The sequence below is a fragment of the Gordonibacter sp. RACS_AR68 genome (assembly GCF_030418485.1).
Lineage (GTDB): Bacteria > Actinomycetota > Coriobacteriia > Coriobacteriales > Eggerthellaceae > Gordonibacter > Gordonibacter urolithinfaciens.
Genome location: NZ_JAIPUP010000003.1, coordinates 170,435 through 228,105 on the forward strand (window position 1 = coordinate 170,435; position 57,671 = coordinate 228,105).

A 57,671-nucleotide genomic window follows, 5' to 3' on the forward strand; every position below is an offset into this window, starting at 1 on the left:
GAGGTGGCGCCAGGCGGAATGAAGAGAGCGCGAGCGGGCGAACCTCGCATCAGCCGGCCTTGGGCGTGCCCCTCCTCGTGCTACACGGCCTTGTGCGCGAGGCGGCGGCGGGTGAGGTCCTTCTGCATGGCGGTCACGGTCTGGAACAGCATCTCGTACTCGTCGGCGGGCAGGGCGGACGGGTCGGACAGCTGGGCGCGCAGGGCGGCCACGGCGTCCTCGGCGTCGCCGATGGCCAGCTCCTCCGCCAGGAAGCGCGCGAGCGGCTCCGGCTCGGTCGCGCCGGCCATGGAGCCGGACGTGAGGATGCCCGACGCCTGCGGCAGCACGCGGGCGGCGTCGCCGATGACGCGCGCCGCGGGCGCGGCGGGGTCCTCGGCCAGCGTGGCCAGCATGCTCTGCGCGAGCGTGGCGTGCACCGGCTCGTGCCACTGCGTGCTGGCGAGCGCGTCAGCGTGTGCCAGGGCGAGCTCGGGGTGCTGGGCCGCAAGGCTTAGGAACTCGCGCTCGAAGCGGCGCCGGTTCGCCTCGGGCTGGGACAGCCCCGCGCGGCGCGGCGCGCCCCCGCCCGGGGCCGCGGCTCCCGGGTCCGCCGCGGGAAGGCGCCCGTCGCCTGCGGGTGCGCCCGCACGGCCCGGCCCGCCGTCATCCGCCTCGGCGGCGCGGCGCGGCGGCTCCAGGCGCGCCAGCTGCTCGAGCACGTCCTCCTCGCGGGCCCGGCAGCGGCTCGCTATCTGCACGGCGTAGTCCTTCGCCAGAAGCGAGTCCTTGATGGGCGCGAGCACCGCGAGCGCGTCGACGAGCGCGCGCGAGCGACCCTCGGCGCTGCCCAGGTCGTGCGCGGCCAGGCGGCGCTCGATGCCGTACTTCAGCAGGGGCTGGGCGCGCGCGATGAGCTCGCGCAGCGCGTCGGCGCCGCGCGCGCCCACGAACTCCGCAGGGTCCAGGTTGTCCGGCAGCGTGACGGCGGCCAGCTCCACCTTCGCCCGCCCCGCCTCCGGCGTCATGGAGTCGTCGATGAAGCCGAGCGCGCGGTCGGCGGCGCGCTGCCCCGCCTCGTCGCCGTCGAACAGGTACACGATCTTGTGCTGCGCGTGGCGCGCGAGCAGGCGTATGTGGCGCATGGTGAGCGCGGTGCCGAGCGTGGCCACCGCGTTGCCTATGCCGGCCTCGTGCAGCGCGATGACGTCGGTGTACCCCTCCACCACCACGGCCACGCCCGTGGCGGCCATAGCCGCCTTCGCGTGGTCCAGCCCGTAGAGCACCTGCGACTTGTGGAACACCGACGTCTCCTGCGAGTTCAGGTACTTCGGCTCGCCCTTGCCGATGACGCGCCCGCCGAACGCGATGCACTCGCCCTGCGCGTCGCCGATGGGGAACATCACGCGGTTGAAGAAGCGGTCGCGCAGCTTGCCGCCGCGGTCCTTCATGGCCACGTTCGCCTCCACCATCTCCTCGGCCGAGAAGCCCTGCGCGGACAGGTGCCGCACGAGCTGCCCGCGCCCCGGCGCGAAGCCCAGCCGCCAGCGGCGCGGAACGTCGCCGCCCAGGCCGCGGCCCGCCAGGTAGCTGCGGGCGGCGGCCGCGTCGGCGTCCGGGTTGCGCATGAGCTGGGTGTGGTAGAACGCGGCCGTCGCCTCGCATACCGCCTTCAGGCGCGCCTTCTTGGAGCTCGGCACGCCGCCGCGGCCGCCCGTGTCGGCGATGTCGATGTGCGCCCGCTCGGCCAGCTTCCGCACCGCCTCGGGAAACGACAGATCCTCGGTCTTCATGAGGAAGCCGAACACGTCGCCCCCCTCGTTGCAGCCGAAGCAATGCCACAGCTGCAGCACGGGGTCGATCTTGAACGAGGGCGTCTTCTCGTTGTGCAGCGGGCAGCAGCACCAGAAGTCGCGGCCGCGCTGCTTCACGGGCGTGCGCTCGCCGATAATGGCCACGAGGTCGGACGCCTCGCGCACCTTCTGGATGTCCTCTTCGCTGATGGTGCCCGCCATGCGCCCCCGCTACCTCCGCCTGTTCTGCTTGGCCAGCACGAGGTTCACCAGGAACAGGGCGCCGAACCCGATGGCCGGGATGAAGTCGCGCGCGCCCGACAGGCCCTCGCCCCCCTTGCCGAAGGCGAGCACCAGGCTGCCCGTCATCAGGACGAAGCTCAGCACCGCGATCGCCGCGTACACCCATTCCCGATTCCTCATGCACGGCCCTTCCGTCTCGTCGTCCCGCCCTTCCGCACAGTATAGCGCAAGCGCGTCCGCGCCGAGTTGTCAGCAGCTTGCCAACCGGATGCTTACAGAGCGTCGCGGGGTCGGGCGGGCCTACGGGCGCGTTGCTATGCTGGGCCGATGCGTCGCGCCCCGGCGTCCGGGCCGGGAGCGCCGACGCACGCCCACGGACAAGCAAACGGACACGGGAGGTTACCCATGGAAGACGGCATCTCGGTACTCGCGGACTTCGACTCGGCCCTTTTCGAGCACGAGGAGCCTCCCCTGGTATCGCTCTACCTGCCCACGCACGGCCGCGCCGGCGCCGAGGAGGACCGCATCCGGTTCAAGGGCCTCGTGGAGGAGGCGCGCGGCAAGCTCGCCCAGGAGTTCGCGCACCGCGAGCATACGGGCGTCGACGCGCGGCTGGACGAGGTGGCCGCACGGCTGGAGGAGCTGGCGAGCCCCGTGCCCGGCGGCAGCCTGGCCGTGCTCGTGGGAAACGACCGCGCCTATCTCTACCAGCTGGGCTACGTGGCGGGTCCGCTCGCGTTCGCAGGCGAGCGGTTCTACGTGCGCCCGCTGCTCAAGAACTTCTCGTTCGGCTCGCGCTACTTCCTGCTGGGGCTGTCGGCCGACCGCTTCGCGTTCGTGCACGGCGACTTCGGCTCGCTCGACCGCGTGGAGCTGCCTGCCGACGTGCTGGACGAGTTCAGCGAGGAATTCCCCCTCGTGTACGACGGCCACGAGGGCGCGCTCGACTACTCGTCGCTCGAGAACCATATGCCGCCCTACCACGGTTACAAGTCGCGCAACGACGTGCGGAAGGAGGAGGCCGGGAAGTTCTTCCAGCACGTGAACAAGGTGGTGACGGAGTACCTGGCGCAGGGAACGGAGCTGCCGGTCATCCTGGTGAGCCTGCCCGAGCACCAGGCCGCCTTCCGCCGCATCTCCACCGTGCCGCGCCTTTTGCACGAGGGCATAGAGAAGGATATCGGCGGCATGGAGGCGCCCGAGCTGCTGGCCGACGCCAAGGCCGTCATCGAGCACGTGCGCGAGGCGCGCGCGGACGAGCTGCTGGAGAAGCTGGGCGACGCCGCGCCGCACGGCGGCGGCTCCACCGACCTCTCGGCCATCGGGCTGGCGCTCGTCGAGCGCAAGGTGCGCGCGCTGTTCGTGGCCGAAGGCGCCTACATCCCCGGCGGTTTCGACGACGAGACCGGCGAGGTGTTCCTGTTCGAGCGCGAGCCGCACGGCCGCTTCCAGGGCCCCGAGCTGGCCGACGCGTTCGCCCGCGCGGCGCTCGCCCAGGACGCCGAGGTGTTCGAGCTCGCCCCCGAGAAGATCCCCGGCGACTCCGGCATGGCGGCGCTGTACCGGTACTGATCGAGGCGGGCCCCTTGGCGCCGAGCCAAGGGGCCCGGGTTCGGCCGCATCGGGTTCCGCGAAGCCCGCCGCGCAGGGTCGGTCGCACGTTCGGCGGCATCACCACGACGCGCCGCACCTCTCATAGGCATCCCCTCGACGCACGGGGCATGCGGTGCTGTGGACGAAAAGGGGCAGTTTTCTTTATTCTGGATAAAAGATAGTCAAAACACCAGGGGTGCTACCAGGTGTTTCGCGAACACTGCATTCGCCATCCCTTGGTTTCCGTCCGAAATCTATAGATTACCGGGCCTTTTTGTCCCTTATGCATTCAGTCATATATCGAAGCGCTGTAGGCATGCGCAAGGCGTTTTTCGCATACGGCACGATCCGCTTCACCGTCCATGCGTCAAAGGGGACGTCAGGGCACCCGTATCGTGGATCGGCGCCCTCCCGCCACCCACCCGCTTCGCGTGAAACATTCGTTCGCTGCGCGGTTCAGGCGGCGGGACGCGCCTCCGTGCGCTACAATGTCCCCGACGAACACGACGCGCGCCGCCGCGGCGGCGCTTCTTCGCAGAGGACGCCTATGGAACGCACGAGCATCCCCTACCGCACGCTCGACCCCGAGGTCGAGGCCGCCATCCGCGCCGACCGGAAGGCGGGGCGCCGGCACCCGCGCGCCTTCGACGATGCCGACGTCGTGCGGCGCGAGCCGAAGCCCCACGACGAGGCCACGCTCGCCCGCCCCGCGTTCGCGCGCGACATCGAGAAGATCCTGAACGTGCCCGCGTACAACCGCTACGCCGACAAGACGCAGGTGTTCTCGTTCGTGGAGAACGACGACATCTGCCGGCGCGGCCTGCACGTGCAGCTGGTGAGCCGCATCGCGCGGGGCATCGGCTCGCTCCTGGGGCTCAACTGCGAGCTCATCGAGGCCATCGCGCTCGGACACGACGTGGGCCACACGCCGTTCGGGCACGCCGGCGAGCGCTACCTTTCGCAGTGCTACCACGAGCGCACGGGGCGCTTCTTCAACCACAACGTGCACTCCGTGCGCGTGCTCGACCGGCTGTACCGCCGCAACGTGAGCCTGCAGACGCTCGACGGCGTGCTCTGTCACAACGGCGAGTTCGCCCAGCAGGTGCTGCGCACGGGCAGCACCGCCTCCTTCGACGAGCTCGACCGCCTGGTGGAGGCCTGCACGGCAGACGAGGGCGCCATCGGCCGGCTGCGCCCCTCCACGCTCGAGGGCTGCGTCGTGCGCGTGGCCGACATGATCGCCTACGTGGGCAAGGACCGCTACGACGCCATCGAGCTGGGCGTGGTTGACTCGCTCGACGCGTTCGAGTCGGATTACCTGGGGCGCGACAACGCGCGCATCATCAACAACCTCACGGTGGACATCGTGAACGAGAGCTACGGGACCGACCGCATCGCGCTCTCCGAGGCCGCCTTCGACGACCTCAAGCGGGCGAAGCGGCAGAACTACGAGCTCATCTACGCGCGCGAGGGCATGGCGGGCAACGACGGCAACGTGGTGGGCGCCATGTTCGAGGAGCTCTACGCGCGCCTGCTCGACGACCTCGTGCGCGGCGACGAGGGCTCGCCGGTGTTCCGCCACCACGTGCGCAGCCTGGCCGCCCGCTCCGCCACCATAACGCCCGAGGAGTACCTGGCCGGCGAGCCGAACCAGATCGTGGTGGACTACCTGGCGTCCATGACCGACCGGTACTTCACGTCGCTGTTCGCCCACCTGTTCCCCGAGAGCCCCCTGCGCACCGTCACCCGCGGCTACTGCGCCGACCTCGGATGAGCCGGAAGAGGCAGATGGGGGCTTGGGCGCCGGGCGGTCTCGGTGCAGCGGGGTCGCGTGTCGGGAGGCGGTGCGCTACACTGGGAACTCCCCACTGATCGGAGGTCCCATGAAGCTCGTCATCGCATCCGACCTGCACGGCGCGGCGCCGGCCGTGCGCGCGCTTGCCGCGCGCATCGAGGCCGAGGCGCCCGACCGCGTGCTCCTGCTGGGCGACCTGCTGTACCACGGGCCGCGCAACGACCTGCCGGAGGGCTACGCGCCCCGGGAGGTCGCGGCCGTGCTGAACGGCATGGCCGCGCGCATCACGGCCGTGCGCGGCAACTGCGACGCCGAGGTCGACCAGATGGTGCTCGATTTCCCCTGCCTGGCCGACTACGCCCTGGTGGAGGCCGACGGGCACCTGCTGTACCTCACGCACGGCCACGTGCCGCGCATGACGCCCGACGACCCGCCCGCGCTCGCGCCCGGCAGCGCGCTCCTCACCGGCCACACCCACGTGAAGGAGCTCGGCGACCGCGGCGGCGTGCTGTTCGCGAACCCCGGCAGCACGTCCCTCCCGAAAGACGGCGCGGCGGGCTACGCCGTGTACGAGCGCGGGGCGTTCGCGCTCAAGTCGCTCGCCGGCGAGACGCTCGCGGAAGGCGGCTGGTAGGCCGGCCGTGCGGCGCCGTTCTGCGGTGCGCGGCGCCACGGTCGTCGGGGCATGCGGATCGCAGCTTTTCCGGAATTTTCCGTTTCCCTGTCACACGCGGGGTCGCAGGAGCGTCCAATGCACCAGAGGGCGCGGGCGCGCCCGCCTCGGCCGCAAAGGCCCCGCGCAACGGCCCGTGTCCCGACCTGACGGCGAGAACGAGAGAGGAACCGCATGACCGACGAGAACGCATTGATCGACGCCGCGCTCGCAGGGGACGAGAAAGCCCTGGGCAAGCTGTTGGCGGGCGTGCAGGACCGGGTGTTCAACCTGGCGCTGCGCATGCTGGGCACCGTGCCCGACGCCGAGGACGCCACGCAGGAGGTGCTGGTGAAGGCGTGTACGCGCCTGTCCGGGTTCCGCCGCGAGAGCGCGTTTTCCACCTGGGTGTTCCGCATCGCGCTCAACCATCTGGCCACCTACCGCAAGGGCCTGTTCGCCCAGCGGCCCGTGAGCTTCGACGTATATGGAGAGGACATCGCCTCGGGTCGCGAGCGCGACGTGCCCGACCTGGCCGGCGGCGCGGACAGGAGCCTGCTGGAACGCGAGCTGAAGGTGTCGTGCATGCACGGCATGCTGCAGTGCCTGGATGTGGAGGGGCGCAGCGCGTTCGTGCTGGGCACCATGTTCAAGATGGACAGCCGCGCCGCAGCCGACGCGCTCGGCATCACGCCCGAGGCGTACCGCCAACGGCTTTCTCGCGCGCGGGCGCGCATGGCCGAGTTCCTCACAACCTACTGCGGCGTGGCCGGCGGGCCCTGCCGCTGCGCGCGGCGCGTGGACTACGCCATCGCCACGCACCGCATCGACCCCGCCCGGCCCGGCTTCCAGGCGCTCGAGGAGCTGGCCGAGGATGCCGTCGAGGGCCGCGCGGCAGGTGCGCAGCCCGCCGCGGGCGCAGGCGCCAGGGTACCGTCGGCCGAGGCGCGCACCGACGCCATGGAGCTCCTCGACGACGCATCGGGCGCGTTCGCGTCGCTGCCGCGCTACCGCTGTCCCTCCGACGCGGCCGCATTCGCCCGCAGCCTCGTGGCCTCGGACGTGTTCGCGCAGGCGGTGTCCGAATGACGGCCGAGAGGGGCGCCGGGGTCGATGCCGGGATGGGCGCGGCGCTCTCCTACCTGGCCGAGCTGGAGGCCCACAACGACCGCGCCTGGTTCGCCGAGACGAAGGCCGAGCGGGCCCGTGCCCTTGCCGCCTTCGACGGCCTGGTGGCCGACGTGCAGCAGCGCGTGGGCGCGTTCGACCCCGCCGTGCTGGGCCACGACCCGAAGAAGCTCACGTTCAAGCTCACGCGCGACACGCGCTTCTCCAACGACAAGTCGCCCTATAACCCGTCGCTGCGCGCCCATGTGGGGCCGGCGGGCAAGCTGCCCGTGCCCGTGGGCTACTACCTCATGGTCAGGCCGGGCGGCCGCTCGTTTCTGGGAGGCGGGCTGTTCGCGGCCATGTTCAGGGACGCCACCGACCGCGTTCGGCGCGCCATCGCAGCGGACGGCGACGCCTGGGAGCGCGTCGTGGAGGGCCTCGCGCCCCTACAGGTGGAGGGCGAGGCGCTCAAGCGCGTGCCGCAGGGCTTCGACGCGGCGCACCCGCAGGCCGGCTGGCTCAAGTTCAAGAGCTGGTACCTGGAGCTGCCCGTGCCCGACGAGGACGTGGCCGCGCCCGGCTTCGCCGAGGCGGCCGCGCGCGAGTTCGAGCGGATGAAGCCGCTGAACGACTTCCTCAACCGCGCGCTCGAGGGCTTCGAGATGCCCGCGCGCTAGGGGCCGACCCCCGTCTCGGCGCGGCTTCGGCCGGACTGGGACGGGGATCGGCCGCGCCGGGGCGCATCAGGCGCCTCGGCCTCCGGGCGGCGGAGGCTCCGGCGATCCCGCCGCCTCGCCGAACCCGGAGCCCCCGGCATGCTCCCCCGGCCTGCGGCCGCGGTGGGCACGCGCCTTGTCCTCGTACATGCGCTCGTCGGCGCGGCGGTGGGCCTGCATGATATCCTCGCCCGCCTCCCGCACCGCCCACCCCACGGACAGCGACAGGGATCGGCCGGCCACGCCCACGGCGGCGCAGGCGGCGCGCAGGTCGTCGGCGATGCGGCGTCCGGCGCGCTCGTCCAGCTCGAAGCAGCAGACGGCGAACTCGTCGCCGCCCACGCGGTACACCGGCCCCAAGCCCCCGCAGCACGAGGACACGACCCCGGCCGCCGCGCGGATGAGCTCGTCGCCCTCCGCATGCCCCAGCTCGTCGTTCACCGCCTTCAGCCCGTCGACGTCGACGGCCACGACCCCGGCCACCCGGACACCCGTGCGGTTCCAGTTCGCCACGTCCACCTCGAACGCGTTGCGGCTCTTGAGCCCCGTCAGGTAGTCCGTGTTCGCCAGGTCGCGGTAGGCGGGGTTCGAGATGCGCCTGAACAGCACCACCGACACGGCCACGGCCACGAGGCAGAACGCGACCCCTATGAGCGGCGTGCCGATGCGCACCGTGCGGAACGTCTCGAACTGGCGCTCGGCATCGAACTCGATGCCCACGACGCCCACGACGCTCCCCTCGTCGTGGATGGGATAGTACGACACGAAGATGTGTCCCCAGTCGGTCGACTTGATGTCGGTCGGGTAGACCACCTCGTCGGCCAGGGCGCGTTCCATATCGCCGACGATCTCCTGCTCGATGGGGTCGCCCGGGTTGCGGAAATCGTCGCTTTCCGAGGGGAGCCCGTCCACGAGGTAGACGAGCGTGCCGTCGGCCGCGCGCTTCGCCGTGTAGAGATAGCGCACGCCGGTGGCGGCCTTGACCTCCTTGAACGACTCCTTCATCTCCCGGTAGGCGGGACGGGCCGGATCGTCGTCGCCATCGACGTCGTCAGCACCCTCGATAACGAGGAACGTGGACTTGTCCAGCGCGTCCTCGACGTACCCGTAGATGCTGTCGGAGCGCTCCTTGAGCGTGGATATCATGTCCCGGTAGGTTATCTGGTAGTTGAACACGTACACGCACAGAAACGACAGCGCGACGACGACGGCCGCGACCATCGACACCTGGACGTCGACCCGGCTCCAACGGCCGGGGCCCCGCGTTCTCTCCTGTCCCATGCGCCGCTCCCGCCTTTGCCTCGCCAGGGCGCCCGCCGTGCCAGCCCCCACCCTTCGATGATCGCGATTGTACCCCATCCGGGCCCCGCGAGGCATGCAGGAGCGGCCAGGAGGCGGAGAAGGCCCGTGCTCCGCGCAAGGGCGGCGCAGGATGAGGCGGGCGAGGGCCCGGAGGCCGCAGGGCGGGGACCTGGGCAGGGGCGCTAGCGGCCCGACAGGCGGCGCTCGGTGCGCTCGCCCAGGTCGATGAGCTCCTGGCGGCCGTGGACGCCGCACTTCGCGTAGATGCGGCGCAGGTGAGTGTCCACCGTGCTCTTCGAGATGTAGAACTCGGCGGCGATGCGCTCGCCCGTGCGGCCCTTGAGCGCGAAGGGCAGGATCTCGGCCTCGCGCTTGGACAGGCCGTGCTCGGCGGCAATGAGCGAGCACGCGTCGTCGAAGCGGTCGGCGTCGCGCGCGATGACGGACAGCGCCCGGAAGTCGCGCTCGGTGAACAGGAACAGGAAGGCGTAGAGCGCCGCGAGGCCGGCGCAGGCCACCACGACGGAGGGCGTCTGCTCGGTGCCGGCCACCACGTCGATGACGTTGCCCAGCGCCACGCCGGCCATCTCCCCGGCGAACAGGGCCGTGAAGCCGCGGGCGAACGACTGCGCCGCATCCTGCCCCGTGATGCGCGCCATGACCAGGAACAGCGACACGAGCACGGCCGACAGCCCCAGGTAGCCCGCCAGCACGATGGCCTCGCCCGGCACGCCGAAGTCGCCGAGCACGGGCACGAACAGAAACCCCGCCATCATCACGAGCGCGGCCAGCCGGTACACGTCGTCGAGCGGGCCCTCGGGCTCTGCGGGCGCGCCGTCGTCGGCGGATGCGGCGTCCGGGCCCGATGCCGCACCCGGGCCCGCCTCGAGGTCGAGGCCCCCCGTGGCCAGAAGCTGCAGCGCCGCAATGCAGAACAGCACGAACAGCAGCAGCGTCGCAGGGAAGGCGGGCGTGGAAGCCATGCCGGGATCGGAGCCGTACGTCTCCATGAAGCCCGCCGCCAAGCCGAACAGCACAGTGCCGGCCGCCATCTTGAACGAAAGGCGCGCCGTCTGCGCCCGCTCGGCAGGCGTGGCCAGCAGCGCCCGCAGCGACAGCGGGGACTTCGGGCCTTCGGCGCCCCGCACGGCGCGGGGCGTGGACGCAGCGCCGGCGGCAAAGGCGGCCGAGGCAACCTGCACGGTCTCGGCTGCTGCAGCCCTGCCGGCCGCAGGGGCCTCGTCATCGCGGGCGCCGGCGCCGGCCTCCGCAACGCCGCCTCCCGCATCGCGACCGCCCCTGTCGGGCTGGGAGCCCGCGCAGACGAGCGCCTGGAGCGCCCAGGCGCTGCCCAGCGGCAGCAGCTTCAGCAAGAAGGCGGCTCCCTCCACCGGCACCGTTGCCATGGCGAAGCAGGCCGTGGCGCCCACGGCCGAACCCACGAACACCGCCGGCAGCGCACGGGCCAGCGGCTGCCCGCCCAGCGCGCGGCCCCAAGCAGCCAGCATGAGCCCGGCGGGCAGGCCCACGAGCGCGCTCTCCAGCGCAAGGCTCGCGGGAGCCGGATTCCCGGCGAGCGCCGGCACGATCGAGCCCACCACGAGCAGCACGGCGTAGCACCACAGAAGAGGCCGCGCGAGCAGCGCCCCGCGCGCCTTGGAGGAGGCCACGCGCAGGAGGCCGAACGACGCTATCATGAACAGCAGCGTGCCGAACAGGTCCGCTCGCTCGAACGACAGGATTCCCTCGCCGAACGCCCGGTTCGCGCCCATGTAGAACAGCGAGAAGACGAAGCCCTGGTTGCAGGCGAACCCTGCGACGGCGCGCAGGGAGGCCCTGCCGCCACGGCGATGCGCGCCCATGCCCGGGCCTCCTTTCCCCTGCGGATACCGAAAGCCCCATGATAGCGCATGCCGGCGCGCGGCCGGCCCCGCAGCGGGCGCACCCGCAAAACGAGCACGGACGAACGTGCTCGTCCGGTAAACTCCCCCGAAACGGCCACGCGCCCGTGCGGTTGCACGGGCGCGTGGCCGAGCGCGAGGAGGGAGTTCGCGCTCGAGGGAAGGAACAGCGCATGCGCTTGCGCGCAGCGCGCGGGATAGCGGGTTAGGCGGCCTTGCGGGCGCGCACCTTCTTCGCGGCCTTAGGCTCGTCGCCCTCGGCGTCGTCGCCGGAGGCGTCCTCGTCCTCGGACTCCACGATCTCGGCCTCGTCGTCAGCACTCTCGACCTTCTTGTCGCCGCCCAGGCCCTCGCGCAGGTTCTTCACCGTCGAGCCCAGCGCGGCGCCGAGCTTCGGCAGGTTCTTCGGGCCGAAGATGAGCAGGATAACGCCGAGGATGATAAGCAGTTCGGGCATGCCCATACCGAGGATCTTCATAGTACGCCTCCAATGCGCGGGGGATTCGCCCCCATCGGTTTCAACAGCTCCGCAGTATGGACCGGCGCGCACCGCCCGGCTATCGTGCAGACGGCTGATTTTCGTCATGCAGCCTGCGCGCAGCGTGTCACGCAGATGGAGTACGCACGCGTTTCCCCTGTTCTAGGCGTCGGCGAGCAAGCCTCCCGCCAAGTAGCCCATGACAGAGGCCATCATGAGCCCGCGCGTCCAGCCGCTCGAGTCCCCCAGGCAGCGCAGGCCCCGGACGCTCGTGCGGAAGCCCTCGTCCATCTTCACGCGGTTGCTGTAGAACTTCAGCTCGGGCGAGTACAGCAGGGTCTCGGGGGCGGCGAAGCCGGGCACCACCTTGTCCACGGCCAGCATGAAGGCCAGGATGTTCGTCATGGCGCGGTAGGGCATGGCGGCCGTTATGTCGCCGGCCACCGCGTCTCCCAGCGTGGGCGCCACGTTGCTGCGCAGCAGCTCCTTGTCCCAGGTGCGCTTGCCGTCCAGGATGTCGCCCAGGCGCTGCACGAGGATACGCCCGTCGCCCAGCATGTTCGTGAGCTCGCCCACCTTCTGCGCGTAGGCGATGGGCTGGTCGAACGGCTCGGAGAAGTTGTGCGAGCACAGGATGGCCAAGTTGGTGTTCGCGGACTTCCGCTCCTTGTACGAGTGGCCGTTCACCACGGCCAGGCCCCCGTCGTAGTTCTCCTGGCTCACGAACCCGCCGGGATTCTGGCAGAACGTGCGCACCTTGTTCTTGAAGGGCTTGGGATAGCCGATGAGCTTGCTCTCGTACAGCACGTCGTTCACCGTGCGCATGACCTCGTTGCGCACCTCCACGCGCACGCCGATGTCCACGGGCCCCGGGCCGTGGGCTATCCGGTGCTCGCGGCACATGCGCTCCAGCCAGTCGGCCCCGCGCCGGCCGGTGGCCACCACCGTATGGCGGGCGCGCAGCTCGTAGGCGCCCTCGGGGCCCTCGGCCACCACGCCCGTGCAGGCATCGCCCTCCACGAGCACCTGCGTGCACGTGGTGCGGAAGCGCAGGTCAACGCCCGCGTCAGCCAGGTGGCGCTCGAGGCGCGCGTACAGCTCGCGCGCCCGCTCCGTGCCCAGGTGGCGCAGCGGGCAGTCCACGAGCTTGAGACCCGCCTCGATGGCGCGCAGGCGTATGCCGTCCACCTCCGGGCGCGGGCCGGCGCACTCCACGCGGCCGTCGGCGCCGAACGCCAGGTACACGCCGTCCACCTCTCCGATGGCCGCCTGCACGGCCTCGTGGCCGATGAGGTCGGGCAGGTCGCCGCCCACCTCGCTCGAAAGCGACAGCTTGCCGTCCGAGAACGCTCCCGCACCCGAGAACCCCGTGGTGATGCGGCACGGATCGCAGCCGGCGCACGGCCCGCCCGCCTGCTTGGGGCACGCACGGTCCTCCACGGCCAGCCCCTTGTCCAGCATGACGATGCGCCCCGCGAACCCGCGCTCGACGAGCGCGAGCGCGCAGAAGATGCCGGCAGGACCGGCTCCTACGATGACGACGTCGATATCCTGTGCGCCCATGGCGCGCCTCCTTCGCTTCCCTGCACAGCACCGCGACCGCGCGGCCGCGCCCTTCCCGCATTGTAGCGCACGCCCCGCTCCTGCCGGCGCGCGAGCCGCACGCCGCATCCTTGACGTTAAGCCTCCGCATCGAAAGACCGGCCCGCCGCCCCGAGCCGGTCCGCCCGATCCGTGGTCGAGGGCTCGCGGCCCCTGCGCATCCGGGGCCGCCCGGCGCACCGTGGAGAATCGTTGCAGGAGCTGTGGGGAAGGCGTGTGCGCGATGTGATGCTTCGACAGGTTTCAACCAGGCCCGCTGCCTCGAACGTTGCCGTTTCGTTACCATCGGATGCCGACGGCTGCAAACACCCTCGAAACGAACCCGACACAGCCGTGGAAAGGATGCTGCACCATGGCATCGCGCACCCTTTCGGCAGCGCCCGCATACCTAGCGGCGCTCGCCTTGCTGCTCTTGCTCTCCCTGCCTGCCGGCCGGGCAGAAGCGGCCCCGGCGACGACGGTCGCCCCGTCGGCGGCAGCCCTCGATCGCGCAGGGGCAGGCGACGAGAGCCTGCCGTTGGCTCGCGCAGCCTCTTCCTCTCCCCTTCCCTCCCCCTCGTCGTTCCTCGCCGCATCGCTCTCGGCAGACGAGCCCGCCCCACCCGCGGCCGACACGGCGGCATCCCCGACAGCTGACCTGCAGGTACTCGTCACAGCGCAGGCCGTCTACGAGCGGCAGCAGGCCGAGCGGGCGGCGGCCGCGGCCGCGCAGCGCACCGACAAGGTGCTCGCGTACGACCCGGCCCTCATAGCCGCCATCGGGAACCAAAGCGCCGGCGGGCATGCCGTGTGCTGCCCGGGCTACGCCTGCGCCTACGGCGACGCGGTGCTCACCGGGAAGGCCAACGACCACGCCCTCTACGGATGCGGCTGCTGCACCTGGCCCGGCTGGGGCGGCGGTAACTCGTCGTTCCGCTCCCTCGGCTCCGATGGGGCGCTTTTGCGCGAGGCCTACGACGAGATCGCGGCCGGGCGCCCCACGGTCGCCCACGTGTCCGGCCCGTACGGCGAGCACTGGATCTGCCTCATCGGCTACCGCGACGCGCAAGACCCCGACGCGCTCACGCTGGACAACTTCGTGGCGCTCGATCCCGCGAACGGCCAGGAGGTCGTGGCCTCCTACCGCTACGTGCCCTACGGCGACGCTTGCCAGCACGTGAGCAACCTGCGCTAGCAAGCACCCGAAGCAAAGGGCGCTCCCGTTTCCTGCTTCGGCGCACGTCGCGTGCGACAAGCGCTCGGCGCTTGCGCCGCCTCCTGCGGCCGACGCCCGTCACGCGGACTCTGCTTTCCGGCACCGGCTCCCCGGCGCCCGTGCGCCGCCCTCCGCAGCGCCCACCCGCCTCCCCGCCCGTCGCCCACGGACGGTCCAGCCGACGGCGCCGTCCCCGGTCGGTCAGAACAGCGGCAGCGTGGCCTTCGGCAGCGGCGGCATGGCGCGCTCGGTCACGACGTCGCCCGGCCGCAGGGCGTCGCAGAGCATCGGCGCGGCAGGATCGTAGCGCGCGAGGCGCCAGGCCGCACCGTCCCCCGCCCGTGCGGCCCGTGGACCGCGCGGCGCCGCACATCCGCCTGCCCTACCTTCGCCGTAGCCCGCGGCGCCCTTCCCCGGATAGCCGTCCGGGCTCGGCGGCCCCGGCTCGACGCCCGCCCGCCGCGCGCCCGGGTTCGCATAGCAGTACACGCAGCCGTTGGCGCACGTATCGTAGGTTCCAATGTCCACGCTCGGCGCGCAGCGACACGCCCCCGGCGCCGCCGGCGAGCCAGCCCGCGCATCCACCCCGGCCACGCGCGCGACGAGCGCCGCATCGATGCAGCCGGTTCCCGCCAGGCCAGCCTGCGCAAGGGCCGCATCGCCGCAGCCGCCCACCTCCATGCCGTGCGCGGCGCCTATCTCGGCCAGACGCAGCGCGAGCGCGGCCTTCCGCCCCTCCGGCACGCCGAAGAGGCCCAGCGCCTGCATGCGGGGCGCGATCTTGGGGTACACGTCCAGGAAGCTCAACCGGCACGCGTGCGTGAAACCCTCCAGCTTGCGGGCGAACGTCTCGAAGTAGCGCAGGTGGTGCTCCTCGGTGTAGCGTCCGCCGGGGCCGCCGAGCAAGATGGGGCTGTAGCGCCACACCACGCGCTCGGGGCCCAGGACGCGCGCCAGCTCGCGGAACGTCTCCACGAGCTCCACCTTGCGCGGCAGCCACGCCTCCACGTCGGCGCCGTAGGCGTTGAGCGTGAACTGCACGAAATACGGGGCGGGCGCCGCACGCTCCAGGCGAGCGGATTGCGCGAGCAGCGGCTCGGGGTCCTTCGTCCAGAACGCCAGGCAGTCCACCGCCCCTGCGCCGAGTGCCACACGGCTCACCTGCGTGCGGCTCATAGGGTTGCGCACGAGCGCGTACCCCTCCTCCAGACGGTTCAGCATCCAGTCCATGAAGAACCGGGGTATGTCCGTGCGCCGCGATGCGCTGACGATCACGCGCAGCCTCCTTCCTGCGAAACAGCGTGCTCTCCGAACATACCATAGAATACGGCAATGGGCAAACATTTGTTCTTATTCCCTGTTTGACCCTGTTTGGCGCACAATCGGCTGATTGGCACAATCTGACGACCTTCGCGTGCAGTTGTCCTCGAAGCAGCCGCCTAACGTGCGGGGCATACGGTGCCGTGACAAAAAGGGGCAGTTGTCGTTATTCTGGATAAAAGATAGTTAAAACACCGGGCCTGCTACCAGGCGTTTAGAAAACGCCGCATTCACTGCCGCTTGATTTCCGTCCAAAATCTATAGACTACCGATCCTTTTTGTCCATTACTTTTTCAGTCATATATTGAATCGCCGCAGACATGAGCAAGGTGCTTTGCGCATGCGGCACGATCACGATCGTCGACTATGCGTCAAAGGGGAAGTCGGAGCATTTGCCCCCACTAAAGCAGCCGTAGCGTCCCTTCGGGCTGGCTGGCAGGGCGCGGTCCTTCGGCCCACGAGGCGGCCACCCCCCCCCGCCCGGAAAACAACGGGGACCCCGGCTTGGCGCCGAGGTCCCCGAGAAGAGCGTCTCTTTCCGCAGGAAGATCTAGAACAGGCCCTGGATCATGATGAACAGCGGCGCGAACGTCAGCGACACGATGGTCATCAGGTTGATGAGGATGTTCATGGACGGGCCCGAAGTGTCCTTGAACGGGTCGCCCACGGTGTCGCCCACGACGGCGGCCTTGTGGGCCTCGGAGCCCTTGCCGCCGTGATGGCCCTGCTCGATGTACTTCTTCGCGTTGTCCCACGCGCCGCCGGCGTTGGACATGAAGATGGCCATGAGCATGCCCGTGGCCACGGCGCCGGCCAGGAAGCCGCCGAGCATGGCCGGGTTGAAGCAACCGATGGCAACCGGCACGATGATGGCCAGGCACCCCGGCAGCATCATCTCGCGCAGCGCGGACGAGGTGGAGATGGCCACGCACTTGTCGTACTCGGGCTCGGCCTCGTAGGTCATGATGCCCTTGATCTCACGGAACTGGCGGCGAACTTCCTCAACCATCGCGTGGGCCGCGCGCGACACCGCGCCCATGGTGAGGGCCGCGAACATGAACGGCATCATGGCGCCGATGAAGATGCCGGCAACGATGAGCGGATCGGTGAGCGTCAGCTCGAAGTTCGGGATGGCATGGTGCATCGTGGCCTGGTAGGACACGAACAGCGAGATGGCCGACAGGCCCGCGGACGCGATGGCGAAGCCCTTCGCGATGGCGGCCGTCGTGTTGCCCACGGCGTCGAGGGCATCGGTGCGGTCGCGCACCTCCTCGGGCAGGCCCGCCATCTCGGCGATGCCGCCCGCGTTGTCGGCCACGGGGCCGTAGGCGTCCACGCCGATGGTGATGGCGGTGTTGGACAGCATGCCCGTGGCGGCCAGGCCCACGCCGAACAGGCCTACGGCGATGCCGCCCTCGGCCGACGCGAGCGGGAAGGCCATGTTGCCGAACGTGTACGCGCCGATGATGGCCAGCGCCACCAGCACGATGGGGGCGATGGTGGACAGCATGCCCGTGCCGATGCCCTCGATGATGACCGTTGCCGCGCCCGTGTCGGCGGCGTCGGCGATCTTATGCACCGGCTTGTACTTGTCGGAGCAGAAGTACTCGGTGATCTTGCCGATGGCGAGGCCCGCCACCAGGCCGCACAGCACCGAGCCGAACAGCCACAGCGGCTGCGCGTCGACGGACTGCGTGCTCCACACGTAGAACAGGCAGAAGATCACGACGATCTCGATGCCGGCCGCGACGTAGGTGCCGCGGTTCAAGGCCTTGTGCAGCGCGGCGCCTTCCTTGGCACGCACGGCGAACAGGCCGATGATGGACGTGATGATGCCGCAGCCGGCGATGATGACCGGGGTCACGAGCGCCCACACCAGGTCGCCCGTGGCGAAGTAGCCGCCCAGCGCGCCGAAGGTGGCCGCCAGGATGGTGGGGGCCAGGATGGCGCCCGTGTAGCTCTCGAACAGGTCGGCGCCCATGCCCGCGACGTCGCCCACGTTGTCGCCCACGTTGTCGGCGATGGTGGCCGGGTTGCGCGGATCGTCCTCGGGAATGCCCGCTTCGACCTTGCCCACGAGGTCGGCGCCCACGTCGGCCGCCTTCGTGTAGATGCCGCCGCCCACACGGGCGAACAGCGCCACGGCGGAAGCGCCGGTGGCGAAGCCCTCGACCATGCCGATGTTCGTGTGCATGAGGCCGGCCAGCTCGGCGTTGATGTCCACGCCCACAGCCATGCCGAACACCATGGCGATGAGCCACAGCGACAGGCCCAGAAGCGCGAACGACGCCACGCACAGGCCCATGGTCAGGCCGGACTTGAAGCTGATGTTGAGCGCCTTGGCCACCGACTCCTCGGCGGCGTGGGCCGTGCGGGTGTTGGCGCGCGTGGCCACGTGCATGCCGACGTAGCCCGCGGCGGCCGACATGACGCCGCCGGTGACGAACGCGAGCGCCGTGATGGGCGACAGCGCCACGGCCATGACGATGGCGACGATCACCATGAAGATGACGAGCAGCTTGTACTCGCTCATGAGGAACGCCTTGGCGCCCTGCTGGATCTTCAGCGAAATGTTGTTCATCTTGTCGGGACCCGGGTCCTGCTTGAGCACCCAGGAACCCAGGTAGCCCGCCATGCAGACGCCAATCAAGGCGCACACGGGGGCCATCCATGCGACTGCAGTAGTCACGTGTCTTCCTCCTTGGTTCGACCGTTACTGACGATGCTGCCTTCGCACCGGGCATTGAGGTGGGAAGATAGCAACTGCCTCATTTTAGGGGATTCGGAGATAATGTGAAGGGGAAATCGAGGTTTTCTGGAGGTACGCTCCAATCGGCCTGCTCGACGGTTACGGTTCTCCCCTGCGCGTGCCGCTCGCCAGAGCCTGCGGTGCGGGCGGCGGGAAAACCGGTATGATGGGCATTCTTTTATGCACGCGGACGGGCATCGTGTCGAACGGGCATCGTCTTTCACCGAGGAGTACCTAATGACCGAGCGGCAGACCCGCCTTGCCGTCCCGACCGAGCCCCCATCCGCCTCGCGGGCGCCCAAGGCTCCCACGCGCCCGCGCGCCCTTGCGCTCGCCGCCGTCCTGGCCGGCTCCCTGGCCGCCCTCGGCCTGTGCCTCTACGCCGCAGCCGGCCTTGTCGAGGCGCCCTGGCCGCAAACGGCCTTCACGGCCCTGCTGCTGGCCGCCTGCGGCTGCGTGCCGCTTGTGCGCGGGCGTGCTCCGGGCATCGACGGCAAAACGGCGGGCGCGATGCGGCCCCTCGCCGTAGCGCTTGCCGTGCCCGCAGGCTTCTACCTGTTGGAACGGCCGTGGAACGACGCCCTGCTCGCCATGGACCCCTACTATGCGGCGGCGAACCTGTGCGTGCTCGCGTTGCTCCTCGCCGTCGTGTACTTCGCCGGGCAGCGCTCGCGCGCGTCCGTCGGCCTGTTCCTGGCCGCGTGCTTCCTGGCCGGCACGGCGAACCACTTCGTGATCGCGTTCAAGGGGCAGCCCATCGTGCCGGCCGACCTGCTCGCGCTCTCGACGGCCGCATCGGTGGGGTCCGGCTACACGTTCGCGCTCGACGAACGGCTCCTGGAGGCTGCCGCCGTGCTCGCCCTGTGCCTCGCGGCGCTCTCCCTCCTGCCGAGGGCGACGGTCTCGCCGCGGCGGGTCGCGGTGAACGCGGCGTGCGCCGTGGCCGTGGCAGCATGCTTCGGCTGGTGGTTGGGCTCCTACGACCTGGAGGAGGCGTACGCGTGCACGGTGGACGTCTGGGGCGTGAAGGAGTCGTACGCCGAGCAGGGCTCGGCGCTCTGCTTCCTCAAGCGCGTGCAGGACCTAAGCCCGGCAGAACCGGACGGCTACGACGCCGACGACGTGGCCGCGCTGATCGGCCGTCTCGGCGGCGCGCCCGAGACGGCCGGCAAAACCGAAGCCCCTACCGTGATAGCCGTCATGAACGAGACCTTCTCGGACCTCTCGCGCTATCCCGGCCTCGCCGGCACCGGCGCCCGTCCCGCGCACTACTACGAGATTGCCGCGGAAGCGCTCGAAGCGGGCGACGCGTACGTATCGGCGCTCGGCGGCGGCACGTGCAATAGCGAGTTCGAGTTCCTCACCGGCTCGAGCATGGGCCATCTCGGCGGCGGCGTGTACCCTTATGTGCTGTACGACCTCGACGGCGCCGAGAGCCTCGTATCTTACTTCTCCGGGCTTGGCTACGCGACCCATGCCGTCCACCCGGCCGAAAGCACGAACTGGCGCCGCGACCGCGTGTACGACCAGCTGGGCTTCGACGAGTTCGCCGACCAGTCCGCGTTCGCGGGCGCCGACACGCTGCGCGGGCTCACCACCGACCGCGCGACGTACGACTACGTGCTCGACCTGCTGGAAGCCGACGGGCGCCCGCAGTTCGTCTTCGACGTGACGCTGCAGAACCACGGCGGCTACGATGTGGGCGGCCTGTCCGACGATCTGGCCGTGAGCGTGCCGCTCGGCGACGGCAGCATGTCGCCAGAGCTCGACGAGTACGCGAGCGTCATCCGCCAGGCCGACCGCGACCTCGCCTACCTCGTGGACAAGCTCAACGCGCTCGACCGGCCCGTGGTGCTGTGCTTCTTCGGCGACCACCAGCCCGGCTTCAGCGACTGGCTGTTCGAAGCGACCCACGACGGCGCCGCAGCCGACGACCTGGGGCTCGAAGCCGTGCAGGAGCGCTACACGGTGCCATACCTCATCTGGGCGAACGACGCCGCCCGCGCGCAGGGCGCCCACGGTCCGGACGGCGGCGCGGACGAGCGCACGAGCCTCAACTACCTGGGATCGAGACTGGTGGAGGCCGCGGGCCTGCCCACGACGGGCTACCAGCGCTTCCTGCTGGCCGTGCGCGAGGCGATTCCCGCCATCAACCTCAACGGCTTCCTGACCGCCGACGGCGCCTGGCACGGCTTCGGCGACGAGGACGGCGGGGATCCCAGCGCGCTGGAGGCCCTGCGCGCCTACGCCACGGTGCAGTACGACAACCTGTTCAACAAGGATTCCGCCTGGTCAGCAAGGTAGGTGAACGGGCACGGAGGGATGCTGCCTCATCCGCGATGAGGCAGCATCCCCGGAAACCTCGACAGGAAACCGCCCGCACCCCCTTCGTCCCCTTATCTGTCGGCCAGTCATTGACACACGCCCCCCCCCATCATTATTAGGCATGGCCTTTCGGATAGCATACGGCCTCTTTGGAGGGACCAGATGAGAGCAATGGTCGGAATAGCGCTCGCAGCGGCGCTGCTCGCCCTGCCCGGATGCGGAACCGGCATCCCCGACGCCGTGCGCGAATATCTTGAGCGCCAGGCAAACCCGTTCGACCTGGAACAGCCGCTTGCAAAGGGCTCCATCGGCAACGTCGACGGCTACCGAGTGTTCCTTGCCGGGGAAACCCACACGAAGGCGAAGGACAAGCAGGCAGAGAAGCTGCTTGTGCGCTACTTCCATGAACACGAAGGCGTACGCTACCTCCTCTGGGAGACCGGCTTCGGCAGCGGCCTGCTGCTGGACCGCTACCTCCAAACAGGCAATGCGGACGAGCTGGACTTCTACCTGGAACAGCTCAGCGGCACGATGGGATATACCCAAGAAGAGCGGGATTTCTGGGTTTGGCTCCGGGAGTACAATGCAGCCCTGCCCGACCAGCAGAAGCTTCATGTGATCGGGCTGGACGTAGACCACCAGCCCGAGACCGCCGCCCGGGGCCTCTCCCTGCTCGCCGACGGCTCCGCCGACGTCGGCGAGGCCTTCGCCGCAACCTTGGAAAGGGCCCTAAGCGGCGATGTTCAAGCATTGGAGGAGCTGGGGCAGGCGATACGCGAGCAACCGGAAGAGGCGCAGGCAGCGTTCGGCAGCTCGTACGGATGGGCGGTGCAGTTTGCCGAGAACTTCGACCGCACCGTGCGCTATTACCGGGGAACGGAAGCGGAGCGGTCCTCGAAGTCGAACGACCTGCGCGACGAGGCGATGATGGCGAACTTCCGGTTCGTTGCTGAACGCTACCCGCAGGAGGCCTTCTTCGGCGAGCTCGGCAGCGAGCACGTCATCCAGAGCGCCTGCGAGACCGAATTCTGCTCCAGCACGTACAATCGGTTCGCCATGCGACTCAATGCGGCCGGATCGCCTGTCGCAGGGGCGGTGTGCTCCATCCTGCTCGCCCATACGGAGCAGGGCCCGCTTCTCCTCCGCAGCTACTCGCCCTCCAACGCAGACCTCGATTACCGACCGTTCGAGCAATGGTTCGGCCAAGACGTGCTCTTTTCGCTCGACGAAGCGGGCAGCACTTTCGCAGCAGGGCAGAGCCTCGTCAACCAGGGCACTGACGAAGGCCTATCCACGACGGACTACTTCCAGAAATTGGTGCTCCTGTCGGATTCGCCGGACTGCACGCCCCTCAACTGACCCGCTGGCGCTCGCTACAGGTTCTCCCTCACCCACTGGATGTTGCCCTTTACCGTGGCGATGAGCTCGTCCACGTCGTCGAACTTGCGCATGGGGCGCAGCCAGTGCAGGAACTCCACCTTGACCGGCTTCCCGTACAGGTCGCCGGCGAAGTCGAGGAGGTGCACCTCGCAGGTGGCGGTGGCGCGGTCGGCGAACGTGGCGGCCACGCCCACGTTCACGGCGGCCTTGTAGCGCGCGCCGTCCACGTGGGCGTAGGCGGCGTACACGCCGTCGCCGAGCGGGCGCAGCTGATCGGGCACCGCAAGGTTCGCGGTGCGGAAGCCCAGGTCGGCCCCTTCCCCGCGGCCCGGCTCCACCGTGCCCGTCATGAAGTACGGGCGCTCGAGCAGGCGGTTGGCCTCCGCTATGTCGCCCTCGGCCAAGAGCAGGCGGATGCGCGTGGCCGTGACGGGGGCCCCGTCGGCGCTCTTCAGGTCGTGCGCCGCCACGGCGCAGCCGGCGCCGGCCCCCCATGCCTCCAGCTCGCCCACGGTTCCGGCCGCGCGCGCGCCGAACCGGAAGTCGCAGCCCACGTGCAGGTACGCGGGCGCCGTGCCGTCGAACGTGGCCTCGAGGAACGCCTCGGGCGAAAGCGCGGCGAACGCGGGCGTGAACGGCAGCACGGCCACGGCGTCCACGCCCGTGGAGGCGAGCATGGCCAGGCGCTCCCCGTTCGTCATGAGCTTCTTCAGGCGGTCGGGGTGGAACGCCTCGTCGGGATCGATGTCGAACGTGAGCGCAACGCTCTTGCCGCCCGACCTCCCAGCCGTCTCGCACGCCTGCGCCAGCAGGTACCGGTGCCCGGCATGCACGCCGTCGAACACGCCGAACGCGCAGGACGTGCCCGCGAAGAACGCATGGTCGAAACCCTCCCCCACCTCATAGATCTCTGCCACGAGAAACCCCCGTCTGGAACACGCACCGCGCGCGGTAGGCGGCGCGGCCCTCGTCGTAAGCGTACAGCGCCACGAGCTTGTTCTCGGCGATCACGGCCACCACTTCGCCGTCGTGCGGCGCCTCGCAGCTCTCGCGCACGCCCGCCGTGCAGGCGCAGAACTCCGCGTCCAGCGCGCCGCGCCGGCGCTCGAACAGTCCGGTCGATCCCGGCAACGCGTTGCCGTTGCGCACGCCGGCGGCCAGCGGGCCGTCGGCGTAGAGGAAGCGCGTGCCCAGCAGGCGCACCGGATCGAGCGCGGCGCGGTCGCCGAGCTCGGCCAGCGTCTCCAACGTGACGCACTCCTCCAGGTGCAGCAGGCCCAGCTGCGTGCGCTCGAGCGCCGCCACATGCGCCGGGCAACCCAAGGCCGCGCCGGTGTCGCGGGCGAGGGCGCGGATGTAGGTGCCCTTCGACACGTGGAACTCCACGTCCCATGACGGCAGCTCGCAGCCGTCCCCCGCTTCGTGCACCGCCACGAGGCGCGCGTCGTGCACCACGATGTCGCGCGGCGCCAGGTCGATGATGGTGCCCTGGCGAGCGGCATCGCATGCCTTGCGCCCGTTCACCTTGATGGCCGAGTAGGCAGGCGGCAGCTGTTTGCGGGCGCCCGTCAGGCCCTTAGCGAACGAGGCGGCGAACGCCGGATCAAGCACGCGCGCGGGCACGTCGCCCGTGCGGACGACCTCGCCCTCGGCATCGTCGGTGGTGGTCGCCGCACCGAACGCTATGCGCACGCGATAGTGCTTGTCATGGCCCACGAGGTAGGCGTCCAGGCGCGTAGCAGGCCCCACGCAGAGGGGGAGCACGCCCGTCGCCATGGGGTCGAGCGTTCCCGTATGTCCCACGCGGCGCTCGCCGAAGATGCGGCGGCACCGGTTGACCACGTCGTGCGAGCTCATGCCCGCCGGCTTGTTCACCCCCACGACCAGGGAAAGCCCCGAATCTCCCCGTTTCACGCCCCGCGCTCCCCCTCTGCATCGTCCGGCGTGCCCGCGAGCGCCTCGTCGAGCAGCGCGCTTATGCGCTCCACGGCAGCCTCCATGGGGCCGGACACGGTGAAGCCGGCCGCGGCCCGGTGCCCGCCGCCTCCCAGCGTGCGCGCGAGCGCCGCCACGTCGGTGCCGTCCTTCGCGCGGAAGCTGCCGCGCACCGAGTCGCCCTGGTCGCGCAGCATGCACGCCACGCGCACGCCGCGCAGGGATCGCAGCGCGTCGATGAGGGGCTCGGCATCGGCCTTCACGGCGCCCGTGGCCTCGAAGTCGTCGCGCATGACCCAGCTCAGCGCCCAGCCCCCGTCGGCGCCGAAGCGCATGCGCTCGACGGCCAGCGCCTCGAGCTCCACGGAGGGGAGCGAGCGGCTCTGGAATATCTCGCGCGCCACGCCCGCCGCGTCGGCGCCTGCGGCGACCATGGCCGAGGCCGCCGCGAGGGCGGCCGCGTCGGTGTTCTGGTACTGGAAGCGCCCCGTATCGGTGACGAGGCCCGTGTAGCAGCACGCGGCAAGCTCGGCCCCGCGCTCGGCGCCCATGAGGCCGGCGAGCTCCCACACGAGCATCGTCGTGGACGCGGAGGCGGGGTCGACGTAGGCGAGGTCGGTCATGCGCTCGTCGTAGGCGTGGTGGTCTATGGTGGCCGAGAAGGCGCACGCGTCCAGCAGGTGCGCCGCCGCGGAGTTCATGCGGTCGCGCATGGGCACGTCCACCGCCACGAACGTGGCGGCGGGACCGTCGTAGAGCGCCGCGGGCACGAGCCCGTCGGCGCCCGGCAGGAACGCCAGGCGCGCGTCGATGGGCTCGTCCTTGGCCAGCAGGCACACGGCCCGCTTCCCGAGCGAGCGCAGCGCGTGCATGAGCGCGAGCTGCGAGCCGATGCAGTCGCCGTCGGGGCTCACGTGCCCGCAGATGACGAAGTCGTCGCGCTCGCCGAGCGCGACGGCCAGCCCGGGCAGCGTCGTGTTCGTCTGGGGCGTGACGCTCATGCGCCCTCCCCGTCATGGGAGCGGTCCTCGGCCTGCTCCTCCGCGCGCTCGGCGGCGAACGCGTCGGCATCGGCCGGCACATCGCTGTCCGTGGGAGCGGCCACGGCGCTGCGGTGCGCGTCGGCCGCGAGCGCGCTCGCAATGCGCTCGGCCTGGTCGACGCTCGTGTCCAGCAGGAAGCGCAGCTCGGGCGCCACGCGCCACGAGAGCTTCCGCGCCATGAGCGAGCGGATGCGCCCCGCCGCCTTCTGGAAGGCGGCGGCCACGTCGTCGTAGCGCTCGGGCTCGGTGGTGTAGAACACGTTGCACACGCTGCGGTCGTAGCTCACCTCGCAGCCCGTGATGGTCACGAGCTCGAGGCGCGGATCGGATATCTCGAACAGGAGGATGCTCGCGATGACCTCGCGCGCCTGCTCGTTGACCTTGCGGTTCGAAGATCCTTGCTTCATGGTGCCGCCTCCTAAACAGTCGGGGGTTGCGCGAAAAACGCGCCCGTCGCGTCCAGTGTATCGCGGGACGGCCGACGGGCGCTTCGATGCTCGTATCGGTTACGAACGGTTACTCCGTTCGCTCGACTTCCTTCACCTGGTAGCCCTCGATGGTGTCGCCGATCTTGAGGTCCTGGTAGCCGTGGATGCCGATGCCGCACTCGTAGCCCTGCTTCACGGTCTTCACGTCGTCCTTGAAGCGGCGCAGCGATTCCATGACGCCCTCGAAGATCACGGTGCCGTCGCGCACGATGCGCACCTTGTCGTCGCGGTTGATCTCGCCCTCGGTGATGTAGCAGCCGGCGATGGTGCCCACCTTCGGCACCTTGAACGTCTCGCGGACCTCGGCGACGCCGGTGTCCTCCTCCACGATATCGGGCGAGAGCAGGCCCACGCGCGCGGCGTTGATCTCCTCGATGGCCTGGTAGATGACGCGGTACAGGCGAATGTCCACCTTCTCCTTCTCGGCCTGCACCTTCGACTTGCCCGTGGGGCGCACGTTGAAGCCGATGATGATGGCGTCGGAGGCGGAGGCCAGCGTGACGTCGGTCTCGGTGATGCCGCCCACGGCCGAGTGCACGATGTTGATGCGCACCTCGGACTGGTCCATCTTCTCGAACGCGTCGCGCAGCGCCTCGATGGAGCCCTGCACGTCGGCCTTCACGATGAGGTTCAGGTCGGTCTGCTTGCCCTCCTCGATGCGGCTGAACAGGTCGTCCAGGCTCACATGCGACTTCGTCTCCTGCTCGGCCAGGCGGGCGCGCAGCGCGCGCTCCTCGGCCAGCTTGCGGGCGTCGCGCTCGTCGTCGAACACGCGGAACTCGTCGCCGGCCACCGGCACGCTGTTCAGGCCCAGGATCTCCACCGGGTCGGCGGGGTAGGCCTCGTCCACGTGCTTGCCGCGCGGGTCCACCAGCGCGCGCACGCGGCCGTAGGACGTGCCGGCCACCACGATGTCGCCGGGATGCAGCGTGCCGCGCTGCACGAGCACGGTGGCCACCGGCCCGCGGCCCTTGTCGAGGTTCGCCTCGATGACGAAGCCGGAGGCCTCGGCATCGGGGTTCGCCTTGAGCTCGAGCACGTCGGCCTGGAGGATGATCGTCTCCAGCACGTCGTCGATGTGCAGGCGCTGCTTGGCCGACACCTCCACGAACATGTTCGTGCCGCCCCACTCCTCGGGGATGACGCCGTACTCCACGAGCTCCTGGCGCACGCGGTCGGGGTTCGCGCCCGGCTTGTCGATCTTGTTGACGGCCACCACGATGGGCACCTCGGCCGCCTTCGCGTGGTTGATGGCCTCGACGGTCTGCGGCATGACGCCGTCGTCGGCGGCCACCACGAGCACGATGACGTCGGTGACCTGGGCGCCGCGGGCGCGCATGGCCGTGAACGCCTCGTGGCCCGGCGTGTCGATGAACGTGATCTGCTTGCCGTCGATCTCCACCACCGACGCGCCGATGTGCTGGGTGATGCCGCCGGCCTCGCCCGCGGCAACGCCCGTGTCGCGGATGGCGTCCAGGAGCGACGTCTTGCCGTGGTCGACGTGGCCCATGACGGTGACGACGGGCGGGCGGGGCTTGAGGTCCTCGTCCTTGTCGTGGTAGACGACGGCGTATTCCTCCTCGGGCGACACGACGCGCACCTTGCGCCCCATGTCGTCGGCGATGAGCTCCACCAAATCGTCGCCCATGGACTGCGTGAGCGTAAGCACCTGGCCCAGCATGAACAGGCGCTTGATGACGTCGTTGGGCTGCACGCCGATGAGCTCGGCGAACTTGGCCACGGTGGCACCCTGCGGGATCTCCACCACGGAGTCGTCCAGCACGAGCGTGGGGTCGAGGCCCTTCTCGATGGCCTCCATCTCCAGGCGCTCGCGGTTCTCGGCCTCGCGCTTCTCCTTGCGCTTCTTGCGGCGGCCCTCCCCCTCGTGCGTGGAGGCGGCGGCCACGGCGGCGCGGGCCTCGGCCAGCACCTTGTCGCGCTGCAGCTTCTCGGCCTGCACGGCCATCTGGGCGTAGCGGTCCTCGCCCGCAGGCTGCTGCTGGACCTCCAGCTCGGGCACGATCTGCTCGAACGAGCCGCCGCGCTTGCCCTTCTTCGGTCCGCGCTCGGGCTTGCCGCCCTTGCGCGCGGCGTCCTTGGCGCCGGCGCCGGCCGACGCAGCCTGCTTCTTCTGGGCCTCGATGCGCTGCTTCTCGGCCTCGATCTGCGAGAGGAGCGAATCGAACCCAGAGGCCTTCTTCGCGCCGATCACGGGAGCGGGCTTCGGCGCGGAGGACGCGGAGCCCTTCTGCTTCTTGCTGTTGCGCTGGCGCAGCGCTTCCTCCACGGCCTGCTTCTTCGCCACCTCGGCCATGGCCTTGGCCTGGCGGGCGCGGGCGCGGGCCTCGGCAGCCTCGCGGGCAACGCGCTCCTTCTCGCTCTCGATCTGGCTCGCCAGGCTCTCGAACGGCGACGAGGCCGGCGCCTTGGCCGGCTTGCGCCCGTCCTGGGAACCCTCTCCGCCCTGCTCGCCGCCCTCGGCCTCGGCGGCCTCGCGGCGGGCGCGCTCGGCCTCGCGGGCGGCGCGCTCCTGCTCCACGGCCTCGCGGCGGGCGCGCTCCTCCTCGGCCTTGCGGGCCTCGGCCTCGGCACGCTCGCGGGCGAGCTCGGCGGCCTCCTCGGCCTCCAGCTGGCCCGCGCGCTGCTTTATCTCGGGCTCGAGGTTCTTCCTGATCTTGGCCACGTAGGCGTCGGCGAGCATGCTCGCGTGGCTCTTCGCGGGTATCTTCATCTCGTTCAACTTGTCGAGCAGCTCCTTGCTCGTCATGTCGAATTCCTTCGCCAACTCATGTACGCGCATGCTGGCCATATACCAACTCCTCTTCCCTTACGCTCCGCGCAGCGCCGAAGACACCTCGGCTGCGATTCGTTCCAACTCATCGTGATCGAGCTTCGTCTTCAGCGCCCGTTCAAGCTTTCTGGTCTTGCATGCGGCGGCGAAGCACGCCTCGGAGCATACATACGCCCCCCGCCCCGGCGCGCGGCCGGTGCCGTCGAACGCCACGGAGCCCGACGGCGTGCGCACCACGCGGTAGAGCTCGGCCTTGCCGGCCTGCTTTCCGCACGCGATGCAGCTGCGCTGCCGTTTCTTCGTCTCCGTTGCCATCCGTCGCCTCGCTCGTTTCCCTTGGCCGCTATTCCCCGTCGAGGTCCGCGTGCACGCCGCAGTAGCGGCTGCCCGGCCGGGCATGGTTGCGGCAGCGTGCCCCGTCCTCGCTCACGTAGGCGCACAGGCCGGCCTCGTCGTCGGCCTCCACGTCCTCGTCGATGAGCATGTTGTCGCCCGCGGCCAGCGGCTCGCCGGCGAACGACGCGCTCTTGATGTCGATGTGCCAGCCCGTGAGGCGCGCGGCGAGGCGGGCGTTCTGGCCCTCCTTGCCGATGGCCAGCGACAGCTGGTCGTCGGGCACCACGACGGTGGCGTAGTGGTTGTCCTCGTCGATGATGACGTTCGTCACCTTCGCGGGCGAGAGCGCGTTTGCCACGTAGGACGCGGGGTCCTCGTGCCACTGGATGACGTCCACGCGCTCGTTGCGCAGCTCCTCCACCACCATGCGCACGCGGCTGCCCTTCGGGCCGACGCAAGCGCCCACCGGGTCGAGGTTCGCCTCGCGCGAGGCCACCGCGATCTTGGAGCGCGCGCCCGGCTCGCGGGCGATGGACTTGATCTCCACCATGCCGTCGTAGATCTCCGGCACCTCGATCTCGAAGAGGCGGCGGATGAGGTCCGGGTGCGTGCGCGACACGACGATGGCCGGGCGGGCCTGCTCGCCGCGCATCTTCGGCGCGTCGGAGTTCGGGTCGCGCACGTCGATGATGAGCACCTTCAGGCGCTGGTTGTGGCGGTAGTGCTCGTTGGACGGGCGCTCGTTGCGCTCGCCCGGGTTGCGCTTCTGGTCGTAGTGCGGCAGCTCCGCCTCCACGCCGTCGCGGATCTTGATGATGGTGAAGTCCGGCGTGCCCTGCAGCACCGTGCCCGTGACCAGGTCGCCCACGCGTCCCGAGAACTCCTCGTAGATGGACTGGCGGCCCGCCTCGCGCACGATGGACGCGATGACGCCCTTCGCGTTCTGCGCCGCGATGCGGCTCACGTCGGCCGGCGTCACGTCGCGCTCCTCGAACTCGCTGTACTCGCCGGTCTCCTCGTCGGGCTCGCCCACCGGCACCAGCTCGTAGACGTAGATATGCCCCGTCTGGCGGTCGATGGTCACGCGCGCGTCCCATTCGAGGTCCAAGATGCGCTCATAGCTCTTGGCCAGCGACAATTCCAACCGCTCGATGAGGTAGAACTCGTCGATCTTGCGTTCGTGGGCCAGGGCCTGCAAGGCCTCGATCAGTTCTGAAGTTGCCACGTCTGAAGTCCTTTCCTATGAGCTGAAGTCGACAGCGCCCTTGAGGTGGGCGCGCTTGATGTCGGATACGGGAATGCGGAAGGCGGTGCCGTCCACGTCGAGCTCCACCGCGCCGTCCGCGACGCACGCGATAGTGCCGGTGAAGGCGCTGCGCCCGTCGAGGGGGGCGGCCGTCTTCACCACGGCCGTCTCGCCGGCGAACCGCGCGAAATGCTCCGGCGTGCGCAGCGGGCGGTCGATGCCGGGAGACGAGACCTCCAGCGTGTAGGCGCCGGGGAACGGGTCGAGCTCGTCCATGAGGTCGTTGATCCACCCTTGGGCGGCCGAGAGCTCGTCGAAGCTCACGCCGCCTTCCACATCGATGTACACCCTGATGGTAGGCGCTTTCTTCGCGCCCACCACCTCCACGGTGACAATCTCCACGCCCTCCTCGGCCGCGCGGGGGGCCAGCGCGTCGAGCAGCTGCTGTTCCTTCTTGCCGAGCACGTCCGCCTCCTCTCTCGCCCGGCGCGCCTTCTCCTGCGCGCCGCCGTGCCGTCCTGCCGGACCGGGCGCCCTCCCGCCTCGCGGCGTGGGGCGAACCGGCCCTCTACAAACAAAGAAAGCGGGAACAGGCCCACTTTCTCATGCTTCGAAAGTATGGTGCGCACGTACCTCTCACCCGCCTCGTGCGCGTTTGCTTGGTAGGTTATACCATATTCTGCGACGGTTGCCTAGTGACGCGATCAGGGCTCTCGCAATCTCACCACATTTCGCCGCGGACGGTGGCGGCGCCGGGTTCGGCGGAAACGGGCCCGCCGTCGGCGGAGCCGCCCCCAGAAGCGCTGCCGCCCGGACCGGCGGGCACGCCCCCGCCGACACCGCCGGCATCGAGCGCGAGGCCGATGCGCACGACGGCGCGGCCGTCGGCGGCCTCCGCGAAGAGCTCGCCGCGGTGGCGCCGGGCGATCTCGCGCATGGCGGGCAGCCCCAGGCCGTGCTCGCGCGGGTTCTCCTTGCTCGTGGCCAGAAACGACGCGCCGGGCTCAGCCGAGTTCTCGCAGCGCAGGGCCAGCACGTTGCCGCTCGTGCGCATGGAGAGCGCCAGGTACGGCTCGTCCTCGCCCGCCGCGCGGGCGCGCTCGCACGCCTCCACGGCGTTGGACAGCAGGTTCGACAGCAGCACGGACAGCTCCGTGGCGCCCAGGCCCAGGCGCTCGGGCACGCGCACGTCGCACTCCACGCGCACGCCCGCGGCCTGCGCCGGCGCGAGGTAGGCGGCCAGCACCGCGTTCGCCACGACGTTGCCCGTGTAGCGCAGGGGCGGCGCGGCGTCCTGCTGCCCTGCGAGCTCGTCCAGGTAGGCGCGGCAGTCCTCCCACGCCCCCTCGTCGGCCATCCTCCGCAGGGCGGCCACGTGGTGGCGCAGGTCGTGGCGCGCCGTGCGCGCCTCCCGCTCGCCGTGCCTTAGGTGCACGAGGCCCGCCTCGGCGGCGTGCACCTGCACCTCCAGGTCGCGTACCTGCTCCTGCGCAGCCCGCAGGCGCCGCACGCGCACCGCGAGCATCCAGGCGAACACGCCCACCAGCATGAGCCCCGCGTACTCGTGCTGCCACAGGCCGTACAGCGGCTCGTAGGCGTTGTCGTCCAGGAGGTTCGCCGCGAGGGCGGCTCCCAGCACCGCGCAGCCGTACAGCACGAACCGCGCCTCGGCGCTGCGGTTGCGCAGGCCCACGACGGCGCAGCCCGCGAACAGCCCCCAGCACGCGATGCGCACCGCGCTCTGGAACGCGGCGTACGCCCCGATGGAGGCGGGAAGCGCGGGCAGGGCCGCCGCCCAGGCGAACGTGACGGCCGGCAGCAGCCACAGCGCCCGGGCCCCCCACCGCGCGGCCGGGTGCCCCGCCTGCGTCCACGGCAGGCCCGCAGCGCGGGCGGCCAGCGCCACGGCCGCCACGAGCACGCACGCCCACGCCGCGTCCTCCAGGGCGTACCACCAGGCGTTCGCGATGCCCGCGCGCCACGCCAACCCGTGCGCGCCGGCCACCGCGAACGCCAGGCACAGCACGGCGAAGTCGCGCAGGAGCGCATCGCCGCCGCCCCGGCGGCGCACCGCGAAGGAGAGCAGCGCCGCCGCAAGGGGGCCCAGCACGAGCACGCAGGTGCCGAGCGCGCTCGCGAAGCCCAGCCGCTCCATGGCCTGCGCCGTGCCGAGCACGGGCGGGTAGTACAGCCCGCTGTAGTAATGCTCCCGGTTCTCCACCTCCAGCTTGAGGCGCGTGCCGTCGCGTACCACGACGCCCACCTCCGCACCGTCGCCGCCCGCCGCTGCCACGGCGCCGTCCACGTACAGGGTGAAGTCTCCGTACACCTCGGGCACCAGCAGCACGAGCGCACGCTCGGGAGCGTTGCCCACGTAGCGCAGCTCGAGCTCGTAGACGGCGGTTCCGAAGGCCGAGGCGCCGCCCGGCACGTAGGAGAAGTTTGAGTACTGGCCGATGAACGTCTCGATTTGCGACGCGCCGTCGACGGAGAGCAGCCAGCCGTCCACGAGGGGCACGGGGCGCCCGAGGTCGGCATCCGCCAGCTCGAGGACGCCGCCCGCCCCATAGGGCGGTGGGGAAAGGTATTTGTTATCATGGTAGTACGCCAGCGCGAGCAGGCATCCCGCCAGCAGGAAGATCGCTGCCGCGCCAACGGCCGCGCGCACGGCCGAGCGAACCGACATCAACGACCCCCTCCCGACGACAAGGACACCCCGTGCGGCATCTTACCAGAAAACGCCTCCGCCCCGCCGCCCGCGCCGCGGCGGCCCTGGGCTTGGCGGCCGCGCTGGCCGCAAACGGCGGGACGGCGGCTTGGGCGGATGCCGAGGCGGGAGGAGCGCTCAGCGGCTCGCCGGGCGGCGGCATGGCGGAAGGCGTCGGGGGCATCGCCCCCGGCATGGGGTGCGGCGGAGGCTCCCTCGGCAGCGGGACCGGCGGCCCCGGAAGCGGCATCGGCCACGTGGACCAGCCGTTCGGCCAGGTCATCCGCATCATCCCCGATGTCGGCATGAGCGCGCTGCTGTACCTGCCGCCATTGCCGGTCGATCCGTACTGCCGCGACGAGGATACCGGGCACCCCGGCCTGCAAGTGCTCTACGTCGATCGCGCGTATGCAGACGAGCCGGGCAACTGGGAGCGCTGGGGCACGTTCGAATGGGATGAGGATTGGCAGGAATACGCATCAGGCGCGGACAGCATCTCCCCCGTCTTCGACGACAACTACCAAGACCCGTCCATTCTGTACTGCACCGTCAGCTATTCGTCGAAAGCCGTCGACTACCGCGACTTCTACCTGCGCGCAACCGCGGTGACACGCGAGGACGGCGTGCTGACGACCTCGGAGTTCGAACCTGCGCTCATCGCCTACGAGGGCGGATGGCGCCCCGACCCCGACGATCCCGACGACGAGTCTCCGAACATCGTGAACCCGCCGGAAGCAGGCGCCGGCGACAGCGGCGGCAACCGGGGCGGTGCGGTGCAGGGAGAGAGCGAGCGCGTGGATCCCGGGAGCACGCCGAAGAGCCTGCTGCCGAACATGGAGAGGGCGCAAGCCGCCTCGGGTTCCGAGGCGAACGGAGAAGGGGCGGGAAGCGACGCCGAGAAGCACGAGGCCGCGGAAAGCGAAGGCAGGGAGGAACGCACCGGAGCAAGCTCGGCAGGCGGCAACGGCGCGCAAACCGGCGGGTACCGGAGCGCGCCAGACGACGGCGCTCCCCCGCATGGCAACGACCAGATTCCCGGCTTCGCCTGGGCCCTTGGGATCACGGTCGGCACCGTGGGCATCGCAGGGGGCGCCCTCGCCGTGCTGCGCGCGAAGGGCAGCTTGGCCAAGAAGCGCCCGTAGGCGAAAAAGGGCGCCAGCGGTGCCGTCAGCGGCGCTTGCCGAGCCGCACGAGGCCGAGAGCCACTACGGCAGCGGCGGCAAGTGCGACAGTCCCTAATGCGGCGGGCGAGGAGGCGAGGCTATCGCCCGTGGTCACGAGCGACTGGTCCGTGCCGGTGGGCGCGCCGGGGCTCGTGTTGGCCGAGCCGTTGCCGGAGCCCGTGCCCCCGTTTCCGCTTCCCGTTCCGGTGCCTTCACCGGAACCCTGGTTGTCGCCGGAACCGGGCTCGTTGCCCTCGCCTTCGCCCGCAGGAGGCTCGGGCGGGTTCGGGGTCGTGCTTTCGGCCCCGAGTTCCACCGGCACCGATCCCTGCGAGTACACGGCAGGGTCGGACGCATCGTGCGCAGCGTTCACCACGCTCAAGGAACCCACGCCGATCTCGACCGTCGCGCCTTCCTCCCCCGCCAGGCGCACGCTGCCGAGTGCTAAGGTGTCGTTCGCGAACAAGTTCGCGTCGCCGGCCAAATACAAGCTCAAGACGCCTTCGCTGCCTTCATGCCGGTAGCGCGCCTCTTTGACCGTCACGCCGTCCAACGACCCGTCGAACGCGAAGCCGGCCTCCACCCCATCGAGGTCGGCGCCCTTCACCGTCAGCGTCAGTCGGAGGGTGCGCACGTTGTCGCGAGCGCCCTCGGGCAGCTTGAGGGACACGGCCACGTCGTCCGAGCCGTCCACCTTCTGGAGCACCGCCTCGGGATCCACCGCCGCCCACGCGGCACCCGGCACCAGCGCGAGGCAGAGCGCGCACGCTGCGAGGGCGCCTGCCGCAAATTTCTTCATCGTACTCATCATATCGTCAACCGTTCCTCTCACGTCTCGGGTTAGTCGTTCTTCGCGCCGGACGCGACGTCGCCGGTCAGCTCGATCTCTGGCAGCGTTTCGGGCAGGCTCGCGTACAGCGAGTCGCTCGTCAGGCGCTGGCCCTCGTTTGTGAGCGCGTTGTCTACGCGGTAGAGCTCGGCGCGCACTTGGGTAGGTAGCTGTATCTCCTTGAGCATCGCAGGCTCGATCCAGTACACCCACCGGCCCTCGGACGTCTCGCCCAGCAACGCATCGCCGGGGTTGGGCGCGAGGATGATCTGGTTCGCCACCACGTTGCCGTTCTCATCGACGCCGCCCACCACGTTGCCCTGGGCGTCGTAGAGCATCACCACGTTGTAGGCTGGATTGCCCTTGTAGTCGCCCACGAACACCACCGACCCCTTGGGGATGGAGCGCGCGGCCTGGCCCTCCATGGCAGGCTGGTACACGAAGTCGCTCTTGAGGATGCCGATGGCTTCGCCTTCGCCGGCCGCGAGGAAGTCCACGTTGTCGCCGGACGGCCCGAACACGTCGATCTCGCCCACCGCAAGCGTCTTGCCCGCCTGGCCCACGCCCGTGATGCGCAGGTAACGTGCGTCATAGGTGCAGATCCACGGATCGTCGCCGTTGTCGAAGTAGAGCGTGGCCGTGCCATCGTCCCCCAGCTGCAGCCGGCCTTCCTTAATGGCCGTGTAGGCCTCCCCGTCCAAGCTCGTCTCGATGCGGTAAGCACCCAGGGCGGCGGCCGCATCCGCACCTTCAAGCGTGTAGCGCACCGACGTCACCTGGGTCGATTTGCCCATGTCGATAGTCAAGGAGGGATCCTCCTTTGCGGACACTCCCGCGAACACGGTGTCGGCTTTGCCGTCCACGGCAAGCGCCGAAGCCAGCTGGGGCTCGGGGGCGTCGGGGTCGTCGTCGGTAGACGGCGGCACCACGTCTTGCTGCGAGACCATGTTCGTGGAAACTGTCCAACCGGTCTTGTCCTGCAGGCCGTTGCCGGAAAGTTTCACCGGGTCGAGCGTCTTCGCTGCCGAGCGGTTCAGGAACTTGTCCACCGCCGTCACCTCATAGGCTACGGTGCGATTGCCGAGCGACGAGGCGTTGTCGGTGTACGTGGCTTCCGTGGAGAAGCCCGTCGACGCCCTTCAGCAGCGCCTCGACACGCCGGATGCCGCCAGCGGGACCACGACAGGATTGCTATCCGAGATCGCATCTTTAGACTCAAAGATGACCGATTCTTCTCCTTTGAGCAGCGAAGCCGGATCGGCCGAAACCTCAACGCCTTCGTTCGCCGTCGCCTTCACCGCAGCAGCCGAAACCGTGCGGGTAAGGGTGGCATTCACCTGCGTCTTGCCGATGTTCGCAGCGGCGATCTCCAAGTCAACGAGCGTCACGGCGCCGTCGCCGTCGAGGTCGCATGCGGGATCGTGCCCGTCGGGGGAATCGAGGGACTCGAGGGCATCGATGACAGCCTTGGCGTCGTACACATCGACAACGCCATCGCCCGTCACGTCGCCCGACACCATCAGGCCGGGGTGCGCCGCCTCTTCGTTCACCTTAAAGTCACCCGTGCGCAGCTCAAGCGACACGGCGTCGGCTTTGATTTCGATCTGCTGGCGGTACGTCAGGAAACCGGGCGCGCTCACCGCGAGCTCGTAGGCGCCGTCGGCCAGGCCGTCGAAGCGGACGGTGCTTTGCAGGTTCGCCGTAGAGGGATTGCCCGTCGCGGTGCGATGGAAGCCATCGGCACCATCGAGCGAGACAGTGTACCCTGCGCTGATACCCGCCGCGGAGTCTACGATGGCCGTTCGGCCCTCGACCAAGGTGAGGCGTATCGAGCCCACCGGGTCGGAGGAAGCCTCGTTCTTGGGCTGGTCCGCGTTGGGCGGCAGGGTGTTGTTTTCGACAACCGCCGGAGTATCCGAGGGCACCTCGGGAGCCGCGGGGTCGGCTGCAGGTTCTTGGGACTCCTGCGGAGCCGGAGTAGCGTCGTCGGTATCAGCATCGACAGCATACGCCGGGATGCCGAACAGCGAAAAGGCCAAGACGACGGCTAATGCCGCCGAGAGGAAGCGGGGACTGCGTTTCATGTTCGATTTTCCGTTTCTCGCCAGCCATTACGTAGGTGCGGGACCCTCCCGCGTGATATGCTGCGCAAATGATAGCATAAAGGTAACGGAAACACTATGAGTTTGCCCATGAAAAAGCAAGGGGAAGGCGCGTTGTTCGCGCCTTCCCCTTATAGTTCTTCCAGCAGGTCGCACACCAGAGCGGCGAGCGGCGCGAAGTAGCCGTCGGGAGCGGCCTCGGCCACGCGGTCGCGAAACGCCGGCGCCCACGCGGCCGGGTGCTCGCGCACGAACGCATGCAGGCGCTCCTCGCAGCCAAGGGGCTCGTCCGCCGCCGCACCGGCAACCGCGGCTGCGGCGTCCTCACGCGTTTCTGTGGCCACTGCGGCAGCCGAGGACCCGCCGTCCGCATCACCAGCGACTCCCGAGGCCCCGCCGTCCGCACCGGCGGCGCAGCAATGGCAGAGCTCGGCCAGGTAGAGCAGCTCGATGCCCAGGTGGTCGGCGTACTGGTTGTTCTCGTTCGCCAGCACGAGGCCGGCCTCGGCGAGCAGGTCCTGCATGGCCACGGTGGCGCGGCCGAAGCCGATCTCCCCCATCTGCCCAGCCTGCGCGTACATCGTCTCCCACGGCGGCGCGGTCGGTTTCGGCGGGCCGATGAACAAGCGCGCGTACTCCACTTTCACGCGCCGCACGGCTTCCCCGGTCTCCCTGCCGTCCGCCTGCTCGGCGCGGGCGTAGGCCTTCAGGCGCTCGAGCGTGCGGCGGACGGACGGGCCCTCGACCTCGCCAGCCGCAAACTCGTCCCAAAATGCCTCGTCCAGCTCGAACGCGGCATCGGCAGCCATCGGAGCGAGCAGGCTGTTGCCCAAGAACGCGAACTGGTGAGCCCGGCGCGTCCAGACCTCAGCAGGCGTCGGCATGCGAAGGCCTTTCCACCGGCGCGCCGCCCGCCCGCGCGCCGAAAACGCCGTCGCACGGCCGGCTGCCGGCCGGCGCGCCGCCCACCGTGGGCGCCGCATCGGCCGGGGCCAACCCCGCCGCCATGTCGTCGGCGAGCGCCGGCGCGGGATCGTAGGACAAGAACACCTTCGTCAACACGAGGAACGCGAGCACCCCCAGCGCCACCATGCCCACCGCGATCATGATCTCGGGCAGCGTGGGCATATACGAGCTGGCAACCGCCCACCCGTCGATGCCGGCCGCGCCCTGCGACGAGGACGACCCCGAGATGAGCCCCGGCGCGCCGGACACGTTCGGGAAGATGAAGCTGGTGAACAGCAGCCACAGGCGCTTGCAGAACACGCCCACGACCACACCCGCGCACGCGAGCGCCACAAGACCCATGCGGCGGCGGTTCTTCGCGAACACGAGAATGATGAACGGCACGATGATGCCCGCGATGACCTCGATCCAGAAGAACGGCGCCGTGGCCCCGGCGAACAGCTGGCCGAGCTCCGCCATGCCGTGCTCCGTGCCAGGGTAGGCCATCGTGAGAACCTCGCAGCCCACCATGTAGCCGTCGACCGCGATGCACACGGCCAGAAGGCCGGCCAGGTTCGCGACGAGCTTGCGCGACGTGGCGAACACCTTGGCGCGGTTCATCCACAGAAGCGCCAGCAGCAGAAGCGCCAGGCCCGAGTCCATGGCCGAGGCCACGAACAGCGGCGCCATGATGGTGGAGTACCAGCCGGCGCGCGCGATCTGCAGGCCGAAGATCCAGGCCGTCACGGAGTGCACGAGGATAGCCACCGGCAGCGCGAAGCGGCTCACGATGGCCACCTTGTCCTGCGCGCCGGGCTTCTTCGACGTCATGAAGTACAGGTAGATAAGGTTGATCACCAAGTACGTGGTGATGACGCAGATGTCCCACAGAAGCGGCGACATGAAGTTCGGCGACGCGAACAGGTTCAGGATGCGCACGATGCCGCCCAAGTCGATGAGCACGAACGCGCCCGCGATGCAGATGCAGATGAGCGACACGAGGATGGCGGGCAGCGCCACCTTCTTGTACTCGGCCACGTGGAAGATGGACGCGGACGACGCCACGATCAGGCCACCGGCCGACAGCCCCACGAAGAACATGAAGCAGGCGATGTAGAGGCCCCACGACGTGCCGTTCGACATGCCGGTGACGCCCAGGCCGCCCATGAACTGGTACACGTAGGCGCCCACGCCGGCCAGCACCAGCACGGCCAGCACGCCCATGGCGACCTTGTACGGGGCCGAGAGGTTCTTGAGATTCGAGAAATTCATAAGTGGTTTTCCTCCCTAGCCTATGTAGAAGAGTTGCGGGCGGGTGCCTTTTTCCTCGAGCAGATGGTGCACGCTGCCGGCGCGCTCGCGGGCGAGCCGCGAGATGTCGCTGTCGGGGTCGTCCAGGTCGCCGAACGTGCGGGCGCGGGCCGGGCACACGCGCACGCACATGGGCACGTCGCCGTCGTCGGTGCGCTCCTTGCACAGCGTGCACTTCTCCATGACGCCCTTGTTCCGCACCGGCACGCGCGCGTCTCCGTAGTTCACGTCGGGGTCGCGCACGGGCTCCTCCCAGTTGAACACGCGGGCGTTGAAGGGGCAGGCTGCCATGCACATGCGGCAGCCGATGCACTTGTCGTAGTCGATCTCCACGCGGCCCTTCTCGTCCTTGTACGTGGCGCCCGTGGGGCACACCTTCAGGCACGCCGCATTCTCGCAGTGCTGGCACTGCACGGGAAGGTAGGTGCGCGTGAGGTTCGGGTACTCGCCCACCGCGCCGTCGAGCGTGTCCGCGCCCTCGGTGAGGATGCGGTTCCAGAGCATGCCCATGGGCACGTTGTTCTGCATCTTGCAGGCGTTGGCGCAGGTGTGGCACCCCACGCAGCGCTCCTTGTTGATGGCTATGGCCAGTTTCGTCATGGTGTCACCCTACGCTTTCTTCACTTCGACGAGCGTGTCCGAGAACGGGATGACCGGGCCGGTCATGAGCTCGTAGCCGCGCTCGACCATGGTGTCGTTCGTCACGTTCTGGAGGTTCCCGGACGCGAGGTAGTCGGCCGAGGCGCCCTCGATCATGCGCGCCGATCCGGGGCGGACGGCCGAGTTCGCCTTCACGCGGCACCGGAAGCTGCCGCGCCCGTTCGCCACCTCCACCGTGTCGTCGGCGGCGATGCCGCGCGCCTCGAGCTCGGCGGGGTTCAGCTCCACGTAGGGCTCGTAGTACTGCTGGATCCACGACGCGTCGGCGAACTGGTTGTGGATGCGGAAGCGCGAGCGCACGTTCGCCAGCTGCAGCGGGAAGTCCGCGCGGGCCGGGTTGCCGTCGTAGGCCTCGGCGGGGTCCTCGTAGACGGGCAGCGCCTGGCCGAAGCCCACCAGGTTGTCGTAGTACACGTCCATGCGGCCCGACGGGGTGCCGAACACGAGGTCCGGGAACGCCTGGCGGGGCTTCTCGATGCCCTCCAGGGGATAGGCGCCGTGGTTCTCGTTGATCGCCTCCACGGTGAGGGCGCTCAGGTACGGGTCCTCGGAGTTCTCGAGCATGGCGTCCACCCACGCGCGGGAGGTCTTGGGCAGCGCGTCGGCCGCGCCCAGGCGCTCGGCCAGCTCGCGCTGGATGCGGAAGTCGGTGCGGGCCTCGAACAAGGGCTCGATGACCTTGTTCTGCAGCACCAGCTGGTTGTAGCCCACCTTGAGGTTGCCCACCTCCTCCTCGTTCTCGAAGCGCGTGCACGCGGGCAGCACGATGTCGGCCCACTTGGCGCCCTCGGTGAAGTACGGGTCGATGGACACGATGAGGTCGAGCTTCTTCGCCCACTCGACCGTGGCGTTCATGTTGGCGTAGTGCTGCTGGAGGAAGTCGCCGCAGCAGATGAAGGCGCGCACCTTGTTCTGCCTCGTGCGCATGTCGTAGGCGGCCATCTCGTCGTCGGCGGAGGCCATGCCCTCGGGCAGCTCCCAGCTGGCGAGGTCGCCCGTGTAGCCGTTCCACGCGCCGCCCACGAACACGCCGATGTTGGCGCCGGGCTTGCAGATGTTGCCCGTGAGCGCGGCGAGCACGGCGGCGGCGTGGCCGGCGATGTCGGCGTTGGCCATCTTGTCGTTGCCGCCCCACCCGAGCGCGATGGTGGCCGGGCCGTCCTGGGCGTAGGCGCGGGCGAGCTCCTCGATGCGCGCGGCCGGGATGCCCGTCTTCTCGGACGCCCAGTCGAGGGTGTGCTGTTTCTGGCTCTCCTTGAAGAGGGTGAGCACGGTCTTGTACGTGGTGTCGCCCTCCGTGAAGGTGCCCTCGAGCGCGGGGCTCGCCACGCTCGTGTACGGGGCGCGGGCGTTCGCGGCGGCATCCCACACGAAGAAGGGGTTCTGCTCGCCGGTCTCCGGCTCCTCCGCGGCCGGGTCCTCGGCGTGGTCGCGCACGAGCTTTCCGGTGGACACGTCCACGAGGTACGGGAAGGCGGTGTGCGCCGCCATGAACGCCTCGTCGTACCAGCCACCCTCCACGATGGCCGTGGCCATGCCGAGGAACAGCGCGGCGTCGGTGCCGGGCGTGATGGGTATCCACTCGTCGGACTTCGAGGCCGTGGTGGAGAAGTGCGGATCCACCGTGACCATCTTGGCCCCGGCCTCCTTGGCCTCGAAGAACAGGCGCACCTGCGGCAGCGTTGACTCGCAGAAGTTGCTGCCCACGGTGAGCACCATGTTCGCGTTGACCCAGTCGCGCGCCTCGCCCGTGGCGTAGGCGTAGCCGCCGCCGTGGCCGATGGCCGGGTCCAGGCCGTTGCCCGTGCCGTTGTCGATGCCGCCCATGCCGCCGGTCTGCGCGCCCAGCAGGGGCGCGAGGAACGGGAAGCTCGCCTCGGTGGTGGCGCCCACCATGACGCAGTCGCGGCCGTGCTCCTTCTGCAGGGCGGTGAGCTTCTCCACGATCTCGTCGTAGGCCTCGTCCCAGCTGATGGGCTCGAACTCGTTCGCACCGCGCTCGCCGGCGCGCCGCAGGGGCGTCTGGATGCGGTGCGAGCCGTAGATATGCTGCACCTCCGAGATACCCTTGAGGCAGATGGTCTCGTAGCGGTCGTCCACGCACGTGTTCGGCTCCACCTTCACCAGGCGGCCGTCGCGCACCGTGCACTTGAGCGGGCACATGCCTCCGCAGTGGCCCTGGTGGTACGTGCAGGCCGTGCGCTCTTCGCCGGCGGCCGCCGCCTCGGCGCCGGCCGGGCCGATGCCCGCGTACGCCTTCGCCGGGGCCAGCCAGCCCCCCGTGGAGAACATGCCCGCCGCCGCGGCCGCGCCGCACGCGGCAGACCCTTTGAGGAACCCGCGCCTCGTCAGCTCCATACGGTCCTTCCTCTCTTCGTTCGCTCTTCTTTTCACCAAGATGGTAGTTTTTCGACGGCGCACAGTGTATGGAGGCGACGGGGGCCCGTCATCGTCCCGTCGGCCGAAATCTGGACCGCCGATTTTGTGCATTATGAACAATGGCGTAAGATATACCTGATGATATAGGTAATTGTCAGGGCGGCGAGGAGGCGGCGTTGCCGATCCGTCATCGAGCGCTGCGCGTCGCCCCTGCCGCTCGCCGGCCGAAACCGCACGTGGCAGCCCAAGGAGGCAACCGTGAATTTCAACCTCGACCTCGTGCTCGCCGAGCTCGCCGACTTGGGCCCGACGGCCCGTTACCGGCACGACTCCCGGCTCGACCTCGACCGCGTGGAGGTGCTCGGGCCCTCGAGCATCCCGCGCACCGGGAGCCTTTTCGTGGTCGACGCGGCCTCGTTCGGCACATTGGACGACGCCTTCGCCGCCGCCGGGTCCTTCCTCGTGCTGGGAGCCGACGCCCCGCCCGAGGAAGCGGATAAGGCGGACGCGCCGCCCGTGCTCTACGTGCCCGCCGGCCCGGGCCTGCCCGGGCCGGCCGAGATGCTCGCACGCCTTCTGGAGATGCGCCTGCGCCTGGACGCATGGTCCGAGACCCTGCTCACGGCCATGGCGCGGGACGCCCCTTTGCAGGAGGTGTTCGACATCGCCGCGGAGCAGTTCGCGAACCCGCTCATGCTCTCGGACGCCACGCTCTACTTCGTGCTGGTGGCGGGCAGGCTTCCCGAGGAGCTGGACGACAGGCTGTGGACATCGGCCATCGCGACGGGCGCGTGCCCCATCGAGCTGTGCATGGAGGCATGGGCGGCGGGCTCGTCCGACCCCGGCGCGCAGGACCGGGCGTTCCTCATGGAGAACGCCACCGGCGACGGTCGCAGCTACCTCGTGCGCAACCTCATGTGCGGCGAGGCGTACTACGGCTGCTTCGAGCTCGTGGACGTGAACGCGCCGTTCCAGCCGGCCGACTTCGCGCTCGTGGACTACCTGGGCAACCTGCTCTCGCTCGTGATGCCGCTCCAGAGCCGGCCGCAACCGGCCGAGGAGCCACTCGGGCCCCTGCGCGACCTGCTGGACGGGCGGTCGGTTCGGCCGCAGGTGCTGGAGTACGCCCTGTCGAAAGCGGGCTGGCGGGCCGACGACCGCTTCTTCGTCGCGCGCTTCGGCGCCGCGGAGCCTGCCGAGGATGTCGGCGCGCGCGGCCAGACGATGCGCCTCGTGGCCGAATTCTATCCGCTCGCCCGCTTCTTCGACGACGGGGACGCGGCCCTCATGGTGGCACGCGACGCCGACTACCCGCTGGCCGCGCTCCGCGCGCGGCATGCGGCCCACGACGTGGAGACGAGCGCGGAGCCGCGGTTCCGCGCCGGGTTCTCCTCGCTGCTCGCGGACTTCTCGCTCGTGCGCACGGCCGCCGACCAGGCAGCGCTCGCCTACGACCTCGTGGACGACGCGGAGCTGGGCGGCGCGTTCGGCTCCACGCTGTCGTGCTTCTACGACGACTGCTGGTTCGAGGACGTGCGCGTGCGCCTGGGTCTGGACACCGACGCGTCCTGGCTGCTCGACCACGCCGCCGTGGCGCTCGCGCGCGCCGACGCCGAGGACGGCGCCGCGTACGTGGAGACGGCGCTGGCCTACCTGCGCAGCGGCTGCAACGCCACGCGCACGGCCGAGGCCCTGTTCATCCACCGCAACACGCTGGCCTACCGCCTGAAGCGCATCAAGGCCCTCTCCGGCATCGACCTTGAGAGCCCCGCCGCCGCGGGCACGGACCTGCTGCGCGTCCACCTGAGCTGCCGGCTGCTCGCGCAGGGGCGGCGGTAGGGGCTGGGGGGCTGCGTCGAAGCAAGCCCTCCTGGAAGCCGCCTTTCCTTTCCTACCTCCCCGCGCGCACCAGCTCCTCGGCCATCTCGCGCAGCTTGAACTTCTGCACCTTCATGGACGGCGTCATGGGGAAATCGTCCACGAAGAACACGCGCTTGGGCACCTTGTAGCGCGCGATCCGCGGGATGGAGAAGGCGCGCACGTCGTCCTCGGTCATGGCCTCGTAGCCGGGGCGCACGCGGATGAACGCGCCCACGATCTCGCCGAGGCGCGCATCCGGGATGCCCACCACCTGCGCGTCCAGCACGCCGGGCATCGTGAGCAGGAAGTTCTCCACCTCGAGCGGGTAGATGTTCTCGCCGCCGCGGATGATCATGTCCTTGATGCGGCCGGTCACGCGGTAGTAGCCGTCCTCATCCACGGTGCCCAGGTCGCCGGAGTGCAGGTAGCCGTCGGCGTCGATGGCGCGCGCCGTCTCCTCCGGCATCTTGTAGTAGCCCTTCATCACGTTGTAGCCCTTGCAGCACAGCTCGCCCGGCTCGCCCACGCCGCAGATGTGCCCGTCGGCCGGGTCGATGACGCGCACGTCCACCGGCGGGTGCGCCCGGCCCACCGTCTCGCACTTGTGCGCGATGTCGTCGTCGGCGCTCGTCTGCGTGAACACGGGGCTCGTCTCGGTCAGGCCGTAGCAGATGGTGATCTCGGCGAGGTTCATCTTGTCCATGGCCTCGCGCATGGTCTCGGGCGGGCAGGGGCTGCCGGCCATGATGCCCGTGCGCAGGCTGGACAGGTCGAACGTGTCGAAATCGGGATGGTTGAGCTCGGCGATGAACATGGTGGGCACGCCGTAGACGGCCGTGGCGCGCTCCTTGTGGATGGCCTGCAGCACGAGGCCCGCGTCGAAGTCCTCCACGATGATCATGGTGGAGCGGTGCGTGAGGTTGGCCATGACGCCCAGCACGCAGCCGAAGCAGTGGAAGAACGGCACCGGCAGCGTCACGCGGTCCTGGGACCTAAGCTTCTGCCCCTCGCCTATGTAGAAGCCGTTGTTGAGGATGTTGCGGTGCGTGAGCATGACGCCCTTCGGGAAGCCCGTGGTGCCGGAGGTGTACTGCATCATGACCACGCTGTTGTTGTCGAAGTGCGTTTCCGCCTCCTCGAGCGCGTCGGCCGGCACATGCTGCCCGAGCAGGATGAGCTCGGGCACGCTGTAGCAGCCGCGGTGCTTCTCGGGCCCCATGTAGATGATGCTTTTCAGGCAGGGGTACGTCTCGGACTCCAGGTAGCCGCGCTGCTGGGTGAGCGTCTCGGGCACGAGCTCGCGGATGATCTGCAGGTAGTCCACGTCGCGGTAGGCGTCGATGACACAGAGCGCCTTTATGTCCGACTGCTTGAGCACGTAGTCCAGCTCGTGGGACTTGTAGATGGGGTTCACCGTGACCATGACCACGCCGATCTTGGCGGTGGCGTACATGAACGTGAGCCAGTCGGGGATGTTGCGCGCCCACACGCCCAGGTGGTCGCCGGGGCGCAGGCCGATGGCGAGGAGTCCCCGGGCCAGGTTGTCGGTGCGCTCGTCGAAGTCCTTGTACGTCCAGCGCAGCGCGCGGTCGGGGTACACGACGAACTCATGGTCGGGGTCTATGGCCACCTGGTCGCGGAAGTAGCGGCCGATGGTCTTCTCGGAGTGCAGCGGGTAGTCGGGATCGCCCGGGACGGGGCCGGACGCGGGGGTTTCCTCGGTCGTCATGTCGCCTCCCTAGATCGGCGTGTACACGACGGCCAAGAATTTGGCTTTCTGCCCGTCGTGGGCGCGCACCTGATGCGGCACGATGGAATCGTAGTAAATGCTCTCGCCCGGGTGCAGCACGTAGACCTCGCGGCCGTACTCTATCTCGATGCAGCCCTCCATGCCGAAGAGCCATTCCTCGCCCTCGTGGCCCACCAGCTCGTGGTCGGTCTCGCCGGTGGGGTCCACCGTGATCACGAACGGGTCCATATGGCGCGACGGGCGGCCGGCCGCCAGGCTGAAGTAGCTGAGGTCGCCGCCGGAGGTGGTCTCGAGGCTCTTCACGCGCTCGACCTCGCGCATCTGCTCGGCATCGATGTAGGCGGGCCCCAGGTTCTCGTCGTCGTCCATGAGCGTGCCCAGGCGCACCCCCAGCGCGCGCGTGATCTTGATGAGCGGCGCCAGGGATGCGGGAACGTCGCCCGCCTCGAGGCCCGCAATGACGGACAGGTCGCTTTGGCTGCGGTCGGCCAGGTCCTGCTGCGTCAGGTGGTGCGCCTCGCGCAGGGTGGTTATCTTCTTCCCCAGCTTGTTCTCGTCCATACGGCAATCCCCTCTTGCTCGACGCGAAATCGTATGCCGGCCATTATCCCCCGAAACGGGGCGGGGCGCACCCCCTGAAACGGCCTGCGAGCCCGCAAGGGGCGCGGAAGGTGTGCGGGCTCGGCAACTTGGCGCGGCAGCACGAGCTCGCCGGCTCGCGGCACCGCGCCGGGTGCGCGGCCGAGCGCCCTTCGCAAGACGCCCTCCTTCCAGTCGCACTTTGCTCCTCGCGTGCACGGGGTTCTCGATTTGAGACTAAGTGCTGGTCAACGCGCTGTGCAGCAGGGAGCGGTGCTATACTGGCGAGCGGGTTCGCGCACCTGTGCGGCCAAAAGGACCGTCCGAGGAGATCTTCCATGCAGCTTTCCGTTCCCCAGAAGCACTTGGGACCGCGCTCGTTCTTCGTCTGCGCGCTCTCCATCAACCTGCTTCTCATCCTGTCCATCGACATGTACGTGCCGGCGCTGCCCAGCATGCAGCGCGCCTTCGACGTGTCGGCGGCCTACCTGAACCTGACGGTGTTCGTGTTCTTCGCATTCTGCGCCGTGGGCGTGGTGCTCGCGGGGCCGGTGAGCGACCGCTTCGGACGACGCCCCGTGCTCGTGGCCGGCTGCGGCCTGTTCGCCGCGTCCTCCATCCTGTGCGCCCTCGCGCCGAACGTGGAGTTCCTCGTGGCCTTCCGCATCGGGCAGGCGCTCGGCTACGGCGCGGTGTCCACCATCGAGACGGCCATGATCAAGGATGCCTACGCGGGACCCGACCTGAAGCTCGCCATGACATGCCTGCAGTCGCTCATCATCATCGGGCCAGCGCTCGCGCCGTTCCTCGGCACGTTCGTGCTGAGCCTGGCCGGTTGGCGCGGCATCTTCGAGTTCCTGGCCGTGTGCGGCGTCATCGGGTTTTTGCTGTCGCTGCTCATATCCGAGACGCACCTGCGCGGCGACGCGCCCGCCCCCGGCGTGGCCGACTCGCTGCGCGACATGCTGCGCGGCGTGCGCGCGCTCGGCGGCGACCGCTCGTTCATGGCGCTCGCGCTGCTCATGGGCGTGGCCGGCATGCCGTACTTCGCGTTCATCGCCGTGGTGTCCTACGTGCTCATGGACTTCTTCGCCGTATCGTACTTCACGTACAGCTGCATCTACGCCGCGGCGTGCGTGGTCACCATCGCGGCGCCGTACGTGTACGTGTGGCTGTCCAAGTCCATGAAGGTGCGCGGCATCCTGAAGCTGTGCGTGGGGCTGACCGTGCTCTCGTTCGCGCTCATGGCGGCGTTCGGCACCGCGAGCCCGGTGCTGTTCCTCGTGGCCTTCGTGCCCTATGCGCTGGCCGAGGGCATCGTGCGACCGATGGCGTTCGTGGTGCTGCTGGACCAGCCGGACGACCGCGTGGGCGCGGCGTCGTCGTTCTCGAACTTCTCGTACAGCATCCTCACGTCGGTGGCCACCGTGCTGGCCACGCTGCCGTGGACGAACTTCGTCGTGGGCATCGTGGTGCTCACGGGAGGGGCGGCCGTGGTCATGGCAGGGCTGTACGCCTGGGGGCTGCGCAAGAAGGCACGGGCGTAACAGGCGGCGCATCCGGCCTTGCGGGCGGGCGGCCGCGAGGCCGGATGCGCGAAGAAGCGCCGGCGCCCGGCCGGCAAGAGCGTGCGGAAACGACGAAGCCGCCCACAGGGGCGGCTTCGTCGTTGAGGAGCGCGGGGCCGGGCACGCAGGGGGATGCGGTACCGTGCCTAGTTCTTGAAGAGGGCGTGCTTGAGCTCGTCCTCGTCCTTGACGGACAGCGACGTCTGCAGCACGTCGCCGCCGAACGGGCGGATGGCGTCGATGAACTTGTCGGTGGTCATCTCGTCCACCACCATGAACACGGCGGCGCTGTCGTCGGAGGACAGCAGGTTGCGCACGCGGTCCTGGAAGTCCTTGTCCACGCCGTGCTTCACGATGGCGCCCGTCAGCGCGCCGATGCCGGCTCCGATGGCCGCGCCGAACACGGGCACGAAGAACAAGAGGCCGAACAGCACGCCCCAGAACAGGCCCCACACCGTGGAGGTGCCCACCTTGGAGCCGGGCGTGACCACGTCGTACTTGCCGTCGGCATGGCGCGCCACGACGGCGATGGACTGGAGGCTGACGATGAGGTTCTTGTCGAGGTCGAGGACCTTCTGGTAGGCGGATTTCGCCTCTTCTTCGCTCGGATAGCCGAGCACGATGAGGGTGCTCATGGGTAGGGCTCCTTTCGCTGCGTTCGATGGAGCCTCTACTGTAAGGCCCGCACGAGCGGGCGGCGGGAAGCGTTGCCGGCTGCTACCCGGCTGAAACCCTCGCGTAACCGACGGGGAGCGGGAAGGCAGGAGAGCGGGTGTCCGCTCCCCTGCCTCCTTCCTAGCCGAAGCGGTACTCCACGCCCATGGTGGGCTGGGGGTTCTCCCACTTCTCCACGATGGTGCCGCCGCAGGCGATGCGGCAGGTGCCGCACTCCAGGCAGCCGGCGTAGTCGAAGGACTTGGCGCCGTTCTCGTCGATCTTGTACAGGGCCGCCGGGCACACGCGCACGAGCTTCAGGAACTCCTCCGTGTCGGGGTCCTCGACCAGCTCGATGTGGGCGTTCTCCTCGTCCACCTCGTACTTGTCGATGGCCAGGAACTCGTCGACGTTGACTGTGATCTCCTTGACCTTGCTCACAGCGACTTCACCGCCTTCCTCACCTCGCCGGCCAGCTTGAACAGGCCGCGCTTCTTCACAATGGGCATCATGCGCTTCATGAGCGGCTTCTGAGGCTCGCCGTCCACGCTGAACAGGACGTTGAAGATCTCCTTCACCATGACCGGGTAGTCGGTGAACATGCTCGACCAGCCCTCCATGGTGTGGGGCCACTTGCGGAAGGTCTCGAGGTCCTTGATGACGAACGAGTCCTCCATGGCCTGCTTGTACGACGCCAGGCCCGCGGCCGAGGTGTCGCCCGCGTCGAGCGCGCGCACGGCCGCCTGGCCCGCCATCTGGCCCGACGCCACGGCGAAGTCCATGCCGCGCACCTGGTAGCCCATGTTCATGCACAGGCCCGCCGTCTCGCCGGCCACGAGGCAGCCGTCGAACACGTAGCGCGGCACCATGTCGTAGCCGCCCTCGGGCACCATGTGGCCGGAGTGCTCGACCAGCTTCGCGCCGCAGATGATGGGAGCCACGGCCGGGTGGCCCTTGAAGTCCTCGAGCATCTGGTACACCGGGTGCGGGTTCGCGCCGTCGGCCGCCGTCGAGATGGTCGCCACGAGCCCCAGGTTGATCGAGTCCTTGTTCGTGTAGAGGAAGCCGCCGCCGACGTTGCCGTGCGTGCAGTCGCCCACGAACAGCATCGCCGCGCCCTCGCCCTGCGCCACGAGGAAGCGGTCCTCGATCTGGGCGGCCGGCAGCTCGAACACCTGCTTGATGCCGACGGCCATCTGGGAGGGCTTCGGGCGCGGGTTGCCGAGGCACTTCTCGGCGAGCACCGTGTTGCAGCCCTCGGCGAGGATCGTCACCTCGGCGGTGATCTCGTCCTCGCCGGCGCGCACGCCCGTCACGCGGCCCGCACCGTCCTTCAGGAGCTCCTCGACCGCGATGCCGCAGATGTACTCCGCGCCCGCGTCCTCGGCCTTGGAGGCCAGCCACTGGTCGAAGGGCGCGCGCAGCACGGAGTACGAGTCCTTGCCCTCCTCCGCGAGCTCCGGACTCGTGAAGTCGACCGCCATCTGCGCGGCGGGGTCCATGAACGCCATGCGCTCGTGGGTGATCTTTCGCTCGAGGGGAGCTTCCTGCTCGAAGTCGGGGAAGACCTTCTTGAGCGAGTGCGAGTAGATGCGCCCGCCGGTCATGTTCTTGGCGCCGGCGAAGTTGCCGCGCTCGACCACGAGCACGCTCTTGCCGGCCTTCGCGAGCTCGTAGGCCGCCACGGCCCCCGCGCACCCGGAGCCGACGACGATCGCGTCGAAATCGGTTTCAGACATCGTGCGCTCCTTTCTTTCTTACTTAGTTCAATAGCAAGGCCACCGGCCGAATCTCATGGCGACAGCGAAGTCAACGTGGGGGGCTTCGTTTGCGCCCACCAAGCGAGTTCCGCAGCGAAGCGAGGGCTGTCCGAGCGACTGGGCGCTGACGGAGCCTCCCCGGCCAGGTGCCTTACAGGGCCGCCACGAGCTTCGGCAGGACGTCCTTCACGTCGCCGATCAGGCCGTAGTCGCACTGCTTGAACACCGGCGCGTTCTTGTCCTTGTTGATGGCGAACATGGCGCCGGAGCGGTTGCAGCCCACCATGTGCTGCATCTGGCCCGAGATGCCGGCCGCCACGTACACCTTCGGCGACAGCATGAGACCGGAGACGCCCACGTAGAGCTCGGTAGGGAGCCAGTTCACGCCCTCGGTGAGGGGGCGCGAGCAGGCCAGGCCGCCTCCCAGCTTGTCGGCGAGGGCGCGCGCGAGGTCGAGATCGGCCTCCTCGGCGAAGCCGCGGCCCGCGGCCACGACCGCGTCGGCCTTGAACAGGTCCACGCCGCTCTTCTCGATGGGTTTGGAGTCGAGGAGCTTCACAGGGTTCGCCGGGGCGACCCAGGCGGCCTCCTCCAGGACATTCGCGCCGGAGGCCTCGAGGCCCTCGAACGCGCCGGGGGCCACCGTGTAGAGGGCGACGCCGCCGACCGGCTTCTGCACGCGCTCGGCCACGCCGCCGAAATACATGCTGCGGGCGCCGGCGTCCTCGAAGGCCATGACGTCGGTGACGACGGAGGTGCCCGCGTGCGCGGCCAGCTTGCCGACGATGGTCTTCACGTGGCGCGTGGGCTCGGCCACGACGATGCCCGGCTGCTCGGCGTCGAACACGGCGATCACGGTGTCGGCCGCGTCGTCGAGGACGGCACCCTCGGGGACGGCGATGCTCACGACCTTGTCGGCGACGGCCGCGGGGGCCTCGCCGAAGGAGAAGAGGACGACCTCGTCGGCCAGGGTGCGGGCGCCGGCGGCCAACTCGCGGGCGGCGTCGGCGCGTTCGGCGATGACAAGTGCTTTCATGGTATCCAGCCTTTCTTCGAATGCTATGGGTTGACAGGGGACGCGCAGATTACAGGGAGGCCTTGAGGGCGGCGGCGAACTGTTCGATGGCACCGTCGGACGAGGCGTCCACGACCTGCTGCTTGCGGTCGGCCTGCTCGGGTGCGAGGCACGAGACCGTCTCGAGCGAGGCATCCGTCGCAGCGTCAGCGCCGAACACGTTCATGGGCTTCTTGCCGGCGGCGAGGATGTCCTTCATGCCGGGGATGCGCGGCACGGCGATGTCGGGGGCAACGGACACGACGGCGGGCAGCGGGACCTCGACGGTCTCGACGACGTCCTCGAGCGTGCGCTCGACCACCACGGCGCCTTCCCTTGCCTCGATCTTCGTCGCTCCGGTCACCACGGGCAGGCCGAGCTTGGCAGCCAGCTGCACGTCGGTCTGCTGCGCGTAGTTGTCGGCCGAGCCGTCACCGCAGAGGATGAGGTCGTAGGCGCCCACCTGCTCCACGAGTGAGGCGAGGGCGGCCGCGGCGGCATGGGCGTCCATGTTCGCGTAGGCGTCATCGGCAGCCATGAAGAGCTCGTCCACGCCGCGGGCGAGCACGTTCTTCTTGAGCTTGGAGTCATTGATGGACGAGGGGCCGGCAGTGACGGCCACCACGCGCGAGTCCTCGCTCGCGGCGCCGAGCTGGGCCGCAGCCTCGAGCGCGTTCAGATCGTAGGCGGACACGATGCCCTTGGCCTTGGAGCAGTCGAGCGTGCGGTCGGCTGACACCTGGATATCCTGATCGTCGGGAACCACCTTGAAAGCAGCAACGATGTTCATCCTGTACCTTTCCCTTCTCGTGTGATGTACCTGGGTGCGGGGGTTCTTGCCAGGAGGTTTCCGACCTTCCGTAATCCTCGAAAGCCGTCCGCCTCCCAGCGCGTTGAGGGCAGTGTGCGGCCACGGCGGCGCCACGTCATCGCAAAATCGCTGTGAAACCCTCGATACTCAAAAACTAACGATTACTGACCTGGTGTTATTCAAATCCAGCCAACATATCGGCAATGCGTTCGCAGCCTTATCGGGCACATCGCACTCCGCACCCGCTCCATACGGAGGAGAGCCGCCCCCTCCTCCTATGCCCGCCCTCGCACGGATGCCTTCCAACGCCGATGCTCCGCCTTCGATCCCTCCCCGAACCGGGCGCTGCAGCTTCGGGCGCCCTCCCCCTTCGCACGCGCCGCACCGTGCGGAAGGGGCGCCTACTCACTTTCTTGCGATGGCACGTTTTTGAGTAGCGGGCAATTACCGCGCGCCTTGCGATGCGCTGCGCGCACGAGGGGCGCATCATGGACGGCAGTTCGTCGGATGCGGCAGACACGTTGCAAGCCCCCCCCCTGCTTCAAACGGGAGCGAGCGAGCCAGCCAACGTCCGGCATACGCAGAGAGTCGCAACCATTCAAGGAGGAGCAATGGCAGATTACTTTGGCACCGACACCGTCGTTTCCGAGCTTCGCGAGGACGGCCTGCTGATCATCCGCATCAACCGCCCCGAGGTGGCGAACGCCCTCAACGGCGTGACCTCCAAAGCCATGGAGAACATCATGAACAACGCCGAGACCGATCCCGCGGTGCGCGCGATCATCGTCACCGGCACGGGCAAGGTGTTCTGCGCGGGCGAGGACCTCTCCGAGCTCAGCGAAGGCGGCGAGTGCCAGACCGTGACCGAGCACGGCTTCGGCGGCCTGACCGCGCGCCTGTGCTCCAAGCCCGTCATCGCGGCCTGCAACGGCTCCGCAGCCGGCGGCGGCATGGAGATCGCGCTGTCCTGCGACATGGTGGTGGCCTCCGAACGCGCCAAGTTCGGCTGCACCGAGGTGGGCCTGGGCATCATCGCCTCCACCGGCGGCCTCGTGCGCCTCGCCCGCGACATCAACCGCAAGGACTGCATGGAGCTTTTGCTCACCGGCAAGAAGATCCTGGCCCCCGAAGCCAAGGCGCTCGGCCTGGTCAACTACGTCGTGCCGGCCGAGGAGGTCATGGACAAGGCCATCGAGCTGGCCGAGGCCTGCCTGAAGAACGCTCCTTTGGCCCTCAAGTGGACCAAGTACATCGTGCACGCCGCCGACCAGATGTCCGAGGAGGACGCGATGCGTTACTCGGACGCCGCCTACCGCTTCCTGGAGAAGACCGCCGACGGCATAGAGGGCCCCGCGGCCTTCGTCGAGAAGCGCGAGCCGAACTGGATCGGCAAGTAGCCTACCTCCCCTCCCCGCTTCAGCGGGCCGATTCGGCGCCTGCGGACCACCCGCCGGCGCGCTAAACCCCGGGCCCTCGCCAGCCCGGGGTTTTCATTCGGGGAGCATGCTTTCGCCCTCTCCCTTGGAGAGCGTGTTTTCGCCCTCTCCCCGAAGCCTCGCTTCCCTTACAGAACCCAGCCTGCCGCCGAATATGCCCTTCCCTGCCAAAAAAGAGCCGGTTTGGCAATCCGGAAGCGTCGCTCGCCCCTCCTGCGCGGCATTCGACAGCCTATCGCCCCAGCTCACGTGAAACCGCTGTGCAAACCATGCTCTCGTCGATTGCCAAACCGGCTCTTTTTTGGCAGGGAAGGGCGAAAACCGCGACATGCGCGTCCGCATTTCGCGGCCCCCTCCGTCGACCTTGCAGAGACCTTGCACGGATCTTGCAGGAATCCAGCAGAATCCCGACGCAGATCCAGCGGAAATTCTGCTCATGGTAACACCTGGTCAACGTACTCTTCACATGCTGGCAACCGCACGACGGCCATGCTAGGTTGGCAGCATGAGCGTATTTGTCAGCCACATATCGGCCCTCCAAGTATGGTCCTCCTTGAAGGAGGGGACGGCTGCGCTCGCCTTGCACGCCGACCCGCGCAAGACCCCCTGCTGGCGGACGGGCCGACCCCTGCCCCAGGGCAAGGTCGCCCTGCGCGACATCCAAAGCATAGGCCGCGAGATCGCCAACTTGGCGTTTCCCCTGCACGTCCTCGTGCCCGACGCCGCGTACCGCAGCAGGAGCGAACTCGCGACCTGCCACGTGAGCTCATCGACCTATCCGCGGGGATCCTTCGTCCGCCTTGCAGAGGGCGTGCTCGTCAGCTCGCCAGAGCTCTGCTTCGTGCAGATGGCGACCAAGCTGCCGCCCATCGCGCTCGTCAGGCTCGGCTTCGAGCTTTGCGGCACGTACGGCATACCGACGGTCGCCCGTGCCGACTACGGCTTCGAGCGCCCTTTCACCACGGTTGCCCGCCTCGGCCGCTTCATCGAAGCGGCCGGCGACATGCCGGGAACCGTCAAAGCGCGCAAGGCGCTGCGCTTCATCGCCTCCGGCTCTGCCTCGCCCATGGAGACGTGCATGGTCATGCTGCTGTGCCTTCCTTTGCGCTTGGGCGGGTACAACCTCCCCAAACCGCAGATGAACCGCGAGGTCCGGCCCAAGCGGCGCGGCCGGCTGGCCCCCGGGGACCGGCAGTGCTTCTGCGACCTCGTCTGGCACGAGGCCCGCGTCGCCCTCGAATACGACAGCTCGGAGTTCCACGGGCCCAGGCAGGCAGCGGACGACGCGAGAAGGCGCAACGTCCTCCTGAACCGCGGGTTCACGGTGGTGTCGGTAACGTCGGGCAGCGCCCGGAACCTCATCGAACTCGACCGCATCGCGCAGATCCTGCGGACGCGGCTCGGGGTGCGCTTGCGCAGCGGGCAGCCTTCCTGGCGTGCGAGGCAGCACGTCTTGCATGGGATGCTCCTGGAAAACCCGCGCTTACCCCGCCCCTGACGTTGAAAAGGCCTTCGACTGTCAAAAAAGAGCCGGTTTGGCAATCGTCAAAATGCTTTGCTGAATTCAGAGGGAAAGCGACCAGGCTTTTCTCGAGCAGAAGGCCGAAGCGAAGCGTCTGGGCCATCCTGCAGATTGCCAAACCGGCTCTTTTTTGACCGTTGGACGCGAAAAAGGGAGCAGGCGCATGCGAGCCAGGCGGCCCGCGCCCATCGGGCAGGGATGTGGGGGCGAGCCGGGAGTGCGGGCGAGCTGGAAGACCGAGGCCATCCCGGCGGGCGCTTCCGCCTGGCCTCGGGGCCCGGGATGACCGTGCGCGGGCGCTTTGCCCTACGCGCCGCGCGGGCGCGCGTCTCCCGGGTCGAGCGCGCTCGTCTCCTCAAGAGTCTTTCCGCGGGTCTCGGGCGCCATGAGCACCGACAGCACCAGGCCCAGAATCACGAGGCCGGCCGCCACGAGCATGGTGGGGCCCACGCCGAACGCGGCCAGGAACAGCGGCGTGCCGTACGTGGCCACCACGGTGCCGATGCGCGAGAACGCTATGGCGATGCCCACCGCCGAGGCGCGCACCTCGGTCGGGAACAACTCGTTGGGATAGAGCCACTGCAGGATGCCCGGACCGCCGCTGAAGAACGCGTACAGGCCAAACGCGATGACCACCACGAACACCGGCGCGTCGGGGAACAGCCCCAAGATGACCAGCCCCACGGCCATGAGGGCGAGCGAGCGGATGAGCAGCGGTCGTCGCCCCATGGAGTTCAGCCAGAACATGGCCGGGATGGAGCCGATGAGGAAGAACAGGCTGACCACGCTCTCGCCGAGAATGGCCTCATGCCCCGCACCCAGGCCGAACGCGGTCATGATCTCGGGTCCGAACGTGTAGATGGCGTACATGGGAGCCACCTGACAGAGCGTAAGGATGCCGAGGAACGCAATGCGCTTGAGATAGCCGCCGCGGAAGATGGCGAGCACGGTCATCTTCTTTTTGCCCACCTCGGGGCGTTCGATTTCCACGTCCATACCGTAGACGCGTTCCATGACGGCGTGCGCCTCCCGGGTGCGTCCCTTGCTTGTGAGCCACAGGGGCGACTCGGGCACCTGACTGCGACCAATGAGCAGGAAGATGCAAATGGGAATAGGTGAGGCAAGCATCCACTTCCAACCATCGTCGACGCTGTAGAGCGCATACCCTACCACCGCGGCCACCGTGGCACCGAGATACCACGCCGCCGACACGATACCCATGTTAATGGAGCGGCTCTTCTTGGGAGCGAACTCGGCGATGAGCGAAGTGGCTATGGGATAGTCGGCGCCGATGAACAGGCCGATGAAGAAGCGGGCCGCCGCGAGTTCCCACGGGGCCTGGGCAAACACGCTCCACAGCGAGAACAGGCAGATGGCGATTACGTCGGCGATGAACATCTTGCGCCGGCCGATGCGGTCGGTGACGTAGCCGCCGAGGATGGTGCCGAAGAAGATGCCCACGAGCACCGACGCGCCGATGAGGGCGCTCTGCTCAGGTGCGAGCGAGAAAGCGGGCACGATCTGGGTGAGCGCCACGCCGATGAGCGAGAGCGCATAGCCGTCGAGGAAGGCGCCGCCGCTGGCGAAGAACGTGATCTTGCGCAGGAAGGGGGTCATTGACACATCGTCGAGCGTCTTTCTCACGACGCGCTTCGTGGCGTCCACCACTTCCCCACCGATTTGCAGGGCGGCATCGGCTGCCTGCTGGGAGGTTGGAGGGCTTGCCACCTGGGTAAGTTGTTTGACGTTATCGATCATGGTGCCACCACCTTCTCGTCTTAGCAGAACCGCCTAGTCCCACTCGCAGATGCCGAAGTTCAGATGCGGCTTGGCGCCCGTCTGGTCGGCGTCGGCGTCGACCAGCTGGAAGCGGATCTCGTTCTCGCCCACCTTCCACATGCGGGTCTCGAGCGCGGTGCCCGGCAGCACCGGCGAGGTGATGCGGGTCTTGAAGCGCGTCATGCGCTCGGGCTCGCCCGGGAAGAACGAGCTGATGATGTGGCGCATCGCGAAGCCGCCCAGGCTCACGCCGTGCGCGATGGGGCGCGCAAGGCCCGTCTGCCCGGTGTAGGCGAAGTCGATGTGCTGCTGGTGCCAGTCACCCATGAGGCGGTAGATGAGCGGCATGTTGAGCGGCATCGTCTCGGCCACCACGGCGTCGGGAGCGCAGTCGGGCATCTCGACGATGTCCTTCGGGGGCTTGGGGCCTCCCCAGCCGCCGTCGTAGATGCACACGTCCCACGTCTCGGTCTCGCACAAGAGCGTGCCGTCGGAGGAGTAGGAACGGCCCGTCTGCTTCGACAGGCAGCCGCGGCCCTCGCCGCGGTCGTACAGCGCGTCCTGGGTGACGAACGTCTCCACGCGGTCGTTCATCTTGAACGGCGCGTGCAGGCGGATCTCGAAGCCGTAGTGCAGCGAGCCCTCGTAGTCGTAGCCGTAATCGAGCGTGCGCGTCATCTCCTCGTGCACCGTGAGCGGCACGCCGAAGATGGGCAGCACCTTGAGGTCGGGGTTGGCGGCGTCCTTCTCGTTCACGTAAATGAGGTCGGTCTGCCCGTCGAAACCTGCGTTGCATCCCAGCGCGCAGATTTCCAGGTCCTTGAACGTGT

General features: G+C 69.0%; 46 protein-coding genes (1 of these 46 cut by a window edge). 13 read left to right on the forward strand and 33 right to left on the reverse strand.

All coding sequences use genetic code 11. The annotated features are described in order from the left end of the window. Positions 1-80: 80 nt before the first annotated feature. Positions 81-1,994 carry a DNA primase gene (gene dnaG, locus K9U15_RS07995; protein ID WP_096226645.1) on the reverse strand — a complete coding sequence of 638 codons (1,914 nt, stop codon included), beginning with the start codon at positions 1,992-1,994 and terminating at the stop codon, positions 81-83. A gap of 9 nt (positions 1,995-2,003) precedes the next feature. Then, positions 2,004-2,195 (reverse strand): hypothetical protein, encoded by a 192-nt coding sequence (locus tag K9U15_RS08000; RefSeq protein ID WP_096226646.1) that lies wholly within the window; start codon positions 2,193-2,195, stop codon positions 2,004-2,006. A gap of 225 nt (positions 2,196-2,420) precedes the next feature. On the opposite strand from K9U15_RS08000, the gene K9U15_RS08005 reads away from it, so the two are divergent. The 5 genes from K9U15_RS08005 to K9U15_RS08025 all read left to right on the forward strand — a co-directional run bounded on the left by K9U15_RS08005 (position 2,421) and on the right by K9U15_RS08025 (position 7,842). Beyond that, complete coding sequence (locus tag K9U15_RS08005; RefSeq protein ID WP_096226647.1) at positions 2,421-3,587, forward strand: hypothetical protein; 1,167 nt, start codon at positions 2,421-2,423, stop codon at positions 3,585-3,587. A 568-nt stretch (positions 3,588-4,155) separates the two neighbouring features. Continuing rightward, positions 4,156-5,382, forward strand: coding sequence for a deoxyguanosinetriphosphate triphosphohydrolase family protein (locus K9U15_RS08010; RefSeq protein ID WP_096226648.1), 1,227 nt, complete (start codon positions 4,156-4,158; stop codon positions 5,380-5,382). A gap of 109 nt (positions 5,383-5,491) precedes the next feature. Beyond that, positions 5,492-6,037, forward strand: coding sequence for a phosphodiesterase (gene yfcE, locus K9U15_RS08015; protein ID WP_096226649.1), 546 nt, complete (start codon positions 5,492-5,494; stop codon positions 6,035-6,037). 213 nt (positions 6,038-6,250) lie between these two features. Next, the gene (locus K9U15_RS08020; protein WP_096226650.1) at positions 6,251-7,144 is read left to right on the forward strand and encodes an RNA polymerase sigma factor; all 894 of its coding nucleotides are present in this window, start codon (positions 6,251-6,253) and stop codon (positions 7,142-7,144) included. Next, positions 7,141-7,842: a DUF2461 domain-containing protein gene (locus tag K9U15_RS08025; protein ID WP_227115434.1), complete on the forward strand. Its 702-nt coding sequence runs from the start codon at positions 7,141-7,143 to the stop codon at positions 7,840-7,842. The genes K9U15_RS08020 and K9U15_RS08025 overlap by 4 nt, the downstream gene beginning before the upstream one ends. Before the next feature lie 66 nt (positions 7,843-7,908). On the opposite strand, the gene K9U15_RS08030 is transcribed toward K9U15_RS08025, so the two are convergent. The 4 genes from K9U15_RS08030 to K9U15_RS08045 form a co-directional block, all read right to left on the reverse strand. Next, positions 7,909-9,162, reverse strand: a complete 1,254-nt coding sequence (locus tag K9U15_RS08030) for a GGDEF domain-containing protein (protein WP_096226651.1) — start codon at positions 9,160-9,162, stop codon at positions 7,909-7,911. A 203-nt stretch (positions 9,163-9,365) separates the two neighbouring features. Next, positions 9,366-11,045, reverse strand: coding sequence for a helix-turn-helix transcriptional regulator (locus K9U15_RS08035; RefSeq protein ID WP_227153925.1), 1,680 nt, complete (start codon positions 11,043-11,045; stop codon positions 9,366-9,368). A gap of 244 nt (positions 11,046-11,289) precedes the next feature. Then, positions 11,290-11,562, reverse strand: coding sequence for a twin-arginine translocase TatA/TatE family subunit (locus K9U15_RS08040; RefSeq protein ID WP_096226652.1), 273 nt, complete (start codon positions 11,560-11,562; stop codon positions 11,290-11,292). Between the two features lie 162 nt (positions 11,563-11,724). Further along, positions 11,725-13,125, reverse strand: a complete 1,401-nt coding sequence (locus K9U15_RS08045) for an NAD(P)/FAD-dependent oxidoreductase (protein ID WP_096226653.1) — start codon at positions 13,123-13,125, stop codon at positions 11,725-11,727. A 391-nt stretch (positions 13,126-13,516) separates the two neighbouring features. On the opposite strand from K9U15_RS08045, the gene K9U15_RS08050 reads away from it, so the two are divergent. Then, entirely contained in the window at positions 13,517-14,338 is an 822-nt protein-coding gene (locus K9U15_RS08050; RefSeq protein WP_227115436.1) for a hypothetical protein, read from the forward strand. A gap of 222 nt (positions 14,339-14,560) precedes the next feature. Here K9U15_RS08050 and K9U15_RS08055 read toward each other — a convergent pair whose 3' ends face one another. Both K9U15_RS08055 and K9U15_RS08060 read right to left on the reverse strand, forming a co-directional pair. Then, positions 14,561-15,634 carry a DUF1848 domain-containing protein gene (locus tag K9U15_RS08055; RefSeq protein ID WP_096226654.1) on the reverse strand — a complete coding sequence of 358 codons (1,074 nt, stop codon included), beginning with the start codon at positions 15,632-15,634 and terminating at the stop codon, positions 14,561-14,563. Positions 15,635-16,229: 595 nt separating this feature from the next. Continuing rightward, complete coding sequence (locus K9U15_RS08060; protein WP_301155954.1) at positions 16,230-18,347, reverse strand: sodium-translocating pyrophosphatase; 2,118 nt, start codon at positions 18,345-18,347, stop codon at positions 16,230-16,232. A gap of 318 nt (positions 18,348-18,665) precedes the next feature. On the opposite strand from K9U15_RS08060, the gene K9U15_RS08065 reads away from it, so the two are divergent. Next, positions 18,666-20,732 carry an LTA synthase family protein gene (locus tag K9U15_RS08065; protein ID WP_154270718.1) on the forward strand — a complete coding sequence of 689 codons (2,067 nt, stop codon included), beginning with the start codon at positions 18,666-18,668 and terminating at the stop codon, positions 20,730-20,732. Between the two features lie 183 nt (positions 20,733-20,915). After that, complete coding sequence (locus K9U15_RS08070; RefSeq protein WP_154270719.1) at positions 20,916-22,112, forward strand: erythromycin esterase family protein; 1,197 nt, start codon at positions 20,916-20,918, stop codon at positions 22,110-22,112. Positions 22,113-22,126: 14 nt separating this feature from the next. On the opposite strand, the gene ribF is transcribed toward K9U15_RS08070, so the two are convergent. From ribF to K9U15_RS08115, 9 genes are all read right to left on the reverse strand, one after another. After that, positions 22,127-23,050 carry a riboflavin biosynthesis protein RibF gene (gene ribF, locus K9U15_RS08075; RefSeq protein ID WP_096226658.1) on the reverse strand — a complete coding sequence of 308 codons (924 nt, stop codon included), beginning with the start codon at positions 23,048-23,050 and terminating at the stop codon, positions 22,127-22,129. Then, positions 23,034-24,047 (reverse strand): tRNA pseudouridine(55) synthase TruB, encoded by a 1,014-nt coding sequence (gene truB, locus K9U15_RS08080; protein WP_096226659.1) that lies wholly within the window; start codon positions 24,045-24,047, stop codon positions 23,034-23,036. The genes ribF and truB overlap by 17 nt, the downstream gene beginning before the upstream one ends. Then, complete coding sequence (locus K9U15_RS08085; RefSeq protein WP_096226660.1) at positions 24,044-25,069, reverse strand: DHH family phosphoesterase; 1,026 nt, start codon at positions 25,067-25,069, stop codon at positions 24,044-24,046. Before K9U15_RS08085 ends, truB begins: the two co-directional genes overlap by 4 nt. Further along, positions 25,066-25,518 carry a 30S ribosome-binding factor RbfA gene (rbfA, locus tag K9U15_RS08090; protein ID WP_087189633.1) on the reverse strand — a complete coding sequence of 151 codons (453 nt, stop codon included), beginning with the start codon at positions 25,516-25,518 and terminating at the stop codon, positions 25,066-25,068. The genes K9U15_RS08085 and rbfA overlap by 4 nt, the downstream gene beginning before the upstream one ends. Before the next feature lie 109 nt (positions 25,519-25,627). Beyond that, a complete protein-coding gene (gene infB / locus K9U15_RS08095) occupies positions 25,628-28,408 on the reverse strand; it encodes a translation initiation factor IF-2 (protein ID WP_096226661.1) in 2,781 nt (926 codons plus the stop codon). Positions 28,409-28,426: 18 nt separating this feature from the next. Continuing rightward, a complete protein-coding gene (locus K9U15_RS08100) occupies positions 28,427-28,705 on the reverse strand; it encodes a YlxR family protein (protein ID WP_087189631.1) in 279 nt (92 codons plus the stop codon). A 28-nt stretch (positions 28,706-28,733) separates the two neighbouring features. Further along, a complete protein-coding gene (gene nusA, locus K9U15_RS08105) occupies positions 28,734-29,951 on the reverse strand; it encodes a transcription termination factor NusA (protein ID WP_087189630.1) in 1,218 nt (405 codons plus the stop codon). A 15-nt stretch (positions 29,952-29,966) separates the two neighbouring features. Beyond that, positions 29,967-30,437 carry a ribosome maturation factor RimP gene (rimP, locus tag K9U15_RS08110; protein WP_096226663.1) on the reverse strand — a complete coding sequence of 157 codons (471 nt, stop codon included), beginning with the start codon at positions 30,435-30,437 and terminating at the stop codon, positions 29,967-29,969. Between the two features lie 256 nt (positions 30,438-30,693). Then, positions 30,694-32,658, reverse strand: a complete 1,965-nt coding sequence (locus K9U15_RS08115; protein WP_301155877.1) for a GHKL domain-containing protein — start codon at positions 32,656-32,658, stop codon at positions 30,694-30,696. Between the two features lie 32 nt (positions 32,659-32,690). Here K9U15_RS08115 and K9U15_RS08120 point away from each other — a divergent pair, with 32 nt between their 5' ends. Further along, positions 32,691-33,821: a hypothetical protein gene (locus K9U15_RS08120; RefSeq protein WP_301155879.1), complete on the forward strand. Its 1,131-nt coding sequence runs from the start codon at positions 32,691-32,693 to the stop codon at positions 33,819-33,821. 25 nt (positions 33,822-33,846) lie between these two features. Here the strand turns inward: K9U15_RS08120 and K9U15_RS08125 are convergent, their stop codons facing one another. From K9U15_RS08125 to K9U15_RS08155, 7 genes are all read right to left on the reverse strand, one after another. After that, positions 33,847-34,653: a hypothetical protein gene (locus K9U15_RS08125; RefSeq protein WP_301155880.1), complete on the reverse strand. Its 807-nt coding sequence runs from the start codon at positions 34,651-34,653 to the stop codon at positions 33,847-33,849. Positions 34,654-34,682: 29 nt separating this feature from the next. Then, the gene (locus K9U15_RS08130) at positions 34,683-35,720 is read right to left on the reverse strand and encodes a discoidin domain-containing protein (RefSeq protein ID WP_301155881.1); all 1,038 of its coding nucleotides are present in this window, start codon (positions 35,718-35,720) and stop codon (positions 34,683-34,685) included. A 90-nt stretch (positions 35,721-35,810) separates the two neighbouring features. Continuing rightward, positions 35,811-36,710, reverse strand: coding sequence for a dockerin type I domain-containing protein (locus tag K9U15_RS08135; RefSeq protein ID WP_241555797.1), 900 nt, complete (start codon positions 36,708-36,710; stop codon positions 35,811-35,813). A 194-nt stretch (positions 36,711-36,904) separates the two neighbouring features. Then, positions 36,905-37,657, reverse strand: a complete 753-nt coding sequence (locus K9U15_RS08140) for a molecular chaperone (RefSeq protein ID WP_301155882.1) — start codon at positions 37,655-37,657, stop codon at positions 36,905-36,907. Next, positions 37,641-38,990, reverse strand: coding sequence for an NrfD/PsrC family molybdoenzyme membrane anchor subunit (gene nrfD, locus K9U15_RS08145; RefSeq protein WP_301155883.1), 1,350 nt, complete (start codon positions 38,988-38,990; stop codon positions 37,641-37,643). The genes K9U15_RS08140 and nrfD overlap by 17 nt, the downstream gene beginning before the upstream one ends. Before the next feature lie 15 nt (positions 38,991-39,005). After that, a complete protein-coding gene (locus tag K9U15_RS08150) occupies positions 39,006-39,629 on the reverse strand; it encodes a 4Fe-4S dicluster domain-containing protein (RefSeq protein ID WP_301155884.1) in 624 nt (207 codons plus the stop codon). A gap of 9 nt (positions 39,630-39,638) precedes the next feature. Next, entirely contained in the window at positions 39,639-42,047 is a 2,409-nt protein-coding gene (locus K9U15_RS08155; RefSeq protein ID WP_301155885.1) for a molybdopterin-dependent oxidoreductase, read from the reverse strand. Positions 42,048-42,326: 279 nt separating this feature from the next. Between K9U15_RS08155 and K9U15_RS08160 the strand changes: the two genes are divergently transcribed. Then, complete coding sequence (locus K9U15_RS08160) at positions 42,327-43,907, forward strand: CdaR family transcriptional regulator (protein WP_096226670.1); 1,581 nt, start codon at positions 42,327-42,329, stop codon at positions 43,905-43,907. Positions 43,908-43,959: 52 nt separating this feature from the next. On the opposite strand, the gene K9U15_RS08165 is transcribed toward K9U15_RS08160, so the two are convergent. Together K9U15_RS08165 and K9U15_RS08170 are read right to left on the reverse strand one after the other, a co-directional pair. Continuing rightward, entirely contained in the window at positions 43,960-45,657 is a 1,698-nt protein-coding gene (locus K9U15_RS08165) for an AMP-binding protein (protein WP_301155886.1), read from the reverse strand. A 9-nt stretch (positions 45,658-45,666) separates the two neighbouring features. Continuing rightward, positions 45,667-46,239 (reverse strand): helix-turn-helix domain-containing protein, encoded by a 573-nt coding sequence (locus K9U15_RS08170; protein ID WP_096226672.1) that lies wholly within the window; start codon positions 46,237-46,239, stop codon positions 45,667-45,669. 356 nt (positions 46,240-46,595) lie between these two features. Here K9U15_RS08170 and K9U15_RS08175 point away from each other — a divergent pair, with 356 nt between their 5' ends. Further along, positions 46,596-47,804 (forward strand): MFS transporter, encoded by a 1,209-nt coding sequence (locus tag K9U15_RS08175; RefSeq protein WP_301155887.1) that lies wholly within the window; start codon positions 46,596-46,598, stop codon positions 47,802-47,804. A gap of 167 nt (positions 47,805-47,971) precedes the next feature. Here the strand turns inward: K9U15_RS08175 and K9U15_RS08180 are convergent, their stop codons facing one another. The 5 genes from K9U15_RS08180 to fixA form a co-directional block, all read right to left on the reverse strand. Beyond that, on the reverse strand, positions 47,972-48,460 hold the full coding sequence (locus tag K9U15_RS08180; protein WP_015538683.1) for a DUF1269 domain-containing protein: 489 nt from the start codon (positions 48,458-48,460) through the stop codon (positions 47,972-47,974). A 160-nt stretch (positions 48,461-48,620) separates the two neighbouring features. Further along, positions 48,621-48,920: a ferredoxin family protein gene (locus K9U15_RS08185; protein WP_096226674.1), complete on the reverse strand. Its 300-nt coding sequence runs from the start codon at positions 48,918-48,920 to the stop codon at positions 48,621-48,623. Continuing rightward, positions 48,917-50,218, reverse strand: coding sequence for an FAD-dependent oxidoreductase (locus K9U15_RS08190; protein ID WP_096226675.1), 1,302 nt, complete (start codon positions 50,216-50,218; stop codon positions 48,917-48,919). The genes K9U15_RS08185 and K9U15_RS08190 overlap by 4 nt, the downstream gene beginning before the upstream one ends. Before the next feature lie 172 nt (positions 50,219-50,390). Continuing rightward, positions 50,391-51,275, reverse strand: a complete 885-nt coding sequence (locus tag K9U15_RS08195; RefSeq protein ID WP_096226677.1) for an electron transfer flavoprotein subunit alpha/FixB family protein — start codon at positions 51,273-51,275, stop codon at positions 50,391-50,393. 49 nt (positions 51,276-51,324) lie between these two features. Further along, the gene (gene fixA, locus K9U15_RS08200) at positions 51,325-52,083 is read right to left on the reverse strand and encodes a putative electron transfer flavoprotein FixA (RefSeq protein WP_096226679.1); all 759 of its coding nucleotides are present in this window, start codon (positions 52,081-52,083) and stop codon (positions 51,325-51,327) included. 632 nt (positions 52,084-52,715) lie between these two features. On the opposite strand from fixA, the gene K9U15_RS08205 reads away from it, so the two are divergent. Both K9U15_RS08205 and K9U15_RS08210 read left to right on the forward strand, forming a co-directional pair. Next, a complete protein-coding gene (locus tag K9U15_RS08205; protein ID WP_096226681.1) occupies positions 52,716-53,501 on the forward strand; it encodes an enoyl-CoA hydratase-related protein in 786 nt (261 codons plus the stop codon). A gap of 592 nt (positions 53,502-54,093) precedes the next feature. Beyond that, positions 54,094-55,038: an endonuclease domain-containing protein gene (locus tag K9U15_RS08210; protein WP_227153920.1), complete on the forward strand. Its 945-nt coding sequence runs from the start codon at positions 54,094-54,096 to the stop codon at positions 55,036-55,038. Between the two features lie 330 nt (positions 55,039-55,368). On the opposite strand, the gene K9U15_RS08215 is transcribed toward K9U15_RS08210, so the two are convergent. Continuing rightward, positions 55,369-56,820, reverse strand: a complete 1,452-nt coding sequence (locus K9U15_RS08215) for an MFS transporter (RefSeq protein ID WP_154270495.1) — start codon at positions 56,818-56,820, stop codon at positions 55,369-55,371. 33 nt (positions 56,821-56,853) lie between these two features. Next, positions 56,854-57,671 carry the 3' portion of a MaoC/PaaZ C-terminal domain-containing protein gene (locus tag K9U15_RS08220; protein ID WP_096226685.1) on the reverse strand. 55 nt of this gene lie beyond the right edge of the window, so 818 of the gene's 873 nt are visible here — the last part of the coding sequence; its start codon lies beyond the right edge, outside the window; its stop codon occupies positions 56,854-56,856.

What these genes read in the sequence shown, in the direction of transcription:
- dnaG (WP_096226645.1), bottom strand. Translation starts at nt 1,994, where the DNA reads ATGGCGGGCACCATCAGCGAAGAGGACATCCAGAAGGTGCGCGAGGCG.
- K9U15_RS08000 (WP_096226646.1), bottom strand. Translation starts at nt 2,195, where the DNA reads ATGAGGAATCGGGAATGGGTGTACGCGGCGATCGCGGTGCTGAGCTTC.
- K9U15_RS08005 (WP_096226647.1), top strand. Translation starts at nt 2,421, where the DNA reads ATGGAAGACGGCATCTCGGTACTCGCGGACTTCGACTCGGCCCTTTTC.
- K9U15_RS08010 (WP_096226648.1), top strand. Translation starts at nt 4,156, where the DNA reads ATGGAACGCACGAGCATCCCCTACCGCACGCTCGACCCCGAGGTCGAG.
- yfcE (WP_096226649.1), top strand. Translation starts at nt 5,492, where the DNA reads ATGAAGCTCGTCATCGCATCCGACCTGCACGGCGCGGCGCCGGCCGTG.
- K9U15_RS08020 (WP_096226650.1), top strand. Translation starts at nt 6,251, where the DNA reads ATGACCGACGAGAACGCATTGATCGACGCCGCGCTCGCAGGGGACGAG.
- K9U15_RS08025 (WP_227115434.1), top strand. Translation starts at nt 7,141, where the DNA reads ATGACGGCCGAGAGGGGCGCCGGGGTCGATGCCGGGATGGGCGCGGCG.
- K9U15_RS08030 (WP_096226651.1), bottom strand. Translation starts at nt 9,162, where the DNA reads ATGGGACAGGAGAGAACGCGGGGCCCCGGCCGTTGGAGCCGGGTCGAC.
- K9U15_RS08035 (WP_227153925.1), bottom strand. Translation starts at nt 11,045, where the DNA reads ATGGGCGCGCATCGCCGTGGCGGCAGGGCCTCCCTGCGCGCCGTCGCA.
- K9U15_RS08040 (WP_096226652.1), bottom strand. Translation starts at nt 11,562, where the DNA reads ATGAAGATCCTCGGTATGGGCATGCCCGAACTGCTTATCATCCTCGGC.
- K9U15_RS08045 (WP_096226653.1), bottom strand. Translation starts at nt 13,125, where the DNA reads ATGGGCGCACAGGATATCGACGTCGTCATCGTAGGAGCCGGTCCTGCC.
- K9U15_RS08050 (WP_227115436.1), top strand. Translation starts at nt 13,517, where the DNA reads ATGGCATCGCGCACCCTTTCGGCAGCGCCCGCATACCTAGCGGCGCTC.
- K9U15_RS08060 (WP_301155954.1), bottom strand. Translation starts at nt 18,347, where the DNA reads ATGGCCCCCGTGTGCGCCTTGATTGGCGTCTGCATGGCGGGCTACCTG.
- K9U15_RS08065 (WP_154270718.1), top strand. Translation starts at nt 18,666, where the DNA reads ATGACCGAGCGGCAGACCCGCCTTGCCGTCCCGACCGAGCCCCCATCC.
- K9U15_RS08070 (WP_154270719.1), top strand. Translation starts at nt 20,916, where the DNA reads ATGAGAGCAATGGTCGGAATAGCGCTCGCAGCGGCGCTGCTCGCCCTG.
- K9U15_RS08085 (WP_096226660.1), bottom strand. Translation starts at nt 25,069, where the DNA reads ATGAGCGTCACGCCCCAGACGAACACGACGCTGCCCGGGCTGGCCGTC.
- rbfA (WP_087189633.1), bottom strand. Translation starts at nt 25,518, where the DNA reads ATGAAGCAAGGATCTTCGAACCGCAAGGTCAACGAGCAGGCGCGCGAG.
- infB (WP_096226661.1), bottom strand. Translation starts at nt 28,408, where the DNA reads ATGGCCAGCATGCGCGTACATGAGTTGGCGAAGGAATTCGACATGACG.
- K9U15_RS08100 (WP_087189631.1), bottom strand. Translation starts at nt 28,705, where the DNA reads ATGGCAACGGAGACGAAGAAACGGCAGCGCAGCTGCATCGCGTGCGGA.
- K9U15_RS08115 (WP_301155877.1), bottom strand. Translation starts at nt 32,658, where the DNA reads ATGTCGGTTCGCTCGGCCGTGCGCGCGGCCGTTGGCGCGGCAGCGATC.
- K9U15_RS08125 (WP_301155880.1), bottom strand. Translation starts at nt 34,653, where the DNA reads ATGATGAGTACGATGAAGAAATTTGCGGCAGGCGCCCTCGCAGCGTGC.
- K9U15_RS08140 (WP_301155882.1), bottom strand. Translation starts at nt 37,657, where the DNA reads ATGCCGACGCCTGCTGAGGTCTGGACGCGCCGGGCTCACCAGTTCGCG.
- nrfD (WP_301155883.1), bottom strand. Translation starts at nt 38,990, where the DNA reads ATGAATTTCTCGAATCTCAAGAACCTCTCGGCCCCGTACAAGGTCGCC.
- K9U15_RS08150 (WP_301155884.1), bottom strand. Translation starts at nt 39,629, where the DNA reads ATGACGAAACTGGCCATAGCCATCAACAAGGAGCGCTGCGTGGGGTGC.
- K9U15_RS08155 (WP_301155885.1), bottom strand. Translation starts at nt 42,047, where the DNA reads ATGGAGCTGACGAGGCGCGGGTTCCTCAAAGGGTCTGCCGCGTGCGGC.
- K9U15_RS08165 (WP_301155886.1), bottom strand. Translation starts at nt 45,657, where the DNA reads ATGACGACCGAGGAAACCCCCGCGTCCGGCCCCGTCCCGGGCGATCCC.
- K9U15_RS08170 (WP_096226672.1), bottom strand. Translation starts at nt 46,239, where the DNA reads ATGGACGAGAACAAGCTGGGGAAGAAGATAACCACCCTGCGCGAGGCG.
- K9U15_RS08175 (WP_301155887.1), top strand. Translation starts at nt 46,596, where the DNA reads ATGCAGCTTTCCGTTCCCCAGAAGCACTTGGGACCGCGCTCGTTCTTC.
- K9U15_RS08180 (WP_015538683.1), bottom strand. Translation starts at nt 48,460, where the DNA reads ATGAGCACCCTCATCGTGCTCGGCTATCCGAGCGAAGAAGAGGCGAAA.
- K9U15_RS08190 (WP_096226675.1), bottom strand. Translation starts at nt 50,218, where the DNA reads ATGTCTGAAACCGATTTCGACGCGATCGTCGTCGGCTCCGGGTGCGCG.
- K9U15_RS08195 (WP_096226677.1), bottom strand. Translation starts at nt 51,275, where the DNA reads ATGAAAGCACTTGTCATCGCCGAACGCGCCGACGCCGCCCGCGAGTTG.
- fixA (WP_096226679.1), bottom strand. Translation starts at nt 52,083, where the DNA reads ATGAACATCGTTGCTGCTTTCAAGGTGGTTCCCGACGATCAGGATATC.
- K9U15_RS08205 (WP_096226681.1), top strand. Translation starts at nt 52,716, where the DNA reads ATGGCAGATTACTTTGGCACCGACACCGTCGTTTCCGAGCTTCGCGAG.
- K9U15_RS08215 (WP_154270495.1), bottom strand. Translation starts at nt 56,820, where the DNA reads ATGATCGATAACGTCAAACAACTTACCCAGGTGGCAAGCCCTCCAACC.